The organism is Nitrospira sp. CMX1 (genome assembly GCF_054902215.1).
Window position 1 is genome coordinate 115,080 of sequence record NZ_JBUBKD010000040.1, and the last position, 57,671, is coordinate 172,750.

Annotated in this window: 53 protein-coding genes and 1 pseudogene (2 of these 54 cut by a window edge); 9 read left to right on the top strand and 45 right to left on the bottom strand. The window is 54.9% G+C overall.

The features are described from left to right. Positions 1–159, top strand: partial view of a Rossmann-fold NAD(P)-binding domain-containing protein gene (locus tag ACYX34_RS10245; protein ID WP_462076461.1) — the final stretch only. Its footprint begins 666 nt before the window's first position; only the last 159 of its 825 coding nucleotides appear in the window; its start codon lies off the left edge, out of view; it ends in the stop codon at positions 157–159. Here the strand turns inward: ACYX34_RS10245 and ACYX34_RS10250 are convergent. Continuing rightward, entirely contained in the window at positions 134–1,630 is a 1,497-nt protein-coding gene (locus ACYX34_RS10250) for a lysostaphin resistance A-like protein (protein ID WP_462076462.1), read from the bottom strand. The genes ACYX34_RS10245 and ACYX34_RS10250 overlap by 26 nt on opposite strands. Positions 1,631–1,771: 141 nt before the next feature. On the opposite strand from ACYX34_RS10250, the gene ACYX34_RS10255 reads away from it, so the two are divergent. Then, complete coding sequence (locus ACYX34_RS10255) at positions 1,772–2,950, top strand: pyridoxal-phosphate-dependent aminotransferase family protein (RefSeq protein WP_462076463.1); 1,179 nt, start codon at positions 1,772–1,774, stop codon at positions 2,948–2,950. A 3-nt stretch (positions 2,951–2,953) separates the two neighbouring features. Continuing rightward, the gene (locus ACYX34_RS10260; RefSeq protein WP_462076464.1) at positions 2,954–4,162 is read left to right on the top strand and encodes a metal-dependent hydrolase family protein; all 1,209 of its coding nucleotides are present in this window, start codon (positions 2,954–2,956) and stop codon (positions 4,160–4,162) included. 41 nt (positions 4,163–4,203) lie between these two features. Here the strand turns inward: ACYX34_RS10260 and ACYX34_RS10265 are convergent, their stop codons facing one another. Beyond that, entirely contained in the window at positions 4,204–4,842 is a 639-nt protein-coding gene (locus ACYX34_RS10265) for a DnaJ domain-containing protein (RefSeq protein WP_462076465.1), read from the bottom strand. 333 nt (positions 4,843–5,175) lie between these two features. Here ACYX34_RS10265 and ACYX34_RS10270 point away from each other — a divergent pair, with 333 nt between their 5' ends. Further along, complete coding sequence (locus ACYX34_RS10270) at positions 5,176–5,862, top strand: DUF6573 family protein (protein ID WP_462076466.1); 687 nt, start codon at positions 5,176–5,178, stop codon at positions 5,860–5,862. An 837-nt stretch (positions 5,863–6,699) separates the two neighbouring features. On the opposite strand, the gene ACYX34_RS10275 is transcribed toward ACYX34_RS10270, so the two are convergent. The 30 genes and pseudogenes from ACYX34_RS10275 to ACYX34_RS10420 all read right to left on the bottom strand — a co-directional run bounded on the left by ACYX34_RS10275 (position 6,700) and on the right by ACYX34_RS10420 (position 39,842). After that, positions 6,700–8,187: an NADH-quinone oxidoreductase subunit N gene (locus ACYX34_RS10275; RefSeq protein ID WP_462076467.1), complete on the bottom strand. Its 1,488-nt coding sequence runs from the start codon at positions 8,185–8,187 to the stop codon at positions 6,700–6,702. Continuing rightward, positions 8,184–9,737 carry a complex I subunit 4 family protein gene (locus ACYX34_RS10280; RefSeq protein ID WP_462076468.1) on the bottom strand — a complete coding sequence of 518 codons (1,554 nt, stop codon included), beginning with the start codon at positions 9,735–9,737 and terminating at the stop codon, positions 8,184–8,186. The genes ACYX34_RS10275 and ACYX34_RS10280 overlap by 4 nt, the downstream gene beginning before the upstream one ends. A gap of 5 nt (positions 9,738–9,742) precedes the next feature. After that, complete coding sequence (nuoL, locus tag ACYX34_RS10285) at positions 9,743–11,632, bottom strand: NADH-quinone oxidoreductase subunit L (protein ID WP_462076469.1); 1,890 nt, start codon at positions 11,630–11,632, stop codon at positions 9,743–9,745. A gap of 141 nt (positions 11,633–11,773) precedes the next feature. Beyond that, complete coding sequence (gene nuoK / locus ACYX34_RS10290) at positions 11,774–12,073, bottom strand: NADH-quinone oxidoreductase subunit NuoK (protein ID WP_462076470.1); 300 nt, start codon at positions 12,071–12,073, stop codon at positions 11,774–11,776. Next, the gene (nuoJ, locus tag ACYX34_RS10295) at positions 12,073–12,570 is read right to left on the bottom strand and encodes an NADH-quinone oxidoreductase subunit J (protein ID WP_462076471.1); all 498 of its coding nucleotides are present in this window, start codon (positions 12,568–12,570) and stop codon (positions 12,073–12,075) included. Before nuoJ ends, nuoK begins: the two co-directional genes overlap by 1 nt. Before the next feature lie 72 nt (positions 12,571–12,642). Continuing rightward, on the bottom strand, positions 12,643–13,185 hold the full coding sequence (nuoI, locus tag ACYX34_RS10300; protein ID WP_462076472.1) for an NADH-quinone oxidoreductase subunit NuoI: 543 nt from the start codon (positions 13,183–13,185) through the stop codon (positions 12,643–12,645). A 54-nt stretch (positions 13,186–13,239) separates the two neighbouring features. Next, the gene (nuoH, locus tag ACYX34_RS10305; RefSeq protein ID WP_462076473.1) at positions 13,240–14,220 is read right to left on the bottom strand and encodes an NADH-quinone oxidoreductase subunit NuoH; all 981 of its coding nucleotides are present in this window, start codon (positions 14,218–14,220) and stop codon (positions 13,240–13,242) included. Beyond that, positions 14,217–16,976: an NADH-quinone oxidoreductase subunit NuoG gene (gene nuoG, locus ACYX34_RS10310; protein ID WP_462076474.1), complete on the bottom strand. Its 2,760-nt coding sequence runs from the start codon at positions 16,974–16,976 to the stop codon at positions 14,217–14,219. The genes nuoH and nuoG overlap by 4 nt, the downstream gene beginning before the upstream one ends. Before the next feature lie 4 nt (positions 16,977–16,980). Further along, the gene (gene nuoF, locus ACYX34_RS10315) at positions 16,981–18,285 is read right to left on the bottom strand and encodes an NADH-quinone oxidoreductase subunit NuoF (RefSeq protein WP_462076475.1); all 1,305 of its coding nucleotides are present in this window, start codon (positions 18,283–18,285) and stop codon (positions 16,981–16,983) included. Between the two features lie 81 nt (positions 18,286–18,366). Next, positions 18,367–18,831: an NADH-quinone oxidoreductase subunit NuoE gene (gene nuoE / locus ACYX34_RS10320; protein ID WP_462076476.1), complete on the bottom strand. Its 465-nt coding sequence runs from the start codon at positions 18,829–18,831 to the stop codon at positions 18,367–18,369. A gap of 113 nt (positions 18,832–18,944) precedes the next feature. Beyond that, complete coding sequence (nuoC, locus tag ACYX34_RS10325; RefSeq protein ID WP_462076477.1) at positions 18,945–20,747, bottom strand: NADH-quinone oxidoreductase subunit C/D; 1,803 nt, start codon at positions 20,745–20,747, stop codon at positions 18,945–18,947. Positions 20,748–20,842: 95 nt separating this feature from the next. Beyond that, a pseudogene (locus ACYX34_RS10330) lies at positions 20,843–21,451 on the bottom strand (NADH-quinone oxidoreductase subunit B); the annotation flags it as partial. Continuing rightward, the gene (gene ndhC / locus ACYX34_RS10335; RefSeq protein WP_462076478.1) at positions 21,435–21,899 is read right to left on the bottom strand and encodes an NADH-quinone oxidoreductase subunit A; all 465 of its coding nucleotides are present in this window, start codon (positions 21,897–21,899) and stop codon (positions 21,435–21,437) included. The gene ndhC and the pseudogene ACYX34_RS10330, both read right to left, overlap by 17 nt. A 292-nt stretch (positions 21,900–22,191) precedes the next feature. Further along, on the bottom strand, positions 22,192–25,254 hold the full coding sequence (locus tag ACYX34_RS10340) for an efflux RND transporter permease subunit (protein ID WP_462076479.1): 3,063 nt from the start codon (positions 25,252–25,254) through the stop codon (positions 22,192–22,194). After that, positions 25,241–26,359 (bottom strand): efflux RND transporter periplasmic adaptor subunit, encoded by a 1,119-nt coding sequence (locus tag ACYX34_RS10345; RefSeq protein WP_462076480.1) that lies wholly within the window; start codon positions 26,357–26,359, stop codon positions 25,241–25,243. Before ACYX34_RS10345 ends, ACYX34_RS10340 begins: the two co-directional genes overlap by 14 nt. A gap of 380 nt (positions 26,360–26,739) precedes the next feature. Then, positions 26,740–29,472 carry a CBS domain-containing protein gene (locus ACYX34_RS10350; protein WP_462076481.1) on the bottom strand — a complete coding sequence of 911 codons (2,733 nt, stop codon included), beginning with the start codon at positions 29,470–29,472 and terminating at the stop codon, positions 26,740–26,742. 36 nt (positions 29,473–29,508) lie between these two features. Continuing rightward, on the bottom strand, positions 29,509–29,832 hold the full coding sequence (locus ACYX34_RS10355; protein WP_462076482.1) for a hypothetical protein: 324 nt from the start codon (positions 29,830–29,832) through the stop codon (positions 29,509–29,511). Between the two features lie 143 nt (positions 29,833–29,975). Next, the gene (locus ACYX34_RS10360) at positions 29,976–30,908 is read right to left on the bottom strand and encodes a hypothetical protein (protein ID WP_462076483.1); all 933 of its coding nucleotides are present in this window, start codon (positions 30,906–30,908) and stop codon (positions 29,976–29,978) included. A 4-nt stretch (positions 30,909–30,912) separates the two neighbouring features. Continuing rightward, the gene (locus ACYX34_RS10365) at positions 30,913–31,296 is read right to left on the bottom strand and encodes an isoamylase early set domain-containing protein (RefSeq protein ID WP_462076484.1); all 384 of its coding nucleotides are present in this window, start codon (positions 31,294–31,296) and stop codon (positions 30,913–30,915) included. 59 nt (positions 31,297–31,355) lie between these two features. Next, entirely contained in the window at positions 31,356–32,036 is a 681-nt protein-coding gene (locus tag ACYX34_RS10370) for a hypothetical protein (RefSeq protein WP_462076485.1), read from the bottom strand. Between the two features lie 27 nt (positions 32,037–32,063). After that, entirely contained in the window at positions 32,064–32,645 is a 582-nt protein-coding gene (locus ACYX34_RS10375) for an RNA polymerase sigma factor (RefSeq protein WP_462076486.1), read from the bottom strand. A gap of 119 nt (positions 32,646–32,764) precedes the next feature. Next, a complete protein-coding gene (locus tag ACYX34_RS10380) occupies positions 32,765–33,718 on the bottom strand; it encodes a transporter (RefSeq protein WP_462076487.1) in 954 nt (317 codons plus the stop codon). Between the two features lie 195 nt (positions 33,719–33,913). Then, positions 33,914–34,036, bottom strand: a complete 123-nt coding sequence (locus tag ACYX34_RS10385) for a hypothetical protein (protein ID WP_462076488.1) — start codon at positions 34,034–34,036, stop codon at positions 33,914–33,916. Further along, positions 34,033–34,341 (bottom strand): hypothetical protein, encoded by a 309-nt coding sequence (locus ACYX34_RS10390; protein WP_462076489.1) that lies wholly within the window; start codon positions 34,339–34,341, stop codon positions 34,033–34,035. The genes ACYX34_RS10385 and ACYX34_RS10390 overlap by 4 nt, the downstream gene beginning before the upstream one ends. Positions 34,342–34,605: 264 nt before the next feature. Further along, a complete protein-coding gene (locus tag ACYX34_RS10395) occupies positions 34,606–35,061 on the bottom strand; it encodes a DUF5666 domain-containing protein (protein WP_462076490.1) in 456 nt (151 codons plus the stop codon). Further along, a complete protein-coding gene (locus tag ACYX34_RS10400; RefSeq protein WP_462076491.1) occupies positions 35,048–35,602 on the bottom strand; it encodes a DUF5666 domain-containing protein in 555 nt (184 codons plus the stop codon). Before ACYX34_RS10400 ends, ACYX34_RS10395 begins: the two co-directional genes overlap by 14 nt. Continuing rightward, complete coding sequence (locus ACYX34_RS10405) at positions 35,556–35,993, bottom strand: hypothetical protein (RefSeq protein WP_462076492.1); 438 nt, start codon at positions 35,991–35,993, stop codon at positions 35,556–35,558. The genes ACYX34_RS10400 and ACYX34_RS10405 overlap by 47 nt, the downstream gene beginning before the upstream one ends. Positions 35,994–36,020: 27 nt before the next feature. Continuing rightward, positions 36,021–36,461 carry a hypothetical protein gene (locus ACYX34_RS10410; RefSeq protein WP_462076493.1) on the bottom strand — a complete coding sequence of 147 codons (441 nt, stop codon included), beginning with the start codon at positions 36,459–36,461 and terminating at the stop codon, positions 36,021–36,023. 122 nt (positions 36,462–36,583) lie between these two features. Continuing rightward, complete coding sequence (locus tag ACYX34_RS10415) at positions 36,584–38,134, bottom strand: FG-GAP repeat protein (protein WP_462076494.1); 1,551 nt, start codon at positions 38,132–38,134, stop codon at positions 36,584–36,586. Positions 38,135–38,414: 280 nt separating this feature from the next. Beyond that, positions 38,415–39,842, bottom strand: a complete 1,428-nt coding sequence (locus tag ACYX34_RS10420; RefSeq protein ID WP_462076495.1) for a glycosyltransferase family 2 protein — start codon at positions 39,840–39,842, stop codon at positions 38,415–38,417. Between the two features lie 122 nt (positions 39,843–39,964). Between ACYX34_RS10420 and ACYX34_RS10425 the strand changes: the two genes are divergently transcribed. Genes ACYX34_RS10425 through ACYX34_RS10435 form a run of 3 tightly spaced genes read left to right on the top strand, consistent with a single transcriptional unit; the run spans position 39,965 to position 44,434 of the window. Then, the gene (locus tag ACYX34_RS10425; protein WP_462076496.1) at positions 39,965–41,485 is read left to right on the top strand and encodes a hypothetical protein; all 1,521 of its coding nucleotides are present in this window, start codon (positions 39,965–39,967) and stop codon (positions 41,483–41,485) included. Position 41,486: 1 nt separating this feature from the next. Beyond that, complete coding sequence (locus ACYX34_RS10430) at positions 41,487–43,316, top strand: tetratricopeptide repeat protein (protein ID WP_462076497.1); 1,830 nt, start codon at positions 41,487–41,489, stop codon at positions 43,314–43,316. Positions 43,317–43,342: 26 nt separating this feature from the next. Continuing rightward, a complete protein-coding gene (locus ACYX34_RS10435) occupies positions 43,343–44,434 on the top strand; it encodes a HEAT repeat domain-containing protein (RefSeq protein ID WP_462076498.1) in 1,092 nt (363 codons plus the stop codon). A gap of 78 nt (positions 44,435–44,512) precedes the next feature. Here the strand turns inward: ACYX34_RS10435 and ACYX34_RS10440 are convergent, their stop codons facing one another. From ACYX34_RS10440 to ACYX34_RS10470, 7 genes are all read right to left on the bottom strand, one after another. After that, positions 44,513–45,172: a hypothetical protein gene (locus ACYX34_RS10440; protein ID WP_462076499.1), complete on the bottom strand. Its 660-nt coding sequence runs from the start codon at positions 45,170–45,172 to the stop codon at positions 44,513–44,515. Between the two features lie 10 nt (positions 45,173–45,182). Beyond that, complete coding sequence (locus tag ACYX34_RS10445) at positions 45,183–47,000, bottom strand: copper oxidase (RefSeq protein WP_462076500.1); 1,818 nt, start codon at positions 46,998–47,000, stop codon at positions 45,183–45,185. 316 nt (positions 47,001–47,316) lie between these two features. Then, positions 47,317–49,287 carry a multicopper oxidase family protein gene (locus tag ACYX34_RS10450; RefSeq protein ID WP_462076501.1) on the bottom strand — a complete coding sequence of 657 codons (1,971 nt, stop codon included), beginning with the start codon at positions 49,285–49,287 and terminating at the stop codon, positions 47,317–47,319. An 838-nt stretch (positions 49,288–50,125) separates the two neighbouring features. Continuing rightward, positions 50,126–50,518, bottom strand: a complete 393-nt coding sequence (locus tag ACYX34_RS10455; RefSeq protein WP_462076502.1) for a hypothetical protein — start codon at positions 50,516–50,518, stop codon at positions 50,126–50,128. Positions 50,519–50,715: 197 nt separating this feature from the next. Beyond that, positions 50,716–50,853: a hypothetical protein gene (locus tag ACYX34_RS10460; protein ID WP_462076503.1), complete on the bottom strand. Its 138-nt coding sequence runs from the start codon at positions 50,851–50,853 to the stop codon at positions 50,716–50,718. A gap of 394 nt (positions 50,854–51,247) precedes the next feature. Further along, a complete protein-coding gene (locus tag ACYX34_RS10465; protein WP_462076504.1) occupies positions 51,248–51,409 on the bottom strand; it encodes a hypothetical protein in 162 nt (53 codons plus the stop codon). A 183-nt stretch (positions 51,410–51,592) separates the two neighbouring features. Beyond that, positions 51,593–51,721 carry a hypothetical protein gene (locus ACYX34_RS10470; RefSeq protein ID WP_462076505.1) on the bottom strand — a complete coding sequence of 43 codons (129 nt, stop codon included), beginning with the start codon at positions 51,719–51,721 and terminating at the stop codon, positions 51,593–51,595. A gap of 58 nt (positions 51,722–51,779) precedes the next feature. Here ACYX34_RS10470 and ACYX34_RS10475 point away from each other — a divergent pair, with 58 nt between their 5' ends. Continuing rightward, positions 51,780–52,181 carry a hypothetical protein gene (locus ACYX34_RS10475; RefSeq protein WP_462076506.1) on the top strand — a complete coding sequence of 134 codons (402 nt, stop codon included), beginning with the start codon at positions 51,780–51,782 and terminating at the stop codon, positions 52,179–52,181. Between the two features lie 22 nt (positions 52,182–52,203). Here ACYX34_RS10475 and ACYX34_RS10480 read toward each other — a convergent pair whose 3' ends face one another. Genes ACYX34_RS10480 through ACYX34_RS10490 form a run of 3 tightly spaced genes read right to left on the bottom strand, consistent with a single transcriptional unit; the run spans position 52,204 to position 55,362 of the window. Further along, positions 52,204–52,974, bottom strand: a complete 771-nt coding sequence (locus tag ACYX34_RS10480) for a DUF3047 domain-containing protein (protein ID WP_462076507.1) — start codon at positions 52,972–52,974, stop codon at positions 52,204–52,206. Positions 52,975–52,992: 18 nt separating this feature from the next. Then, entirely contained in the window at positions 52,993–54,579 is a 1,587-nt protein-coding gene (locus ACYX34_RS10485; protein WP_462076508.1) for a mercuric reductase, read from the bottom strand. A gap of 42 nt (positions 54,580–54,621) precedes the next feature. Beyond that, positions 54,622–55,362, bottom strand: coding sequence for a TVP38/TMEM64 family protein (locus ACYX34_RS10490; RefSeq protein WP_462076509.1), 741 nt, complete (start codon positions 55,360–55,362; stop codon positions 54,622–54,624). A gap of 142 nt (positions 55,363–55,504) precedes the next feature. Between ACYX34_RS10490 and ACYX34_RS10495 the strand changes: the two genes are divergently transcribed. Continuing rightward, the gene (locus ACYX34_RS10495) at positions 55,505–56,149 is read left to right on the top strand and encodes a sulfite oxidase-like oxidoreductase (protein WP_462076510.1); all 645 of its coding nucleotides are present in this window, start codon (positions 55,505–55,507) and stop codon (positions 56,147–56,149) included. An 11-nt stretch (positions 56,150–56,160) separates the two neighbouring features. On the opposite strand, the gene ACYX34_RS10500 is transcribed toward ACYX34_RS10495, so the two are convergent. The 3 genes in view from ACYX34_RS10500 to ACYX34_RS10510 are tightly spaced (at most 15 nt apart) and all read right to left on the bottom strand, a layout consistent with a single transcriptional unit that may run on beyond the window. Further along, complete coding sequence (locus ACYX34_RS10500) at positions 56,161–56,496, bottom strand: YdbL family probable chaperone protein (protein WP_462076511.1); 336 nt, start codon at positions 56,494–56,496, stop codon at positions 56,161–56,163. Positions 56,497–56,511: 15 nt separating this feature from the next. Beyond that, on the bottom strand, positions 56,512–56,718 hold the full coding sequence (locus ACYX34_RS10505; protein ID WP_462076575.1) for a YnbE family lipoprotein: 207 nt from the start codon (positions 56,716–56,718) through the stop codon (positions 56,512–56,514). Between the two features lie 11 nt (positions 56,719–56,729). Further along, positions 56,730–57,671, bottom strand: the end of a protein-coding gene (locus ACYX34_RS10510; RefSeq protein ID WP_462076512.1) for an intermembrane phospholipid transport YdbH family protein. 1,863 nt of this gene lie beyond the right edge of the window; the window shows 942 of its 2,805 coding nt (coding positions 1,864–2,805); its start codon lies off the right edge, out of view — the gene reads right to left on this strand; it ends in the stop codon at positions 56,730–56,732.

Here is a 57,671-nt window from a genome sequence, read left to right on the forward strand (position 1 = left end):
GTTTCCCCTGAACCACAACCGATGGGAAAACGGATAGCGAATCAGCGAATGTGCAAGCTGCTGAACGCGGATGGTGCAAGTCTCCGCTACGAAGATCTCTACCATGCTCTTGAACGAATCCAGGCGGCGACGTTCAACGAAGCAGAGCCATCACGGTAAGACAGACCAGCAAGTTATTCATAGCATGAGCCACCATGCCGGGGATGAGACTCCCTGTTCGATCATAGACCCAGGCCCACAGGAATCCACTCCACAAAACACTGATAAATCCAAGCAGACTGTAGCCATGGGCCAGGGCAAAGATGGTCGCACTGAGTAATGCGGCGGGAAGAAAGGTGAAGCGGCGGCGTAACATCGCAAAAAGCAGTCCACGAAACGCAAGCTCTTCAAAAATCGGGGCAAGGACCACGTATTCCACTAAGCTGATGGCCAGCATCGACGGAGTCGCCCAGACCAACTCCTGGTCGAACCACTCTGTCCAATGGTTTTCAAGCTTCAGAAACTCAGCGGCCTGTCCCATGACCCATTCACCCCAGAGCGCGGCTGCGACCACGGCAAAGATGACGCACACCAGTCGTCCGAGGTCCTTACGATTGATACGGAGACCGAACCCCTGCCAGAAATCGAGGCCGGCCGGTTTGAGCAAGTGCACATAGGCGATAGCCAGCAACGGAAGATTCGCCAGAGGAATAGCCAGTACGCGCAACGATCCCTGGTTGAGTGCAGGTATAGACAAGAAGACGATGGTCATGAGTGCGCCCAAGGCGCCTCCGCGCAGAATCACCGCGGCAGCCGTCCCTCCAGACCACGGAGGAGGCACGCCCGGTGAATGAAGCTGAAGTATATTCAGTCGCTGGCCCTTCAACCTCATGATTCCCAACAACATCATCGACCCAAGAGCAAGACAGGCCAGCTCGCCGATCATCAACGGACGAATCCATCGCTGAACCTGCTCTTCCTTCATCTGACTCTGTGCCTCGACGGTGGTCAGGAGCGCATGATCACCAGTCCGTTGCGCTATCCTCGCAGCAAGATGATCGTAAAACCACCCGATCGGCAACGTCTCCGCCAGTATGGCTTGTAAGTCTCTCGATCGTGCCTGTGAGAGTGGAGCCATACCATATGCCGCTTCAATCAGTTGTCGAAAGGACTCGGCGGATGTTCCGCGATCGTGCCAACTCTGGGCTTCAGTAAGCGCCTCAGTGTTGTGTTCGGATTCACCGAGAAGAATCGCTAACCGCAGCTTTGCCAACGGATCATCGGTGGTTGCAATCAATTCACGGTACCACCGAATGGCCTGACGAGAAGCTTCTTCCTGACTGTCCATCGTCCATTCCGCTACCCATTGTTGCCATATCGGTGCACGGCGTAGTCCATCTTGCGCTTGCATCATCCGACTGACCATCAAATCCAGCGCACGGTCTGGCTCCTCAAATCGTTGAAGTTTCGGAACGGTCAGGGACAACCAGAGAATCCCCGCAAGAGAAGCAAGCAAGATACAGGCACAGATCACGCTCACGAAATGCGACCATCGACTGCTGTATGGGAGTGGAGATGCTTGTAAAACAGTGGAGTCAGCGGCTTCTGGGAGCCCCGGTAACTGTCCGATTGCTAACGTCTGTTCATTCATGGCGCCCGACTATAACACGGCGTCACCACTACCCAAATCCCCTCAAACTAGCTAGGAACTGTGCCTGCACGGATTTCTTGCATAGCTATGCCTTCTCAAGTTGGCTATACTAACCACGCGACATTTCAGGAGACTTTGGCTATGCACGACTTCCATGCCCCACGCAGGCTGTTATTGGGGCCTGGTCCCAGTGCCGTACACCCTCGGGTGCTACGTGCAATGTCGACTCCGCTGATCGGACATCTCGACACGCTCTTCTTAGCCGTCATGAATGACATTCAAACGCTCCTCCGTCGAGTGTTTGTGACCACCCACCCCTTCACCATCGCCGTCTCAGGAACTGGATCGGCCGGTATGGAGGCTGCGATCGTCAACATCGTGGAACCAGGAGATCGTGTCGCTGTGGGAGTCAATGGTGTCTTCGGCACTCGACTCGCCACCATCATCGAGCGCTGTGGAGGAAACACCATTCCTATAGAAGTACCTTGGGGGCAGGTGATCGAACCGGACTCAATTGCGGCGATGCTCCAACAGTCCGGCCCTGTGAAAGCAGTCGTGCTCGTCCATGCTGAAACCTCGACGGGGGCCTGGCAACCGGTCGAACCGATCGGCGCCTTGTGTCGTCAACACAATGCGTTGTTGATCGTCGATGCCGTCACATCTCTTGGAGGGATGCCGGTTGAGGTCGATCGATGGGGTATCGACGTGTGCTACAGCGCGACGCAGAAATGTCTCAGTTGTCCGCCAGGTCTGGCTCCGTTGACGCTCAGTGACCGTGCCCTTTCTGTCGTGAAGACTCGGCGTTCTCCCTGTCACAGCTGGTACCTTGACCTGTCCCTTATCGCCGATTACTGGGCGGAACAGAGTCGTGCCTACCATCATACGGCACCGATTTCGATGATCTATGCACTACGAGAAGCCTTACGCCTCGTGGAGGAGGAAGGCCTTCCGACCAGATTTGCCCGTCACCAGTTGAACAGCCGTGCACTGGCCGCAGGATTGATGGCACTCGACTTCAATCCATTGCCCCCTCCAGACCGACGGCTTCCGACATTGGTATGCGTGACCATTCCATCTCACATTGATGAGGCCGCAGTCAGGGCTGAGTTACTCCGGCGTTTCGGGATCGAGATCGGTGGCGGGCTGGGACCGTTAAAGGGAAAGGTGTGGAGAATCGGGCTCATGGGAGAATCCTCGACGGAGGCGAATGTGCTGACCCTCTTGAACGCCCTTGAAGAAATCGGCATTCGAAGTGGATGGGTGTCGACCCCCGGCGCCGGACTGCAAGCAGCCGCTCATACCTATAGCGTAGGACGGTAGATCGTGACCATTGCCATTCATCACGTACGCCTTATCGATGGAACAGGAGTAGTACGCGACCCCATGACACTCCTCGTGCGCGGCACGAAGATTGTCGCAGTCGGCCCGAGCAATGACATCCGCATTCCAAAAGGAGCGACCCGTCTCAACGGCCGTGGCCTGACGGTGATCCCAGGACTCATCGATTGCCATATCCATCTCTGTTTAGGAGGAGAAGCTGATGTGGTCAGCGCTCTGGAGTCTGAACAACCCTCCTATACCCTTCTCAAATCGGCCAGACATGCCCAGGCAACGATTGAAGCGGGATTTACGACCGTGCGCGACGTGGGATCTCGTGACCATTCAATCTTCGCCCTGAAACAAGCCATCGAATGCGGCCTACTCCCCGGACCACGGATTGTCGGAGCAGGGCTCGCCATCTGTATGATCGGTGGCCATGCGCGGTTCATCGGTCGAGAGGTTGAGGGAGCTGACCAGGTCAGAACGGTTGTCGCGGAACAAGTCGCCGCCGGTGCGGGGGTCATCAAAGTCATTGCCTCCGGAGGCGTGCTCACCCCAGGCACCTCCCCGGATGATGCGCAAATGACTGCAGAAGAACTCGCGGCCGCAGTGGATGCCGCGCGACAGGCTGGGAAACCAGTGGCCGCCCATGCCCATGGTGCGTCAGGGATGAAGCGTGCGATTCAGGCCGGGGCGAGCTCGATTGAGCATGCCACGCTATTGGATGAGGAATCAGGGACGCTGATGAAGCAACATGGCGTCTATATGGTCCCTACCCTTTCAGCCTTAGCCACAACAGCGGCTTGCCGGCCTGGCTGCGGCATTCCAGAAAGTGCCCTGGGAAAGGCCAAAGCGATGGCGAAACGTCATAAAGCTTCCTTCAAACAGGCCTATGAAGGCGGTATCTTCATTGCGATGGGCACTGATGCAGGGACGCCATTCAATTACCATGGAGAGAATGCTCAAGAGCTGGAGCGGATGGTCGCATTGGGCATGTCTCCCATGGACGCAATTATCTCCTCAACGGCAAAGGCAGCCAAGCTCATCGGCGTTCACCAGTCAGTTGGAACCCTCGCTAAGGGAATGGAAGCGGACCTGGTCATCCTGAATAAAAACCCGCTTCGGCGGATCGAGGTGCTACGAGACCGGGATACCATTGTGGGTGTGATGAAGGCCGGTAAGTTTGTGTCGGGACCACTCTCGAGAGAGTGAACCGTCACAGGTGAAACGACTGTACTCCTCACCGTCCACCCCTATCGTCTTTCATAAAATAGTTCCAGTGCTGATGCATACCCGTAGATCCGGCCTTTCCGAAAACTCTCCTCCAGACGAGAGCGAAGTGAGCGAATCCCTCCTTCATCGCTTCGCTTGGCAACTCCCTGAGATACCAGCATGTCAGTGGCCACCTCAATGAGCCGTTGCTTCCGCTGATTCATGTCTTCCGTCACACAATCATCCATGATTTCGGCTGCCCGCGCTTGCACCACCGGCTCCAGAAACGAATCATAGCCTTGCTCGATCACGGTTCGTTCTCGGACGATAGCAAGTTCCGCCTTCACTCGTGCCACGTCTTTTATCAAGATTGCAAACAATTCTTTCCGGCCTTCTTCAAACAGCTTCTGCTCGATGTCACCGAGAATGAGACCGAGGTCAACCTCCGTGGCACGGGGCTCATTCCCCCAGGATAATCGGTCGTAGGTTCGGCGCTTCTCCGGATCGCCGACAACCTCATAGGCGACGTTGATTTCTCTGATGCGTTCTTCAGCATCGGCCTTGTCGGGATTCCGGTCAGGATGATGGTCAAATACCAGCTTCCGGTAGGCTTTCTTGATATCCTCGTCCGAGGCTTCCCGGGAAACGCCCAAGATGCGATAATAATCGACTCGCGCCATGGCGCGACTATAACACGCGGGTTTTAAGCCCTTCACCTAAGACAGTACCGGAGAACGCCCTTAACCTTGTGCGACATGAAGCAGTCTGTCCGGTTACTGGGTCTATCTGGTCGCGGTCGCTCGGTAGTATGGCACCATTCATCATCTTCTCGATGTTTCTCATCGGGGTGGCCATCGATGGCACGTCCTTTAGGATTACGGCTGATCGATCCAGCAAGCCACCGGCCCCGTTGACCGACCTATCTGCTCGGAGTTATTGTGCTTTTTCTATGAAAGCCCCTTGCCCATCCGCGTAGCCCTTGACTTGTCGGTGGCAAGGCTTATCTCCCCACCATGGATACAACACGAACACCACGAACCCTCACCCACGATGAGCGAAAGGCTGCTGATGCGGCTTTTGCTGGTCGACCATTGAATCCCACCTGGTCTGAAGCGGCCAAGCGAGTATATGAAGGTCTTATTCATGCGCTTCCCACGCTTCCGAATGAACCCATTGTCGGACGAGATGAGAACAGTCCAAGCGATCAAGTTGAAACAGAATCTGCGGTGACTCTGCCGACGGCAGAAGAGCCAAAACTTGAACATCCGGCAACATCCGAGAAGACAGAGGACTCACTCACCGATGTGCTGGCCAAGCAGCTGATTGCCAATCGTCAGCAGGCAATTCAAGCTGGATTGTTGATTGATGTCTCGACGGACGCGCAAAAACTCGGGCTAACGTTTCCCGTCACCGTGACAAAGCCGCTCTGGGAGATTGGAATTGCACCCAGTGAGTCGATCTCGGAGGAAGAAAAGGCTCAGCGGCTGCGGGATGTATTGATGGCGTTTCGACTGCGCATCGCCAGCCAGACGACGCTCTCGCCCTTGATTGACTTCCCTGCGATGCTCGCGCTTCCCCCAAGCGAGGTGCCACAGCCAGTGCCATTATTTGCGCTCATTCAACAAGATGAACAGAATCGCGCCGTGGCGACTTTGTTACTACCGAACGAAGTCTCGGCAACGATTATTCCGATGAATTGATTGAATCCGTTTTGTGTTGGTAGTTGATTCTTTCGATGATAGACTTCATTTTCTTCACCACCCCATAGTTCATAAGATCCGCTGAATCTCACCGGCACCCAATTCTGGAGCGAGGCCATTGGACCCATTCAGCTTTCTGATGAATCCCTTAGAACGACCGTGCACCCTCGTTCAATATACAGTGCACTGAGCGCAATCGAGGCCAGTCTTACACTTTAACCTCAACCTTACGCTTCTGACTCGATGAGCTTTCTACAGAAATAATACTTCCCATAGGGCTGTGGCTAGCATGATCCAGCCCACCGCAATTACGTAGGTTTTCGTTATGTCTTTTCCAAAGAAAGCCCTGATAAGTGCAGTTGGATGTATTGTGATGAAATGGTCTGGTGGGTCTACAAGCCACTTTCATTCTCTTTTTCCACCAAAGAGAAACAGCAACCCTAATAAGAAAGTGAGTGGAACGAGGAAACCATATTTGAGATATACCGCCACCCAAGAATCATATCATTATCGCAACGAGTTGTGATGATATCACGGATAGGCAGGACCTCCTTGAGCAGTTCCTTCCCTGAAGACTTGTGTCTTGAGTTACAGAATACCATTTTAAACTACACAGCCCTACAAAGCCAGCAGATGCCCTAAGCTGCCTCTTTCACCTACTGCAAGACGTAACCACTTCCGCAGGGTCGTCACCTGAAGCTAGGTCTGGCCTGTACCGCTCCTGAGGAAACATGGCGGGCAAGAAACATCTTGTCAGAGCCCTGCTTGCTTAGTTCCGTGTGAACACTCCAACAGGATTAGCAACGTGACAAAATCGCACAAACATCCGGAGACCGCTCATGGTTTCTGCACAGCGACCATGAGCAGGTTGCTCACAGAATGTCGGATGAGTTCGATCAGTGGTTCTGGATAGACGCCCAAGAGGAGGATGATCGATGCGACGAAACCGAGTGAGCAGACGGTCGCCCAACCCATGAACACTGGCCTCTGCACCGTCTCCTGTTGAGGAAGCGTTGCCGATGTGGCTGCCTCACCGAACAGGGTCACGAACAGTCGCAGGTAATAGTAGAGGCTGACGACGCTGTTCGCGATCAGCGCCAGCACGAGCCACCAGAGACCGGCATCAACACCGGCCGCGATCGCATAGAACTTTCCGATGAATCCTGCCGTCACTGGAATCCCAGCCAACGACAGCAGGCTCAGTGCCAACATGGCGGCGAGCCAGGGTCTGGTCCAAAACAAACCTTGATAGTCCTCGAAACGATTCTTGTCCCCTCCCTCGCTCGAATACACCGTCACCACGCCAAAAGCACCCAACGACATCGCGCAGTAGACAATGACATAAAAGGTGACTGCTTCGGCAGCGGGAGGACCGCCGGCCAGCAACGCGACCAGCACATAGCCGAAGTGGGCGATTGAGGAATACGCCAGGAGCCGTTTTACATTCTGCTGCAAGAGCGCAAGGATATTCCCTGTGACCATTGACACAACAGCCAGGAGACTGAACAGATGGACAACGGGAGACAGTTCCAATATCTCAACCTCGGTGGCGAATCGGAGCAGCAGGGCCACCACCGCTGCCTTGGAGACGGTTGCGATATAGGTCGTGATGGGAGTAGGTGCTCCCTGGTAGACATCGGGAATCCACATATGAAACGGTGCGAGCCCGAGCTTCAAGGCGATCCCAACAAGAACCAGGATCAATCCTCCCAGCCACAGTGCAGGAACGGACTGCGCCTGTTTCACGATTGCTCCCACCGCGTGAAACGTCATGGCGCCGCTTTCGAAATACAGAAGCGCGAGACCGAACAGGAGGAGCGCTGACGCGGTAATGGACAACAGCAGGTATTTCACCGCGGCTTCGAGCGGATGGCGTCTCGTGCGCAAATAGCCGATCAGACTACAGAGGGACAGACCGAGGAGTTCGAACCCAAGAAAAAACGACACGAAGTGCGCAGCCGTAGTGAGGACCAATCCCCCGAAGGTGGCCAGCAGAAGGAGCAGATAGTACTCCTCCACACCTTCCTCCTCATGAAACTGGGCATTCAAATATCGGTACGACAATGCAATGATGACCATTGTGGCGGTCAAGACGAGTCCCATGTACAACAAGGCATGTCCGTCTACAACCAGCAAGGTCGTCACGGCTCGTGGGGCTGCCGTGGCCGCCCAGGGTACTGTCGCCAGCGTGAGCAGACAAGACACAAAGGCAAAGACCGCGATGCGTGCATGATGTCGTCCGAAGGCAATCGCAAGCATCGTTACAAGGGAAATAGCCCCAAGAGCAAGAATGGGTGACAGGGCGATAAAATCTTGGAGAATCATGGAGTGGTCCCCTGCGAGGCCGTGCGATTGGATGACAACAAGGATTCTGATGGCGGATGACTCATACTGGGTAACGCCACTGCAGCTCGTGCAAGCTGTTCCATGACCGGTTGCGCAGTGCTCAACACAACCCTGGGATAAAGCCCTAGCCAGATTTGCAGGGCTGCGATAAACAGGACGGTTCCAAATGCGACATTCGACAGGTCTGAAACTGAACGGCTGTCTTGCTGCCGCCCAAAGAAGGTGCGTTGCATCATGCCCAGGGAGTATATTGCTGCCATGACCATACCAAGCGATGCCAGGATGATCATCAGCGGTTGAGTCGCATAGGATCCGAACAGGACGAGAAATTCACCGATGAAATTGGCCAGGCCCGGCAACCCCAATGAGGCACAGGCAAAGAAGAGCGCCATCGTGGCAAGACGTGGCGTCACCGCCCACAGTCCTCCCATGTGGCCCATCTCTCTCGTCTGGTAACGCTCCTCAAGTGCACCAGCCAACAGGAAAAGACCGCCGGTACTCAGCCCATGCGCCACCATCTGCATCACGGCTCCTTGTAGCGCCAATTCCGTCCCGGCAAAGGTACCGAGCAGAATGAACCCCATGTGGCTGATGCTGCTGTAGGCCACCAGGCGCTTGATATCCGTTTGCGCACAGGCCAACATGGCTGCATAGAGAATCCCGACCACACCAAGCCCCATCGCGATGGGCGTGAATTCGCTCATCGCCTCGGGAAACAACGGAATGGTGAACCGTAACAGACCATAGGCTCCGGTTTTCGCCAAGATCCCGGCAAGAATGATCGTTGCCCCGGTAGGTGCCTCGGTGTAAGTGTCCGGCAGCCATGTATGAAAGGGAGGAGCCGGTAGCTTCACAAGAAAACCAATGAGAAATGCCAGCATCAGCCATCGAGCCATCTCGCTGCTCAGGGTCAATTCCATTAAATCGGCATAGTCGAAACTCGGTTGGCCTGTCGCCTGTTGATGCAAGAGCGCGAGGGCCACGATCGCAACCAGTAACACCAAGCTCCCAGCCTGCGTAAACAAGAAGAACTTAAATGAGGCGTGCCGGCGTTCTGCGTGGCCCCAGATCACGATCAGGAGATACATGGGAACAAGCATGAGTTCCCAAAAAAAGAAAAACAGAAACAGATCGATGGCCAAGAACACCCCGATCACGCCGCCCAGAGCCAGCAAGACGTTACAGTGAAACAATCCGACGCGACTCTGGATTTCTGCCCAGGAGGCAATAATGGCGAGGACGCCGATGCAGGCCGTGAGTACGATCAGGATGAGGCTGAGCCCATCGAGACCAAGATGCAGACTGATGCCCCAGCGAGGAATCCAACTGATGTGACTTTCCACGAGCCATGCCCCATGGCCTGAGGCCTGCACTGCGTGATCCCGGCTCCCGAGCAGAAGCGCAAGGAAACAATCAACAGACAAAGCCCCGAGGGCGATCCAACGAGGAGCCGAGCGAGACCATTGCTGTCCCAGCCATGCGAAGGGCGCTGCGAGAATGGGGATCAGTATGAGCAGCCAGAGACTCATAGCCTTCACAAAGCGAATAAACCGAGTAACATCAGCGTTCCAACTGCAATGGTGGCGGCATACCACCGAACATGCCCCGTCTGCGTGTGGCTCATCCAGCCATGGCAGGACTCGGCGCACAGAGCGAGCCACTCGTACCCACGATCAAGCATGTCACTAGGATATCGTGTTAGAGAGAACCAGGGCTGCACGAACAGGCGATCATAGAGTCGATCGAACCCCCACCCTCCTTGCAGCAGGGTCATAGAAGGACGATCTGCAGATTGATCTGCCCTTCGCAATGCGAGCATGGAGCCGGGCAGGAACAGGAGCGCAGCGAGGCCGATCCCGAGGAGGGCCGCAACGGTGACGGCCAGCTGTTCACGAGCCTCACTCGATTCATCCATTCCTGGCAACAATTCCGTCGTTGGCAGCACATGCGACAAGTAGTGACTGAACAACGTCACATTCCCGAGCGTGTGGGGCATCTCAAGAAAACCGACGGTAAGCGCCAAGAACGCCAGCACCACCAACGGCCCACGCATGGCCAGACCTGGTTCACCGGTCGGTTTTGTACGCACCGCTCCAAAAAAGACTCGAAAGATCAGCCGGAAACTGTAGAGGCCTGTCAGCATGGCCCCAAATAAGGCGCCGAACCAGATCCACCGGTGGCTGATGGGTGAGGACCAGACCGACCATAAGATCCAATCTTTGCTGTAAAACCCGGATGTGATGAGTGGGACACCGGACATGGCCGCGGCCCCGATCAAAAAGGTCCAGAAGGTCCAGGGCAGATGCTGCCTGAGACCACCCATCTTAAAAATGTTCTGTTCGTGGTGGAGACTGTGGATGACGGATCCCGCCGCCAGGAAGAGCAACGCTTTAAAACACGAATGGGTCAAAAAATGAAAGAGCGCGGCAGACCAGGCTCCCACGCCGAGCGCCAGAAACATATAGCCGATCTGGCTCATTGTTGAATACGCGAGCACCCGCTTAATGTCGTTCTGAACCAGCGCGCTGGAGGCAGCAAGGAGCAACGTCACCAGGCCAAGCACTGCGATCGCCTCTTGCACCATCGGCGCAAGTGCAAACAGATGATGCATCCTGGCAATGAGATAGACCCCCGCCGTGACCATCGTGGCCGCATGGATGAGGGCACTGACCGGCGTGGGACCAGCCATAGCGTCGGGAAGCCACACCTGAAGCGGCAATTGCGCCGACTTTCCAACCGCGCCGATCAAGAAGAGCACCGCGACGATCATGGCCAGGGGCGAGCCTACCGGCCAGGCCTCCACTGCAAGGCTTTGGACCTGTCGGATCGACAAACTCGTAAATTGTGTAAAAAGGATGAAGAGCCCAATGGCAAACGCCGTGTCTCCAATGCGAGTGACGATAAAGGCCTTCTGCGCAGCAGTGCCGTATTCCGGTTCGCGATACCAAAATCCGATCAACAGATAGCTGCAGAGCCCCACCCCTTCCCAGCCTAGGTAGAGCAAAAGAAGATTGTCCGCCAACACCAGTGTCAGCATCGCGGAGACGAACAGGTTCATGTAGGCAAAAAATCTGGCGTAGCCATCATCATGAGCCATGTATTCGGCGGAGTACAGATGGATCAAAAACCCGACGCCGGTGATCACCGCCACCATCAAGAGTGAGAGCGCATCCAGATACCAAGAGATCCCGACCGTCATCCCGGACGTGTCGATCCAATTCCATAACGTTTGCTGGTAGAATTCTCGATCAGGAAAGGTGCGGAAGAAATCTGCAGCGACAAACGCAGTGGTCACGGCTGCCGTCCCTACTGACCCGCACCCGACCCACGCAATCTGATACCGGCTCAATCGCCCGCCACACAGGGCCAACAACAGAAAACCAGCGAGCGGAAGGACTGGAATAAGCCAGAGTAAACTGATCATCTCAACTCTCGTTCTTCGTGAAACCAGCTAGAACACGTTTCACGTCGCGAGTGTCCTGTTTCGAGCCAAATGATGCAGGTCATGAAACACGAAACTCGAAACCAGACACCTAATTGTTCTTCGACTGATCGTTCATGAGGATTAGCCTCTCAACTCGCACAAGGCATCGGCGTCCAATGTTCGAAACCGATGTGACAGTTGCAGCACAATCCCCAGTGCCACAGAAACTTCAGCGGCAGCCAGGGTAAGAATAAACAAAAACATGATCTCCCCATCGACTTGTCCCCAACGGGCCCCTCCGGCAATGAATGCGAGCGCGGCGGCATTCAGCATGATTTCAAGCGACAGCAGCATGTAGAGAATGTTCCGCCGACTCAATAAGCCGATCAATCCGAGACCAAACAGCATGATGGCCAACACCAATGCAGGTGTGCTCAACATCAACGCCCCTCTCTCGACAGACGACGCCCCAAGTGATAGGCACCGATCAGACCAGGCAGCAACAGCATGGAAGCCAACTCCACCCCGATGATGTAGGGGCCATAGAGGGCAATCGAGATCCCTTTCTGCCTGGGTTCTGCAACAGCCATCGAGGCATGCTCTCCGGTGGCAATGAGGTATCCCACCTCCCCCAGGAGCACCAGAGCCAGGATACTGGGCCCTACCCATGCGTTGGGCGCAAACCAAGCCCGTTCCTGTTCAACAGCGAGCGGCCCTAAGAGCATCACGACAAAGATGAAGAGCACCATGATGGCACCGCCGTAAATAATGATTTCGAGCGCGGCGGCGAACTGCGCGCCGAGCAAATAGAAAATCAGCGCCAACGCGATCAGTGCGACAACCAAGTAGAGCAACGCGTGGACTGGATGCAGATGCGTGATGACGCGGAGCGTTGCCAGAAACGCGACGGCTGCTGCGATGTAAAAAAGAATTTCCATAGTTATACGTCCAGTGCTGAGTCACACGCAGCTTCTTGCTCAGAATTCAGCACTTCCCTATTCAGCACTCTTTTACGGCATCAAACTCCTCACATCGACTGGTGGGAGTTCATTCGTACCTTGTCCCTTATCTTTATTGAGAGTTCGCACACCTGCCACTCGATAAAAGTTATAGTCGTGATACTTGCCGGTCCCGCTGATCAAGAGATCTTCCTTCTCGTACACGAGGTTTCGGCGTGCGTATTCGCTCTGTTCAAAATCAGGAATGAGCTGGATCGCATTGGTTGGACAGGCCTCCTCACACATGCCGCAATAGATGCAGCGCGAAAAGTTGATCCGGAAGAATTCCGGATAGCGGCGTTCATGCGCATCTGGATTGTCCGCAGCCTGAAGCGCGATACAATCGACAGGACAAGCCGCAGAACAGAGGTAGCAGGCCACACAACGCTCTTCCCCGTCAGGATCTCTCGTGAGAACGATTCGTCCACGCCAGCGTGGTGGCAAATAGGGGCGCTCTTCCGGATACTGAACCGTGACCGGCTTCGTAAAGGTCCGTTTGAAGACGACCCATAACCCCACGACCAGATTGCGGGCATAGATCCACGTGTTCATCATACGTACGGCCGTTCGATCAGTTTGAGTCCTCTTCGCACAGAATCCGATCCAGACTCACTGCAACATGGTGAATTCCGAGGCTCCGGTTTTCCACAACACGATCCCGCCAGTCAGTAAGAGATTGATCAACGCCAGCGGCATCACAATCTTCCAGCCGAATGTCAGCAACTGATCAAAGCGGAATCGAGGCCAGGTTGCCCGAATGAGGATGATGAGAACGATGAACCCGAACATCTTCAGGGCAAACCACAAAGCCGGCGGCAACCAGGGTCCGTGCCACCCACCAAAGAAAAGAATGACGGTCATGGCCGAGAGAAGAAGGATGCTGAGATATTCGCCCACAAAAAACATCCCGAACTTCATCCCGCTGTACTCCGAGTGGTAGCCGGCGACGAGCTCGGCTTCCGCCTCAGGCATGTCGAACGGGGTGCGATGAGCTTCAGCCAGTCCCGCCATGAAAAAACAGAGAAACCCGAAAAATTGAGGAATTACAAACCATTGATGCCGTTGGGCCTCGACAATGTCGCTCAGGTTGAATGACCCCGCCAAGAGCACCGCACCCATCAACGACAGCCCCATAAAGACTTCGTAACTCAACAACTGTGCGATAGCCCGAAGACTGCCGAGAAACGCGAATTTGTTATTGGAGGCCCAGCCTCCAATGATGACGCTGTAGGCAGCAAGGCTCGACATGGCCAAGAAGAACAGGACCCCCACATTGAGATCAGCGACCACGAAATGAGGTGCAACCGGCACCACGGCAAACGACATGAGGGCGGTGATCACGACGATGGCCGGGGTGATCACAAACACCGCTTTATCGGCGAAGGGCGGGATCCAGTCTTCTTTGGTGAAGATCTTGATCATATCCGCCAACGATTGCAGGCATCCGCCTGGTCCGAGACGGTTAGGGCCGTATCGTTCCTGCCAGACCCCGAGCAGTCGCCGTTCGAGCCAGATCAGCATCCCAGCCAATGTCAGGCAGCTTCCAAGAATGACGGCGATGGTGACTGCGGTGTGGCTCCAATCGATCATGCAGCCCTTCGCTTTCGTTCGGTCTTGATCGCCTCAAACAGATCGATCCACGCAGGTACTCTGATGCCGGATACTTCAGGCACAAGAGAAAGACCTGCCGTACCCACCGGGGTAGAAGGGTCGAAGTGAACAGCAAGAGAATAGGTCGTCCCCTGCAACGCCAGATCAATCGTGCTGTGGTCCTCAAGACTCAACCCTGCTCCATCGGATGGATGCAAGGACAAGAGCGGCCGGGTAATCAGTTCGGCAATTGCCGGAGATCGATTGCTCAGTTCGTCGCTTCCAAATACGGCAAATAGGGGAAGCAGCAACCATTGCCGAGAGGCCGGCTGAAACGCACGTGGAATGGAGGTGAACCAGGCAGGCGCTTTCGTTGCAACCGTTTCGAGAAGCCGCACCCCCGGCATTTCATCACGTAACGGTCCGCCGACTTCATCCTGATAGGTATTCACCGCCTGGATCGAGTTCCAGCCAGAGGCCCAGAATTGGGAAATCAGTGGTGAGGGCAGTGGTCCTCGGTATCCTTCCATCGTGAATCCCAGAGGGGAGTCGTGGTCGACAGGGGGAGGCGGTTCGTGCATGGTCAGGTGAGAGAGCAGCGACGTACGCCCACTACATCGTTCAGACTGTCTGGGGATTTTTTGACCGACCAGACGAAAACTCGCCAACGGTGCGACCTCTCCGACGCGTGCCAGCTCCGGAGCAGCCGTCGCCGTTGCGGAGACCGCATCATCGAAGTTGCGCCAGGTCGCCACTCCTGATCCACTCTCAACCTCCTGTGAGGTTGTACGAGCCAAGTCACTCAGCCACCGCCAACTCTCTTTGACTTCACCATCCTGAACAAAGACTTGGTAAAACCGCTGCGCTCGGCCTTCTTGGTTCACGAATGTCCCATCGGATTCCGGACCTGTGGCTGCCGGAAGGAGGACGTCGGCATGGGCTGCCGTGCGATGTTCAAGTGAATCGATGACCATCACCGTGCGGGCCTTGTCAAGAAAAGCATCGACGGTCGCCTGGTCCGCCCGGCGATACAAGTCGTTCTCCAGCACGATCACCGTATCGGCCTTCCCTTGACGAATCGAGTCGAACGCGCCACGCAAGCTTCCGCCGCCAAGCAATGCAAGCCCCGCACTATTCGCCTCCGGAAGCACGAAGCTGAGCCGAGGTTGTTTCCCTTGTTGGTGCAACGCCCAGGCAACATTGGCGGCTGCTTCAATCGTCGCCTGAGATCCACTACCCGTTCCGGCAATGATCAACGGGCGTTGCGCATGGGTCAGGGCTTCGGCGATGCGCTGAGTGAGATCCTTGACCTCACGACTGAGATCAGGAACGGACGGTGCCCCCTGCCCGATGGTTCCCGCCACGGCAAATCCGAGCCGAGCGATATCATCCGGTGCGGCGAAATAGGAATCCGTTGCATAGGCATGAAACCAGGTACGTTGATGCCCCGCGAGGAAGAGGGGGCCTCGTCGGTTTTGCACGGCATTGCGCACGGCCGCCTCGTCCCAATGCGGAATCTTCAATTGGTCCACTCGTTCCATCGGTTGCTGACGGATGGACTGCAGGAGAGCCAGCGCGAGGCGTGGAGCCTCGTTCAAGAGATCAGGCCCAAGCACAAGAACCGCATCGGCCTGTTCTGCATCATGAATGGACGCGGGAGGCACTGGTCCAGTTCGAAATACGTTCAGGATCGTGGAGAGAAGCTGGCGTTCCCGTTCATCGATCCCCTGATAAAATTGTTGGGGTCCGACCAAAGATTGAAGGGCCACATTGGCTTCGAGCGACGCACGAGGTGACCCAATACCCACAATCCCACGGGCCTGTCGGAACCGGTCCGCTGCGAACTCCAGAGTCTTTGACACGCCTTCCGGCATTCCCGGCTGGGTACGGTCTGATCCCGCTCGCACAAGAGGGTGTTTGATGCGATGTTCGCCGTTGACATACTCGTAGCCGAACCGTCCCCGGTCGCACAAAAAGTAGCCATTCACCTGGCTGTTAAACCGATTCGTAATTCGACGCAGAGTACCGTACCGCTCACCAGCGGTGGTATTACAACCAAGACTGCAATGTGGACAAATCGACTGGGCCGACTGCAAATCCCACTTCCTCGTATAGTGATGAAAGAAGGTTTTGTCGGTGAACACACCGGTCGGACAGACCTCCACCAGATTGCCGCTGAATTCATTCTCTAAGGTCCCGTCTTGCTCCCGGCCGAAGTACAGGGCGTCGTGCGCCCCAAAGACATTAAGGTCTCGCCCACCTGCATAATCTCGATAAAAGCGTACGCAGCGGTAGCATTGAATGCACCGGTTCATCTCATGACGAATGAACGGCCCGAGCGCTTGGTTGCGATGCGTCCGTTTTGGGAAACGAGCGCGTCGGTAGACATGTCCGGTCATAACCGTCATGTCTTGCAAATGGCACTCCCCTCCTTCGTCACACACCGGACAGTCGTGCGGATGGTTCACCATCAACCATTCGATGACGGATGCGCGAAAGGCTTTGGCCTCAGGATCATCGATCGAGATACGCGTGCCATTGGCCGCCGGCGTCATGCAGGACATCACCAACCGACCGGACTGATCACGATCGTCTTTGAACTGTTTCACCGCACACTGCCTGCACGCCCCCACCGATCCCATCGCCGGGTGCCAGCAGAAGTAGGGCACGTTCAGCCCATGTCCGAGACAGGCGACCAGTAGATTCTGCTTCTCATCCACGGTGTACGACTTGTTGTCGACGATGATGGTCGCCATAGACCTAGACCAAGACCCTCTGCTGCGCCAACTTCTTGCTCCAAGGACATCCGCTGATGGTGATGTGTCGTTCGAAGTCTTCGCGAAAATATTTCAAGGCCGACTGCAACGGGGCCATCGCTCCAGGTGCAAGACCACAAAAGGTGTGTCCGGGCGCCAGCCATTTGACGTGCATCTCAAGCAGCGACAAGTCATCCCTAGTCGCACGTCCTTCTTCGAACGCCATCAAGAGTTTTGCCACCCACGGCAACCCCTCACGACAAGGAGTACACCAACCACAGGACTCACGGGCAAAAAACTTTTCAAGATTCAGTACAAATCCAACAGGACAGGTCTGGTCATCCAGGATGATCATGGTCCCTGTACCAAGACGTCCCACCTCTGGCGGAAATGAAGAAAAATCCAGAGGGAGATCCAGGTGTTCCTCGATCATAAAGGCGGTCGAGATTCCGCCGGGCAACAAGCCACGAAAGCGAACACCCTCGGCCATCCCCCCGGCATGTCGTTCCAAAAGTTCACGTGCGGTAGTGCCGAGCGGCAATTCCCACCACCCTGGATTGGTGACGCGACCGCTGATGCCGTAGATCTTGGTGCCACCATCCTGAGTGCGACTCAACCGGTGATACCAATCGGCACCGTGATTGATGATGTGGGGAATGTTGTAGAGAGTCTCGACGTTCTGGACGATGGTCGGCTGCCCCCATAAGCCAACCGTCTGCGGGAAGGGAGGTTTCGCTCGTGGAACCGCTCGTTTGCCTTCCAATGCGTTGATCAGTGCTGTTTCTTCACCACAAATATACCGGCCGGCACTCGCATGCACGTGCAGATCAAATTGAAATCCTGTGCCGGGAATCGGCTTTCCCAAATAGCCTTCCGCATACGCCTCCGCAATGGCCTGGTTCAGTCGTTGGGCCGACAGATGATATTCCCCGCGCAGGAAAATGTAGCCGACCTCGGCGTCGAGGGCATAGCCGGCGAGGATCATGCCTTCGACGAGACCATGAGGATCACCTTCCATCAGCACACGATCCTTAAACGTGCCCGGCTCCATTTCATCGCCATTGGCTACGATATACTTCGGTTTCGGTGCATCTGGTCCCATCGGGACGAAGCTCCACTTGGTACCGGTGGGGAACCCACCTCCACCTCTGCCGCGCAGCCCTGCCTCCCCGACCAGCCGCTGCACATCCTTAGGGGCCATCCCAGCGGCAAGCTTCTGGAGGCTACGATACCCCCCGGTCGAGACGTACTCTCGCAAAAACCTTGGACTCCGATTGGGATGGAGATGCTGTGTGAGCGGTCGTTCCATAACTATTCGTATTTAGTTTTCTATTATTAGTGTGAGCTATTCAATACTGAAATCTTAATGTTTCAGATGTCATAATTAACGTTATTTGTATTTATCCATAATGCTTTTCATTTTTTCCGGTACTACCTCGCCGTACACCTCCTGATCGATCATCATCGCCGGCGCCCGCTCACAATGTCCCAAACATGCGATCGGCAAGACGGTCAGACGTCCATCAGCGGTCGTCTGTCCGAGATCCACGTCATAAAGGCTCTTGATCCGCTCTTGCACCTGTTCGCACCCCTTAATCCAACAACTGATGCTGTCACACACGAAGGCAACATGCCGGCCGACGGGTTTCCGAAACACAAGGTTGTAGAACGTGGCGATGCTGTCCAAATCCTCAGCCGTGATCTCAAGAAACTGTGCGATGTCGAGAAGCGAATCATCCGAAATCCATCCACGGCGTCGCTGGACAGTCAGGAGGGCATCGATAGCCGCCCCCCGTTTATCAGGATAGTGCTTCACGGCATCTTCGAGCTCTCGGCGTTCGATCTCGCTCAGCATGACGTTCCTCGTATCTCGTCGCTCGGCCCCGAGTTACGAGTTTTGAGTTTCAGGTCACAGGGACGGATGTCAGTAACTCGAAACATGAAACTTGGAACTCGCAACAGGATCGCTCACCGATCCACATCCGAGAGCACATAATCCACACTGCCCAGCACGGCCAGGAGGTCCGAAAGCAACTCACCCCTCGCCATTAAGGGCACTATCTGAATGTGGGCGAACGAGGGAGTGCGGATTCTCGTTCGGTACGAGAACTGCGATCCATCGCTCGTCAGGTAATAACTGGTCTGACCTTTGGACGATTCTGTCGCAACTTCTGCTTCGCCTGGCGGCAAAACCGGCCCCCAACTCACCCCGACAAAGTGATTGATGAGCGTTTCAATGTCCTGCATCATGTGTTGCTTCAATGGCGGAGTGGCGAGAGGATCGAGCGACGTATAGGGACCGGCAGGCATAGCCTTGAGACACTGACGAATGATCGCCAGCGACTGGCGCAACTCCAACATGTGCACCACCGCCCGGTCATAACAATCACCATTCGAAGCGGTTGGAACCTCAAAGTCGAATTGCTCATACCCGGAATAGGGACGAACTTTGCGCAAATCCCACGGCAACCCGCAGGCCCGCAACATCGGACCGGTGGCGCCCCACGCAATCGCGTCCTCCAGCGATAAGACTCCGATCCCGACAGTCCGCTGTTTCAGGATTGGATTGTCCATGACCAGGCGCTCATAGTCGTCGAGTCGGCTGGGAAACCACTCGACGAACTGTTGAACCAGCTGGTCCCACCCAACCGGAAGGTCTCGCGCAACCCCACCGATCCGAAGCCAATTCGGATGCATTCGTCCGCCACAGACGGCTTCGACAATCGAGAGGATGCGCTCTCGATCATTGAACATGTAAAAAACGGGTGACAACGCGCCCACATCCCCGGCAAAGGTCCCGTACCAGACAAGATGACTGGCGATTCGATAGAACTCGGACATCATGACACGGATGACTTGGGCCCGCGGCGGAACCGTAATACCTGCCAATCGCTCGACCGCGAGACAGTACGGCATTTCATTCAGTACACCCTGGAGGTAATCCACACGATCGGTGTAGGGAATGAAGGAATGCCACGTTTGCCGTTCAGCGATCTTTTCCTGTGAGCGATGGTGGAACCCGATATCGGGAACGATGTTAATGATTTCTTCGCCCGCGAGCTGCGCCACCAACCGGAGTACCCCATGTGTGCCGGTATGGGCCGGGCCGAGGTTGATGAACATATAGTCGAAGTCAGCGTCACGGTCGTGGTAGGTGCGTGCCAAGCCCCAGTCCTCAGGCTTGAATTGCAGCGCATCCTGTGTCATGGCCAGCTTTTCCGGCGGCAATTGGAACAGCCCGACTTCCGTCGCACGCGAAGGATGGTCTTTGCGAAGCGGATATCCCTCCCACCATGAGGGCATCAGAAGGCGACGAAGAAATGGATGCCCCTCAAACCGAATCCCGAACATGTCGAAGATTTCTCGTTCATACCAATCGGCGTTGGGCCACAGGTCGATGCTTGAGGGCAGAGAGAGCGACTCACCATCAAGCGCCACCTTGATGCGGAGTGACTGGTTTCGATCAAAGGAGTAGAGGTGATAAAACACCGTAAAGGTTCCGATCGGTAATCCGTCATGATTTCGACGGAGCCGTTCGTCGGTCGCACTTAGGTCGAACAGCATGGGAAACGGACTCGGAAGTTCAGATTTGAGATAGCGGAGCGCATCCTGAATCTGATGCCTCTTGACCCAAATCGTCGGAATCCCATCCTTGGTAGACTGGACCGCAACCAGGGATCCCTTCGAGCCAAAGTGAGCCATAAGCTCTGAGACCAATCCGGTTTGTTCACCGGCTGAGGCATCTCTCAGGGTCGAGGCTCGCAGCGTCACGACTTGCCTTTCGAGTGCCCGTCTGGCTGCCCTGCAAAATGGGGAGAGAGAAGATCGGTCCGAGGGAGCACATCGATGCCGGGATATTCATGCTGCGCCATCCGCTCCGCCCGTTTCGAATCCCGCATCGAGGGCATGATGGGCCTCTGAACCTCTTGCGGACCAAAGTGCCAGCTTAGAGGCCGGCGCTCTGACCCCACCATATTCTGGAGGAGCAGCAGGCATTCCATAAAGGCATGTGGCGGAGGTGGGCATCCCGGCATATACACGTCCACGGGAATGAACTTGTCGACGCCTTGCACGACAGAATAGGCGTCAAACATGCCTCCGGAGTTCGAGCAAGACCCCATCGAAATCACCCAACGCGGCTCCAGCATCTGTTCATAGAGTTGCTTGATGACGGGGGCTACCTTCAGAAACACCGTTCCCGATACGACCAACACATCGGCCTGTCGCGGTGACCCGCGCGCGACTTCCGCCCCGAACCGAGCCACGTCGTAGACACTGGTGAAACTCGTCGCCATTTCGACGAAACAGCAGGACAAGCCGAAATTCAACGGCCAGAGGGAATTTTTCCGTCCCCAGGCCAAGAGATCTTGCAGCTTCGCAAAGAAAACCGACTGTCCGACGACAGAGGTTAACGGACCGTCGCCGCCCTCGGTCACCCGCACACCTTCCAGTCGTCCGTTACGCCACTCGGTCATTGTAGAGTTCCGTTGACTTGTTGATATGCGGTTTCTGCCGGTACCGAACTCGAGGACGCTGAGAGTGAGCATGCCAATCAAGCGCCCCGGTGAGCCATAGATACGCAAGAGATACCAACAGAACAGCCACAAAGATCGTCACTTCAATGAAGCCCAGCCAGCCGGTCTCCGGTACTGCAACAGCCCAGGCATAGAGATACGCCGCCTCCACATCAAAAATAACGAAGAACATGGCGATCAAATAGTATTGCACCGGTGGGCGTACTTGGGCATTGCCGGTTGGCCGAATCCCACATTCATAGGGAATACCCGTTGCGCTTTCGAAGCGACGCTCCGCTTTCCTCCAGTACCGCTCGCCGAGTAAGGGCGGGAGGCCCAGCATGACGGCAATCACCACCCCGACACAGAGCCCATATACGCAAATCTGCCAAATAGATTCATCTACCATGGCGACAATTATGTATGTAATTGTGACACACGTTCTTTCCCTCACCTTGGATATCATGTCAGGCGAGATTTGGCTCCAAAAAATGAAAATGTTGCAATTCTGGTCGGAGGGATCTGACTACAGACTGTGGGGTAGGAAAAGAAATGTGGCTCGCAGTTATTCAACCAGACAAGCTCAACTGTATCACGGCGCCCCCCCTTGCAACTCAACGAAGTGGCGGCCACCATCCTTCCTGAGAATGAGCGGATTTTTTGTGCCAGGTTTGGTCAAGGGACATCGCCACAATGGCCAGTCATGGCCCGGCTGCGGCGGGGTTCGCCGTATCTTCCCGTACCCGGAACCACACCACATACAAGGATGGCAGAAAGAGCAAGGTCAACAGGGTGGCAACCGCCAGACCACCCATGATCGCGGCAGCCATAGGCCCCCAGAAAACCGTCGGGGCAATGGGCAGCATGCCAAGAATCGCAGCCACCGCGGTCAACATGATCGGACGGAACCGCAAGAGAGCCGCCTCCACAACGGCATTCCAATCCGAATGTCCTGCTTCTTTCTCGACTTGAATCTGATGGACCAGGATGACCGAATTACGGATGATCATCCCGACGAGGGCAATCACGCCCAGCAACGCCACGAACCCCATGGCCTTCTGAACAGTCAGCAGAGCCAATACGATACCAATGACACCGAGCGGCGTAACGCTGAGCACCAGCGCAAGTCGGCCAAAATTCTGCATCTGCACCATAAGTATGGTCATCATTAAAACAATCGTGATCGGGAAAACGGCGGCCACCGACGCCTGAGATTTCCCACTCTCTTCCACACTGCCCCCCACGGCAATGTCATATCCAGAGGGAAGCTGCTCACGTAGTGCCGCCATCGGCTGTTGAAGATGGTCGACGGCGGTGTCGGGCATGATGCCGGTTTTCACATCTGCCTGCACGGTGAGCGTAGGCACTCGCCCCCTCCGCCAGATCAGGGGAACATCCTGCTCGTACTTGATACTCGCCAGTTCGGTCAGAGGCACGGTCTTTCCATTGGGCAGAGGAATTTCCAGTGCTCGCATTCGGTCTAAAGATATCCGCTCCGTTTCTTTAGCCCTGATCACGACGTCGATCAAGTAAATATGGTCACGGACCTGCGTGGCAGCCTCGCCGGACACCACAAGATTGATCGCCTGGGCGACATCCGATGAGCTCACCCCCAACAGTCTGGCTTTATCCTGATGCACCTGAATGGTCAACTTCTGGATCGGCTCCATCCAGTTAAAATTAATGTTCCGCAACTCCGGAGTCGCCGCCATCACACCCGCCACACGATCGGCGATTTCACGAACCTTGATGGGGTCTGATCCACTGACACGATACTGAACGGGCCACCCGACCGGAGGACCTAATTCGAGTGGATAAATGCGTCCGACAACTTCAGGAAACTGCCGTGCCAACACGCCTTCAAGACGCGTCCGTACACGTTCCCGAGCCTCAAGACTCTTCGTGACGATGACCGTCTCGGTAAAAAACTCGTTATCCAATTGGACATCGAGGGGCAGATAAAAACGGACGGCGCCTCGCCCGACATACGAACTCCAATGATCGATCTCGTCATCATCATGGAGGATCGCATCGAGTCGTTGCGAAACCTTGTCGGTCATGTACATCGACACGTCCTGCCTCAGACGCAAATCGACGACAAGCTCGGGACGGTCTGAGGACGGGAAAAATTGATTGGGAACCAAGGGCAACAGCGCCAGCGCCCCACAAAAAAGGCCGAGTGTCATGGCAATGGTCATCTTGGAATGACGCATGCACCACACCAATAACCGGTGAAACCATTGGAAAGCCCGCTCAGTCTCCTGCCGGGAGGAGCGCGGATGTGCCGACAGCACAAGCGTACCAATCAAGGGCGAGAACAACACCGCAACAACCCATGAGGCAAGCAACGCGCCCGCCACCACGAGGAAAAGCGAAAAGGTATATTCTCCCGCTCCGCTCTTGGCAAAACCGACCGGTACAAAACCGATCATGGTCACCAGTGTGCCGGTCAGCATCGGAAACGCCGTGGTCGTGTACGCATAGGTGGCCGAACGGAAGGCATCCCAGCCTTGCTCGAGCTTGGTGATCATACTCTCGACCGTGATCATGGCATCATCGACCAACAACCCGAGTGCAATAATCAGCGCGCCAAGTGAAATCCGCTGGAAATCAACCCCCCACATGTCCATCATCACAAAGACGCAGGCCAAAACCAGTGGGATCGAACAAGCCACGACGAGGCCAGCCCTGACGCCGAGGCTAAGAAAACTGATCCCGAGGACGATGGCGATCGCCTCCCACAAGGCCTCCATAAAATCATGAACGGCGTCGTGCACAACCTTGGGTTGATCCGCCACAAGGTGAAGGTTGATGCCGATGGGCAAGGTGGCTGTCAGTTGCCGCATCGCCTGCTGGAGATTGCGTTCGAGTGCGAGCATATCACCGGATGATCGCATCGAGACGGCGAGGCCGATTGCATTCTCCCCATTGACCCGGAAAAGTGGTTGGGGAGGATCGGTATACCCACGGGACACCGTCGCGATGTCACCCAACCGCAACATACGATTGCCGATGGCAAAATTGAGCTGTAGAAAGTCCTGTTCGGACAGGAATTTCCCGGAGACCTCCACGAGGACCCGCTCATCGTGAGTTTGGATGATGCCGGACGGGTTGACCGCATTCTGTTGCTGAAGAGCCTTGATCAAGGCGAATCGATCGAGTTCGAGCTCGGCGATGCGCTGCGCGGAAAACTCGACGTAGATCCGTTCGTCCTGTGCTCCGATGGTATCCACTTTGGCAATATCGGGAACTTCCAAGAAACGCGACCGTGCCAGCTCAACATAATCGCGCAATTCCCGATGAGAATATCCGTCAGCGGTGAACGCGTAAATAATGCCGAAGGTGTCGCTAAACTCATCGTTGAAGAACGGCCCTCTCGTGCCTTGTGGGAGCGTGTGCACGATGTCGCCGACTTTCTTGCGAACCTGATACCAGACGGAAGGCACCTCTTCTTTGGGCGAGCTATCCAGCAGCGACACGAAGATCGTAGATTTGCCGGCTGTCGTGTAACTTTTCAGATAATCCAGGTAGGCAATCTCTTCCAGTTTCTTCTCGATGCGGTCTGTGACTTGCTGCATCGTTTCATCTTGCGTCGCGCCCGGCCAGAGGGTTTGTACCACCATGACCCTGATCGTAAACGGCGGATCCTCGTTCCGTCCCAGACTCACGTACGCATAGGCACCCGCAATAAGCGTCACAACCATGAAATAGATCGTCAGGGCTTTGTGGCGGATGGCCCATTCGGACAGGTTAACGCCGGCCATTCATATCCTCCAGCAATGTGACCTGTTGCCCTTGATGGAGTGAATGCGCGCCTGCCGTAACGATTCGTTCTCCTGACTCCAACCCTGAAGCGATCACCACCGCGTTCTGATGATAGTGAGCGACTTCAACCTCACGTTTCTGAACGGTGCGAGTGTTCGGGTCGATCACCCATACAGCCGGATGTGCCTCCCGCATCATAAGCGCGGAGGATGGAATCTCCGTCTGCATGCCCGCACGTAGCTTCACCCTTCCCACAATGGTCGACCCGAGAAACATTCCTGAAGGGAGTGAATCCAGGCTGACCTTCACCGGATAGGTTCTGGTTGAGGGATTCGCCTGAGGGGAGATTTCACGGACATGACCGACGGTCTTAATAGACGGATTGTCAGCCAGCCATACGTCGATTTCCTGGTGTGGCAACATGCCGTCGCGAATGATCTGCGCCGGCATATCGAAGACCGCATCCCGGCCTTCCTGATGCGCCAAGACAAATACCATTTGCCCAGCTTGGACAACCTCACCGGGCTCCGCACCCTTCGCGGTGATGACACCGGTGGCATCCGCCTTAAGTTCCGTATAGCTGAGCTGTACCTCCGAAGAATTGAGCTTGGCCCTCGTCGCATTAACCTGGGCCTGCGCGGCTTTCAGTTGCCGCACCGCCTCTTCATGCTCGGCTTGAGACACGGCTTTTTCTTTGAGCAGGATGCCGAATCGACGTTCCGCCGCAGTGGTTTGGTCCAGCAGGGCCTGCGCCGCGGCATGATCGGCTTGTGCGGCATTCCTCGCATGCCGTTCCGTCGCCGCATCCATCTGAGCCACGATCTGGCCGGCCTTCACCGTATCGCCGACGCTGACTGAACTTTGAAGGAGTTTGCCGGAGAGACGGAAGGCCAATTTGGTTTCGTCGCGCGCATGCAGCTGCCCCGTCAATGCGATGAGATCGCCGGACAGATGGGTTTCGATCACCAGACTGCGAACCGGACGGACCACCTCAGGCTCAATCTTCTGCTCACACGCCACCACCGACAGACTGAGGGCCGCCACTACAGAGCCACACGAAATAGTGCCAGGCATCTGCCCCAGAGATTTTAAAAGAGCGATCATGTCGAACCCTTTTCTCCTCACTTTTTGACCGTTTGATGGATTGTGATGAATTCATGTGGACCCAAATGGATTAGATGCTGCAACATGTGGCACGCTTGCTCACAAAAGAGCCCTTACCTCTATCAGATTGTACGAAGAGAATAAATCAGAACTTCCTAAGGAATGACCTGTGTAACGTCATTCAATAGAAAACCCCGAAATCTAGTTATGGAGGGACAAGGCACCGCTCTCAGACATGGATGGGCATTACGAATGAACGGAAATGAAGTAGGGGCCCTACGATAGGAAGCAGACACAACAACAGCACGAAGCAGATTCGGCTCAATTATCCTTCACTCATAGCCCGTTCAGCCTGCCTCATCCCAGCCCTCATCCACCGGTCATCGAATAAAACGCTCGACCAATTGTCTCTCCTCTAGCTCCGTCTTGATTTCTCCATTCAGACGGGCATGGAGCAACTGTTCAAGAATCTGTTTAAACTTTGGACCGGGTTTGAGTCCCATCGCTTTCAAGTCGGTACCGGTCAGAACGGGTTTCACATGCTGATAGGTTGTGAGGAATACCGAAACAGAGCGCTTGACGGTATCCCCTTTGCTTTTGGCCATGAGGATCAGCAGCGTCTCATCTGACAATCCCAATAAGAGGTGATAGACCTCCGCTGGCTTGAGCGGTCGTTTTGATGCTAATCGGCGAATGACGTGATGGCAACCCGCACGAGCCAGTTTAAGTGTGGTGGCCTCCTGCTCGGAAAATGGGAAGCGCCTGAGTACATCCTTCACCGCACGTTCGGGCAGCATTTCAACCAGCCCCATCATGTAGACCAGCCACGTGTCCATCTTCCGATCGAGGTACAACAAGCGATACCAATCGACCGCTTCATTGACGGCGTTCAAGAGAGTCTCCAACCGATCCGACCAACTCAGCTTGGGATGGACGAACCGTAGCAACCCAAAATGGGCCAGTCGTTTGATGGCCCGCCGTGGCTCTCGTTCGGAAAACAACACCTTCAGTTCTTCGAGCAACCGATGGCCGGACAGTCGATGAAACAGATCCATTTTCACAGCGCCGGCGATTAACGCTGCTGTGTCCTTGCCCAAATGAAAGCCGAAGCGAGTTTCAAATCGAATCGCTCGGAATACGCGAGTCGGATCTTCGACAAAACTGAGTCCGTGCAACACGCGGATCACTTTATCGTTCAAATCTCGTTGCCCACCGTAGAAATCCAATACATCGCCGAAGCCCTTCCCGTTCAACCTGACCGCCAAGGCATTGATCGTAAAGTCACGACGATAGAGATCTTTTTTAATCGAACTGTGCTCTACCGTCGGTAAGGCAGTCGGATACTCGTAGTACTCTGTCCGCGCGGTGGCCACATCGAGTTTGAGACCATCGGGCAGCAGCACCATCGCTGTCCCAAATCGCTCATGCACCTTCATCCTCGCGTGCAGCATGTCCCCGAGCTTTCGCGCGAAGGCGATGCCATCGCCTTCGACGACAAGATCCAAATCCAGATTCTTAATGCCGAGCAGCAGATCTCGCACGCTACCGCCGACGACAAACAGCGAGATCTCGCAACGATCAGCCAATTGTCCTGCACTCTCCAATAGTGTCACCAGACGATGCGGCAAACGGCTCTGCAACAGCCCCTTGACGTTACGGCGTGGCCCTCCGCCCTCCGACTCAGTTGCACGAGGGTGCAGCGCCCTCAATCGTGCCTCTTTCAACACATCGTCGTGCAAGGTCCGCAACAAATCCGTCCGGGTGATGACACCGACGACTTTCGCCTCTTTGACGATCGGAACACATCGCTGGTTCCGTTCGATCATGGCCGTCTCGATCTCATGAAACGAGGATTCCGGTTGTGCGATATAGGCATCAGTCTGCATGATGTCCCGCACGGCCATCTTGCCGAGACGATGAAACAACGCCTTCTGAATCGATTCCCGACTGACGATCCCCGCGTAACGGTCCTTTTCATCCAAAACTGGGAAGACATTCAGACCGTAGGCCGTCATCCGCTGTCCACCGTCAGCAACGGTCGTGTCCATCGCGATCGCTTTCACCGGGCTGGTCATGACATCCTGGGCCAGCAGCGTTGGACGATACTGTGTGGTCAGCAACGAGATGATTTTTTCTTTGACTTCTGAGAGTGTCCGCCCTTTGACCGCGGCCGCTGCCGCAACGGCATGACCTCCCCCGTTGAACTCCCGTGCGACCCAGCCCACGTCGATCTCAGGTCGACGGCTCCGTCCGATCACTTCCACACGATCAGCCATCATCACGGCGACGATGACCGCATCGACACCTTGCAACTCTGCGAGTCGATGCACCACGCCAGCTGCCTCACCGCGGCAGCGGTCGACCGTGCTCGTCGACACCAGGACCTTGCGACCGTCGAGATACAACACATCACTGTGCTCGAGTAAATCGTTCAATAGCGCGACCGCGTCAGGATCAAGCGGTGTGTAGAGGGTATCCGAGACCGTATTCAGATCCGCGCCGGCTTCGATGAGAAACGCCCCGGCTTCGAAATCCCGACTGGTCGTGGAGGAAAAGGTAAACGACCCGGTCTCTTCATAGAGGCCGAGAGCCATCACCGTGGCCTCAAACGGTGTGACGGGGAGATGCCGTCGCCGGAGTTGTTCGATGACAAGCGTCGTCGTCGCGCCAACTGAATCCACCACCGACTGCTTTGAACGTCCAACACAGACCGAGTCTGCTTCAATGTGGTGATCAATCACCACAACCTCAACTGCGGGATTCTCGAGGCACGATGTGAGCGTTCCAATCCGGCTCGGTTCTTGGGTGTCAACCAGTATTAACCGGGTGATCAGGGCGGGATCAACGTCTTTCAGTTTCGTGATGTCGAGATCGTGAACAGCCAGGAAGTTACGGACGGCCTCCTGTGCTCCAGCCGGGAGAATCAACTTGGCATCCGGAAAGAGTTTCCGCACGGCAACCATGGAAGCAAGGCCATCGAAATCCGCGTTACCATGTGTTGCAATGACATCCATGCTGGCATTGTAGCAGGGACCAGGCAAGGCACAAAACGGCAGTCTCACCGATAGGCTGACGGGAGCCCGATAAGAGGCAAGACGCACCTCGATCGACATTGCCAGCCCCATCCGCTCAATCGGATCGCTTCACGATCAGCGATGGCGTGCATCTTGGCGATCATGTCGTTCTCGCGCAATGGGACGAGACGCGCGCTTCTTTGCAGCACCGATCCGTCCTGTTTCTTTCCTGGTTACCGCCCCGTCCCTCTTGGCACTTTTCTCTATGCGATCCCTATGCGTCTGTTCGTGATCAAGCCGAGTCGCCTCCTGACGATCGAGTTGTCCTCGGTCAAAGCTGCGCTCGATCCAATCCTCTTGATTCAGCTGCTGTTCAATGAGCTGTGTACCGGACTGACCATAGGCCAGACTACTCGCAAACACGATTGCCCCACTGATTGCGATGAGCATGCCTTTCATCAGTCCCTCCTCGATCGGCATATCGTGCAAGAACATTTGGACGTCTCTGCCTACGCGGCAGTCCTCCATGATTTGATGTATCAAGCACGTTGAGAAACGTCTACTCTTTCAGGGTTTAGTGCGAAGAGGAGAGCCCGGAGAACTCAGTGATCTCGCCCACTGCCTGAACGATCAGATCGTTCAATTCTATCCGGTCGGTCAATGCGATCGATGTTCTCATGGCGATCAGGCCTGTCGATCTTGTCGGGACGATCGACCCGGTCTGATCGATCACCACCGCCAGATCGATCGCGTGACGAGTCTTCTCGACGGTCCCGCCCTCCCCGATCTCCACGGCCCCCTCGATCGCCGCCACCAGACCCACTGCGATCATCGTCCTTGAAGAGCCGATCACTTCGTTCACCACGGCTCACTTGTTCGCGAAGCGCTTTGAGGCTCGCACGTCCTTCTTCAAAATCGGACCCACGCCGTTTGACTTCTCGGCTCAGATCGAGCAGCTCGGAAGCGCGATATCCTTGCTTCATTCCCTCGCCGATTAAGGCCGCGCCGTCTTTCGACGGGACTTTCCCCTCTTTCATCACCGCCAGGCTCTTCGCCCCGGCTGCAAGTTCTTCTTGTGTCGCCTTGTGCCGGCCATCTTGTGACAGTCGGCTCAGCTCCCGTACCTCCTCGACCGTTGCCCCACGTGAAAGCGCCTCCGCCATCGTTTCGATGGCACGTTGTCGATTCCCTTCCTCCAGTCCATGAGAACCCGCCTCCTTCAGCACCTCATGCGCAGACTCGAGTCGGGACGTCATCTGCCGCAGCACCGGGTCAATCCGCTGGGGCTCGACCCCTTTCGCCAGACCTTCCCGCACCTTGTTAAGTAACGACTCAGTGGGAAGTCCGCGCTCACCGGCCTTGCTGACGTGATCGAGCAAAGGAGCGATCTCATTCTCCGAACGACCCTGTGCCGAACCAAGCCGAGTGATCGCGTCCCGATCTTGCACCGAAAGAGGTTCGGCCCAGACCGAAGCCGTCGTCAATGCGACCAGGACGTTCAGCACCCCCATCGCTCTAGAGATTCGTGTCCTCATGAGCTCATCGTACAATCACGACTCCGTTCGTTTGTCCGAATCCGTCGGTCACAAACTCCTCGGCCTGCGGCGGCGTGACCCATCGCACGCCATCAATGACATACATGAACGTATGTTCTCCTTCATCCAACGGCACATCGACCGACCACAGCGAGCCCCCATCCACCATCTTCATCGGTATCGCGTCCTTGGCCCAGCCATTGAAGGACCCGGCGAGAAAGACTTGTGTGGCACCGGGTGCAAGCAGGGTGAATCGTACGGCACCCGCCAGTGGCTTGGGCAGACTGGGCGTTATTACCGGAGGTTTGGCGCAGGCCGAGAAGCCACCTAGCAGCACGATCGCAATCAGAACTGTGCGAGAAGCACGGCCAAGTCCCTTGAGTCTCATTCCCATCTGCGGGAGAGTACATACAGACTAGGCCCGTTGCAAGGGACGATCGATGAAAGTTAAATATCGACATCCAGCACCGCATTCTGGGCACCAAACCCATCGGTCTCGGCTTCCGTCGCCAGCGGATCGGCAATCCATTGTTTCCCATCGATGACGAACATATATTGGTATCGACCGGGTTTGAGGGGAATGGTGGCAGTCCACATACCGCCATCCGACCGTTCCAACGGTGTGTGCGTCGGGTTCCATCCATTGAAGTCTCCCGCGACCGACACCGATCGTGCTCCTGGCTGCAGTAGGACGAGCCGGACGAACACCGTCGGCTCCTGTTTCATACCGGCGGCGATCGTCTGGGTCGGAGCCATCGCAACCGGCACCTCGACGATTCGTTCTGTCCTCATCGACAACAGCCCCACCACTGTCGCGATCGCGACACAGGCTACAGCAACGGCGCCGGCAAGGTTCCACTCCAATGTTCGCGTGCTGGTCACAGCCGCCCACACACGTTCCCACCAGCTCATGGCCGATGGAGCAATTTTGGCCTGTAATTCACTCAAGAACCGGGGTGAGGGAGCGAACCTCGGCAACCGGATCGCTTCAGCAACGACCATCTCCAGATTGAGCCACCGCCGACGCAATGCAGGATCGGCATCGACCGCACGCAAAAAGGCAACCCGTTCTTCTGGTGTGAGATCGTGATCCAAAAAGCGTTGAATCAGGAGTTCTGGGTCAGTCATATCATCACCATCCACGCGATGCACGACCTATCGTGCTGAGTTCAGCGCCACAAGGTCTCGACTGAGTTGGACTCGCCCTTTATAGACTCGCATCTTGAGCGTGTCGCTGTTCACCCCAAGGATCTCTTCCATTTCCTCGTAACTGAGCCCTTCAAGATGTTTCAGGACGAACGCTTCACGATACAGCGGCGGCAATCGCTGGATGGCCTGATCTAATTCCTGTGCCACCTGTTGCTGCGACAGCAGCCGCTCAGGCGTCTGTTCGTCCGCCACGTGCACATCGAGCATCTCATCGATATCGACATCGTGTTGTCCCATCCCCGGTCGTTTGGCCCGCAGCCAATCTTTGCACTTGTTGACGGCGATCCGATACAGCCAGGTCGAAAACTTTGCGTCTGCACGAAACGTCGCCAACGCTTTAAAGGCCGTAAGAAAGGCTTCCTGCGCCAGGTCCTCAGCTTCAGCACGGTCGCCGACCATCCGGTAGGCCAAGTTGATGATCGTGGATGCATGCCGGTCGATCAGCTGTCCGAATGCCTCATGGTCCTGCTTGAGACTACGAACAACGAGTTGAGCATCATCTGGCCCTGGATACTGATCCGGTGGCATGTCCTAACCCCAGTTAGTCTGGTCCGATGCCACAGGACCATTTGCGTCTGCCTATCTGTTTCATTAGACGACTCAAGGCGCAACGCGTAAATTGACACGAAAGATGATGAGGAAACCAGCTAGAACCTGTAACTGCTACCGATTGAGACAACATAGTCCGGTGCACCATTTGAGAGCCCAACCGCTACGCCACCATTCAAACGCCACGCTGGAGAGAGCCGATAGTTCGACGAGAAAAATACATCTCTGGCATTCGGTAAGCCAACTCGAAGTGCACGGTACTCTTCAAAGTAGATGCTGGCCAGCCAATCTTGCGTCAGGTAATAGCCTGTGCCCACATCCCACCAATATTGGTTGCGAAGACCGAGTGTACCGGACCCATCGGCCAAGTCAGGGTCGCCGATGAAGTTATACCCGCCGTCAAAAAAGACCAGCCACTTCTGACCGATGAGTTTAGACATCTCGATCCCATACCCATGGTCGAACTTGCCTGTTCCTAAACCTTGACTCGCCGTTGCCGTTGGAAATTTAAAGCGTGCCGTCACGGCAATGAGCGGCACATAGTCCTGTTCTTCGACAATATAGTAGCGCCCCCTCAGAATGACATCGCCGATTCCTGTGGTCGTCACCCTTTGTCCGGTGACTCGTGTAGTCGTACCACAAACACGATCCTTGCCAGACACATTTGAACCTTTCCCACTGCAGCCTCCGTCGTCACTTGCCCCACCACTTCCACCGGATCCGCTGTTGCTTCCATGATTATCATCAACACGGAATGCGGTCCCGCCAACGACCGTTGTCCGTCCGTCCGTAATGGCCGTCACAGAAGGAATGACCAACGTGATATCCCCGTTGGCGAATAACCGTCTGATGGAAACAGGGGCATAGATAAACTCACTCGTCGTATTGGTGCCAAAATTCCCGTGGCTATAGCTTGGGGTGAAACTGATCTGCCAGTTGCGCTCGGACGCAGGCTGTTGTCGTTTATCGGACGGATCAGCTGCCAATGCCTGTCCTCCCCAGAATCCCATCACGGCCACGATCATCACCTTCACGATCCACATCTGCGTCATTCTCGCGTCCCTCCTTGGACGAACAGATCACGTCTTTCGCACACACGCGTCTGTATGGATATCTTACTTACGCGATTGACAAGGTGGAGTGCAACGGCTCAGCGGATACCTCGACTGCATAGCAGAACGGCGCCGGAAGACATCCGGCGCCGTCAGTAGAGCCTCTTGCTCAGACACCCCTAAACCGATTGCCCCTTAGTGTCGACCACCACGCTCTGGTCTCTCCGACCGCTCCGGTCTGACGGAACGCTCGGGTCGTTCCGGCCGTTGCATCTCTTCCATCTGCTCCGGTCTATTCGGGCGATCCATCTGCATCATGCGGGCATTCTCTCGCCCGTCACGGCCATGTTCTCCCGCGATTTGATCGACACGGTCGAGCCCACGCAGTTCCCCGCCTGTGTCAGACCGACGATCCTCTCGCCTGTCAAACTGGCGATCCTCCCTCCGATCTTCTCGTCGGTCAAGTTGACGATCTTCACGGCGATCTTGTCTTCGATCGAGCTGTCTATCTTCGCGCCGATCCTCTCTGCGATCAAACCGGCGGTCTTCTCTCCTATCTGCCCGGCGATCTTCCTGACGGACGTCACCCCCGGCTTGCGCAACCACGAGAGCGTCTCTGCCATCTCTGCCTCTGTGGTTCCATTCATCCCAACCACTCTGCATGGACCCGGATCCACTATTCAGCAAGCCTGACCCTCGGCTATTCATTCGGACTACCGGGTCATCAATGGCGCTGCTCGCTATTCCCATTGTCGGTGCGGTTAGAAATGATAACCCAGCAATCGTGCCCAACATAATGTCCTTCCAACTGGTAGAGTTCATCATGAATCTCCTTTTTCTGCTGATTTTATTGATTCATTGTAGCCAGATGCACCACCTGCTCCTAACTAATCCCCCGACTCTGCCTCTTCCCAACGGACCATTGAACCGCTCAATTTGCCCTTGATCTTTACCAGGGAATTCTCATGCGCCTCTGCCAGAAAGCCGGCGCGATTCCCCGATGAACCACTCACACTCTCAAACTGAGTGACGGTGCTGGTATCCACGGGTACACTCAAAATCACGAGGACGTTTCCGGCGATTGACTGCACTGGCCCCTGCAGAGTGATGTTATTGTCCGCCGATCGCAGCTCGACGCGCGTGGCAATGACTGAATTGGCACCGCCAACACGACCACGAACACGAACATGGTCGCCGGATGATAACCCATCAAGGCTGGCATCTTTGAATTCGGTCTGGCCGTTCACGGTGATCGTCAGGCCGGACAATCCCGTGAGCGTGAATGCATTCGCGCCAATTGTCGCAATATCCCCTTCTAGTTTCACACTCTCATGAAACTTCACGTGCTTGGCGAGAAGTACACCGTTCTCCCATTGCACCCACGGCGATCTCGTCGACCGTACCGCCACGAAATTCCGTATTCACAGCCGCCTGTACCCGCGTACTGCCGATCAAAAAATCGCCGGCCCCGCGCACCTGTGTCACATAGCCCTCGACTTCAAATTCGTCGACCTGATTCCCGACACCTGGGTTCTCCGGTTCGACTTTGGTCGCAGTCAACGTCGTCGCATTAAAAACAATCCCCTTAGCTTCCACCAACTGGCCATTCCAATGACTGCCGTTTGGAACAGGCATATCGCTGATCAGAGCCGTTGCATAGCTCACCGTGAGGGTTCCGATCTGGAATGTCTTGGTGCCATCGTTATGATTCGTGACGAAGCCACGCACCTCCGGTGTCACATTGAGCAACTTCTTTTCGATGAACGTCGCCTGAATGACTCCGCCCGGTCTGATATGGCCATTGACCTCAACATTGTCGCCGGCCACCGGGTGCACATTATTGTCGAAAATGGTCGTGTCGTCGACGAAGACCGTCTGTCCCATGACCACCATGCGTAATCCGTCCGTCGCGACCGATTGAACCCAGCCCCTCCACTGCATCCTTTTGTCGCACAGAAGCTGCCGTGTGTTGAGTGCCAGTAAATGAGCCGTGCACAGTGACGACCATGCCCTTCTTAAGGCCACAGGTATTACTCGCGCTGATGCTGCATCGGATCGATTGATCTTCATGAAACGCTTCAACTTCGCTCGTATCAAATTTCTTCCCATTGACATAGACACTGCCGAAGTTTGTGATCGTGCCTGATGCCGATGCTGAGCCGCTTCCCGATCCACTGGCCGAGACGGAGGGTGCACCGTTGCTGCCGCATGCAACCAGCAGTCCTACGAGTCCGATCATGCCTATTAGACCGAAGATCCATCGTGAGATATGCATGGTGTGTTCCTTGGTGAATAATAGTGGTTATGATTTCTGGTTGTGTGAGTCATGGAGGGAAACATCTGAAAGCCGCGGCATGTCCGTCAGGACATCCGCCGACCAGGTGACTCGTGCCGGGCACCATTGCCACACGCCGAGCGTGAGGTTGCTCGTCAAGCCTCCAGGAAGACAAGCTGTTCGGTTGACCGAGACCTCTCGATTAATGACACGGGTCGAGGCTCCACCGCGGTTCAAACACGGCTCACTCGATATGGGATGCAGATCAACATGAGGTGTCACGAACGCCATGACCGGAACCGGTAAGATCGCGATCGAGGAATCATCGACCCACTCACTGCCGCTGCAATGACCGACCAGTCCAGTCGTACGCTTCACATCGTCGTGAACCAGGGTAGCGGTACAGCCCGACAACAGCAGTGATGCTGATACGAGATAGATGCTCACTCTTGAACGGAATGCTTGCATAGCCCTCCCCTTCTCACCTTGTCTGATGAGTTAGACGGAGGGGAGAGGGAAAGGTAAACGAGCGGCCTGGCCTCTCTCAAAAGAGGCCTAGGCCAAGGAGAGAGGCGACTGCCGGCTGTTTATTACGGTTGGAAGACATAGACGGCACCACTATCGATGAGACCGTTTCCGGTGGCGGCTTGGTTGGGCGAACCTGCGGTCACACCAGTCAGAGCACTGTCCTCGGTACTGCTTCCCACGGCCAAGGTCGCACCGCTCAGTGCAACGCTTTGACCAAACTGATCACCGGCTTCGGTATTGGAGGCCTTTACATAGGCTTGCTGGCTCCAGACCCCAGCCGTTCGTGTGAACAGATAGGCCGCCCCAGCATCGGATGCACTGTTGTCCGACTGAGTCCCCGCAAGGCCTGTGGCATTGCTGTCCTCCCGATAAGCACCGACGGCCAGCTTGTCACCATCAAGGGCCACGGTGGACCCAAAGTTGTCAAGTGATTCGGTATTTGAGGCCTTCACATACGCTTGTTGGCTCCAGCCACCGCCGGTCCGTGTAAAGATATAGACAGCCCCGCTGGCTGGAGATCCAATGCCGGTAGTCACCGCATTCGGGGAGCCGGTGATCACCCCGGTCAGCACACTATTTTCGCCAGGGGCTCCTACGGCCAGCGTGTCGCCACTGAGTGTGAGACTCGTGCCGAACGCATCGTTGTTCCTCGTATTGGAAGCTTTCACATAGGCCTGCTGACTCCAGCTCCCACTCGTCCTGGTAAACACATAGACCGCGCCGCTGTTCGCTGCTCCATTACCCGTCGCGACTTCATTCGGGGAGCCGCCAGTCACCCCGGTCAGCGCACTACCTTCCTGTAACGCTCCTACGGCCAAGGTATCACTGTTCAGTGCGACGGTCTTGCCGAACACGTCATTGGCTTCCGTATTCGAGGCCTTCACATAGGCCTGTTGGCTCCAGACACCGCTGGTGCGAGTAAACACGTAGACGGCGCCTGCATGCGATGCGCTGTTGTCCCCTTGATTCCCATTGATGCCAGTGGCGTTGCTTTCCTCGCCGATAGCCCCCACCGCCAAGGTGTCCCCGCTGAGCGCGACGCTCGAACCGAAGCTGTCAAACATTCCAGTATTTGACGCCTTGAGATACGCCTGCTGACTCCAGACGCCGTTCGTGCGCGTGAACACATAGACCGCGCCGCTGTCTGATACGCTATTGTTACCTTGAGCACCGTTCACACCGGTCGCGTTGCTGTCCTCGCCTGGAGCCCCCACAACCAGCGTATCGCCACTGAGCGCGACACTGGATCCGAAATTATCGAAAGCGCCCGTATTCGACCCCTTGAGATACGCCTGTTGGCTCCAGACTCCATTGGCCCGCGCAAACACATAGACGGCTCCAGTAGCTGACGCACTATTGTCCACTGGATTTCCATTGACGCCGGTGGCGTTGCTGTCTTCAAAAATGGAACCAACGACGAGGGTGTCCCCATCCATGGCCATCGTGAGTCCGAATGCATCACCGGTATCCGTATTCGACGCCTTCATATACGCCTGCTGCGTCAAGGTTTCCGACGAGCCACCTCCGCTCACCGTGCAGCCGGTGAACACTAGGTAGCTGAGAAAGAGTGAAGAAACAGCACAAGACCTGTGAAGCCTCGACGGGAACGTCATAGATACCTCCTTGTCCACGTCCATGCATCCATAGCGTAGATGGGTCGGATCCTAGCAGAGAATCCTCGACAGTCCAGCAAATAGCAGAACCACGTAATGGAAGCTCTACCGGTGAGCGTGGCGGCCAGATCCTAACACGGACGCCCATGACACAGCGTCAGACTCGCTTTCATATATACCCCGGTATCAAGAGAGAGACGGCTTCAGGTCTGTCTCAGATAAACTGGTCAGAAAGAATCACTCCCTCCACCGCGACGGCACGTGCCTAGGAGCGGAAAAGCTAACGGTTTCCAGGACGGGCCTGTTGTGACTGCCACGAAGCTGATCGGACCATATTGCCCCATTCTGCCTTCGTGCCTCGAATCCACCTGACCAGTCCGATCAATTTCCAGTACGAATTGAGCTGTCGATACCCAAAGTTTTCGATGACCGCAACCGTGACGAGTGTGAAAAGGTCAGACGGCCGTTGGTACAGATGAAACGTCATTTCTTCCATCAGCAAGGCACACAAGGACAGGGTAATCCCGAGTCCCAGCGCCACGCCCACACAGAGCAACCAGACATGGAACGACACTAACCCCAAACCCAATCCGATCAACAATAGCCCATAGCCGAGGATTTCAAAGGCCGGCCCAAACCATTCAAAGACCGTCATAAACGGAAAGGCTAACCACCCAACCGTACCTCCCTTTGGATGACAGCATAGTTCAAAATGCCCTGCGAGGCTGTCGCAAAGTCCGCGCTGCCAGCGAATGCGTTGATTCCTAAGCGTACGGTAATCCTCCGGAACCTCGGTCCAGCAGACTGGATCCGGCACATAGGTAATGCGGTACGGGATGCCGTTCAGACGATGATGGTGATGAAGGCGCACTACCAGCTCCATATCTTCACCGATCGTGGCCGTTCGGTACCCTCCGACTTTCAGCACAGCCTCCTTTCGGAATAGTCCAAACGCACCTGAGATGATCAACATCGCATTGAGGGGAGACCAGCCCTGCCGCCCAGACAAAAATGCGCGGAGGTATTCCACCGTTTGGAGCAATGCCAACAGGCTCGTCGGCAGACCGACGCGCTTCAACTCTCCCGCCTCAACGGAGCAGCCGTTGGCGACACGGATCGTGCCACCACAGGCCACCGTCCGGTGATCCAACAAGAAGGGCTGCACCACGCGATAGAGACTGTCCTTCGCCAAGACCGAGTCCGCATCGATGCAGCAAAACAAGGGATAAACCGATAGGTTAATCCCGGCGTTCAATGAATCGGCTTTGCCGCCGTTTTCTTTGTCGATCACACGGACATTGGAATAGATCGCCGAGTGATAGGTCGCTCGGATCGGTTGTGTCGGCAGATCGCGGCTATACGCTTCGGGAAATGGTTTCAGTTCGAATGCTCGGCGCAACACATCGATCGTGTCGTCTTTCGAGCCATCATTGACTACGATGATTTCATACTCGGGATATCGGAGCTGTAGCAAAGATTGAATAGAACTCGCGATTGTGGCGGCTTCGTTATATGCTGGCACAATGATGCTAATTTGTGGCTCATACCCGGTGAACGCTTGCGGGAAGTGCTCCCCCATTCGCTCTTCGAAGTACTGCCGAAGCGAGAAGATGGAAATGGCATTGAGGAGCAAGTACCCACCCGTCAGAGCAACCAGATACAGTAGAAATAATGCCTGTGATACACCGTAGATCGCTTCGAAGGTCATGCGTGATTCGAGGCAAAATCGCAATGCATTGCGGCTCGCTCCCTGAGTTCCTACCATCGAGACGGCTGCGCCGAGGGGTAGTCGCCTGTGTGATCGTCATCTCAGGGTGGCTCTGGCCCTCCATGGCTCTCACCCACGACTGGACGATTCCCGGGCAACGTTCACTGACCGATATCGAGGAAATCGAATTGGTGTATGCCGGTTCTCAGCCTATCCCCAAAATTATAGTGCGCGGGCGACAGACGACCAATTCATTTGTTCTTTCCTCCCATCGACCATCAGATGACCGACTAGATCTGTTGGCTCAGACCGGAATGTGGCAACCCGTTGCTACTTGTCAGGCAACCACGGTGAGTCTGCCTCCTCCGCTCCATGTGCAGGTTGCTTATCAGGGCACTGCTCCCTGCGGAGTGATGTGGGCACTGTACAAAGCCGACACAAATCTGGATGCGTTATCATTTCGAGCACTCCGTATCCGCGGGACGACATCAAGCCCTGTGAAGATCGAATTGGTCGACGCGTTGACCAGACCACAGCAGGCTCACGCGGTAGCCGAACGTCTTACCGGCCAATTTTCACTTGAGATCCCGCTTGCCCCGCTCGCACGACAGGTCGATCTTCGACAGATTGCTCAGATACGGCTCATGACCGAAGCTGATGCTGACATGGTCATCGACGAATTCGCGTTCATAGGACCATCGTCCGAGACTCGTCCGCCTCCATCCATAGGATTTTGGTATTGGGACTATCGCTCGGCGATAGGAGATCCGGATGGCATGGTGGCGGCCTGTCGGAAGCAACACTGCCGACGGATCTTGCTGCAACTTCCCGACATGCGGGACTCGGACCAAATCTGGGCAGCCTATGCTCACCTATTCGCTGTGACGAAGTTGACAGACATCGAGTTGTTCGCGCTCGACGGGGCTCCGGACATGATCAACCACACCACACCGTTGATCGCGAAATTGGAACGGTTACTAGGACTGATGGGAAATCAGAGGCTTCCTGGTATGCAGTTGGATATCGAACCGTACCTATTGGATGGCTTTCCCGAAGACGAAACGATCTTTGATCGCTATTTAGACACCATTGATCGGGTGGCGACCGCCTTACGAGGGCGAACAACTCTCTCCGTTGTCATTCCTTTTTGGTTCTCCTCCACTGTTCACAGGCAGCGACCTCTCGCGTTTTCAGTGATGGATCGGGTGGACGAAGTCGCCGTCATGAGCTATCGAACCGATGTGGACGAATTGATCGCGATCAGCGACGACATTCTTCGGTACGGTGCATCGAAGCGAATGTCCGTCTGGCTCGCCTTAGAAACCACAAGCCTGCTCCCCGAACGGCATGTCATCTTGAAACGAGAACACCGGTCGGCTTTGGCGGACGGCGTGCTTGATCCGGTCCGACGAACACTGACCATGGAGCCTCCTGCCCACAGAGAATTATCGGAGCAGGACCAGACCATGTGGTTTCGCATTCATCATCGAACCACGATACGCCCTGAGCGTATTTCGTTTGCAGGACGTACAGAGCAAGACGTACATCGCACGATCACAGGCGTGTTCGCTCGGACTCACCACTCCAGCTTTTCAGGACTCGTGATTCATGATCTGCCCGGCTACCTGACGCTCACGCGATAAGATGACGACCAACCGAGCCTCAGCACGATTCATTTTAAATGGTTCTGGGTTGCTGCTTATCTGGAGCCTCGCCTTGGTAATCGGCATGGGTGGATACCAACCGGTTCATGCTGCAGATGAACTATCATCACGCTTGTTGCTTGAGCAAGCCAAACAGTTTGAACAGGCTCAGCGGTATGCTGATGCCATTGACATCTACCGCACCTTGCTCAGGCAAGACCCGGAGAACGACGAAATCCGAGCCGCGCTCGCACGGCTGTTGTCGTGGCAAGGCGCCCATGCCGAAGCCGCCGAGTTATATCGAGAGATTATCCAGCGACATCCAACGGACCTCGACGTGCGCACCGTCTTGGCACGGGTGCTCTCATGGCAAACAGATCGGAAAGAAGCCCAGCACCTCTACGAGCAGATCTTGCTGGAGAATCCTCGCCATGCCGAAGCGCTCCAAGGGTTGGGAGATCTCTTGCTGTGGGAGGAACGCGCCACGGATGCCCTCCCCTATTATGAACGGGCCTATGCCATTGATCACGACACCGCGATCGCTGAGCGCATTGCCTCGATCAAACGTGCGACTCCGCCGTCAGAAAATCTTCCACCTACCGTGGCTCCTGGATTCACACAACCCGTGAGAGCGGAACGACTCGCGCAGGCACAGGCATGGGAGCGAAATGGAGCATACGGGCAAGCGATCACCGCCTACCAACAAATCCTGAGTGATACCCCGGCTGATGATGAGACCCGCGGGAACCTCGCGCGTATTCTGGCACAAGACGGACAATTCGATCAGGCCGCCTCTCTCTACAGCGACATCCTCATACGTCATCCCTCTGACCTTGATGTTCAGATCGGCTTGGCACGGGTGCTGTCGTGGCACAAACAGTATGACTCGGCGATCCAGCACTATCAGGACGTACTGCGACAGGACCAGACGAATCGAGAGGCCTTGCGTGGGTTAGCAGATACCTTGTTCTGGAGTGGGGCTATCCAGGAGGCCAACCAGCAGTATGCGCGTCTCTATCAGTTGGCCGGCGATGAGGCGGTTGCGACGCGCATGCGGGACATCACCGCGCTACTCGAAGCCTCCCCGCGAGCCCCGCTTGGCCTACGCGATGCAACCATTCGCTTGCCGTTTCGCGACTACCTGAAGGTCGGGTACGGACAGTTTTCCTACTCACGCGGGATCCAGGATGAACGGGATGTGCTGTTTGAGGTCTCCAAATCTATTGGCGCGCAAACTCTGATCGCACGCGTTGAACCGATTAGTCGCTTCGGCTTTCATGACACGGTGTTATCGGCTGAGGGTTATAGCCCCTTGTGGCGTCGAGCCTGGGGCTATCTCGCCGCACAAGGAACGATCAACCCCGACTTTTCTCCTACGCATTCGTTTGCAGGTGAGATCTCCCAGGGGCTCGGACTTCTACATCCGCTGCTGACACGGTTCGAGACTTCCTTCGGCTATCGCTACCTCTCCTACAAGACAGACACTATTCATTTGCTCAGTCCTGGATTGACCGTCTTTCTGCCATTCAATCTGTGGCTCACAGAAAAACTGTATTACGTCCCTGAGACCGGTGCTATCACGCTTTCGTCACGGTTGACCTGGCGTCCCACTAATCGGTTTCAGGTGTTCGTCTCCGGCTCCTTCGGAACATCCGGCGAACGGATCGTCGCGACGCAGGATGTGACACGCGTGAGCAGTCGAACCATCCAAGGAGGGATTGTCTTGCCCGTGGCCGATCGGATTTCTTTGGAAGTGACCGGATATGATGAAGATCGAGGAGCGCTTTATACCAGGCGCGGGGCCAGCTTCAGCATCATCTATCACTGGTAACGGCAAGCGATGTGAGAGAGGAGCGCGTGCGTCCCTTCGTCCAAACTGACCTTCCCCTCGACCTCTGGTCCATCAGTGCGGTTGCGCTGAGCGGCATTATTGTCCTCCTCCTCGCGTCTATTCTTCTCTTCCGGCGAAGTCGTCTTGCAGGCCAACATCGACAACAACGTATCACTCAGGAGTGGGGCCCGCTGCTGACACAATCCGCGGGTGGGACACTTCCACCCCTTCCGGCATTGACCCGTCGTGATCATGTCATCTTTCTATATCTCTGGAATAAGTCCTACGAGTTCCTTCCAGAGCCCCTCACCGCTCCCCTCATTCGCGTAGCCCAAACCGTCGGCAGTCCTCACCTGGCGACAGAGCTCCTACAGTCTCGCCTGCTGAGTCAGAGAATACTTGCCGTGGTCACATTAGGGCGATTGCAGGAGCGGTCGGCATGGGCACCGATCAGCACGTTGCTCACCCACCACAATTCATTTCTGGCCTTTCATGCAGCACAAGCCTTACTGAAGATTGATACGCATACGGCGCTCTCGCTCCTCGTGCCCATTCTCGGTCAACGAACAGATTGGTCTCCAATAAAAATTGTCTCCATGCTGCAGACCGTGGGACAGGATCTGGCGTCTGAAGTCCTTGCCAAGACAGCGATTCAGGGAGATCCGGAGATCAGTCCACGACTGATTCGTTACCTGCCGGTGATAAACAGTCGGCGAGGCCTCCCGATCCTTCGACAATTCCTCCATGATACTCCCCCCTCCGCAAGCATGCTGGCCGCCTGCCTCTTTGTGTTCGGAGAGTTTCGTGATCCCGCTGATCTCCCAATGGTTCGCCAACACCTGACCAACGAGGCCTGGTATGTCCGAGTTCAAGCCGCAACCGCGATCGGAAAATTGGGAACCATCGAAGACGAGGACCGGTTGATCGGCTTGTTCAACGATGAGCAGTGGTGGGTTCGCTATCGGGCGGGAGAAGCCTTGGTCAGTTTAGAGTCGATGACGGAAGAGAAACTGATGAGCCTGCAAGAGTCGCTCACCTCGCCGGAGGCTCATGAAATCTTGGCTCCTATCTTGGCCAAATTCCGGGCACGCCGCTCTCCGATTGCCATCAGACCCTAATTTGAAGCATTTGACAATATGCACGACAGCACCAGCCACTGAGTCAGGACGGGTGATCGTTATCTACGAACACTCCCTTTATGGGGTTCGCACTCTTACTCCCTCTCCTCCCCCACCCACTTCCGCCAACTTCTCAATAATCGCGGCGGCTTTGTCACGAACCGCGGGGTCTTCATCGGCCAACGCATCAAAGACCGGATCCATCGGCGCCTTGCTGTCTTTTTTCTCCCAGTAGTCCAACGCACGATATCGGTCGCGGGCATCCAAAGAGCCAAAATCCTTGGCAACAGCGTCGGGGATATTGAGCCGATCGTCGGCATCCCGCAGTGCCGCCGTCGTTGGTATCTCCGTCAGTGGCGGTGTCGCGCCGGCTGAACCGGCAACCTTCGTCGATGTTGGATCTACCTGTCTGAATTTCTCGGCGCGCGACTGCTCTCTTCCAGTGCGGTCATTCGGCTTGCCATTCCCCGCGCGCAGTTCTGCGTTTGCCGGTTTATCGGAAACAGGCGAGTCGCACGCAGCCGTTCCGGCCAGCAACAGACAACCTGCCACCAGCAACCGCCAGCCTTCTTTCGCTGCCGACCATCTACCCATAGCTTTATTCCCTTTTCCTATGCTGCCCATGACCAATCCCATACCGTAATGCCAGATCATAACCAGTTCATCATACAGCCGGTGGCCCCGCACATATTCCCACAGTCGCGTCCTATGTCCTGCCTGGGTGCCCAGGCAGGACATAGGGCACATCCTACTTCACCAGAGCTGGAGCTTTCTGCTTATCTGTCAACCCGCCCGTGCCTTTCCATGTGAGACAATCTGCGGTTGTGCAATTCTGAACCCATTGCTGCACCCACCCGTTGTAAACCACCGGAACCGGCAGGATGCCTTGTCCGCCCATGCCCGGGTTGCCGATTACCGTATCGTCCTGCACAGTCAACGCCTTCCTAGCTAGCAACACACGCCCGACTATGGCAGCATCGCTCGAATTGCCGTCTCCGTTGGGATCCGGATCCACGACGATCATCGCATTGCTGAATTTGCTGGCAACATACGCGTAATAGCCGCCGCCTTGCTTGGCGCCATATTGCACACCGTGACAGCCTGGATCACAGGGCAACATCGCCACAACCTTGTCTTCATTCGGATTTACCGTACCGTTCGGCAGTAGATGCCGAGTATCAACAATCGTAATGGTGGCAGTCAGGGTATTGGCCGTGACCATATTGGTTCCAGCCGGACTCACCGGCGTCTGAATGGGTAACGCACCAACAAACGTGTTGCCTGAGACCGGATCCGGCACCACTCCCCCTCCGACTGGGTCGTAGTTTGCGATCAAGTTAATTGGGGGCAAGATCTCTGTATTGGTGTTCATATCAAAGCGCGATATGGTGTTATCAAGAAAATTGGCCACGTAATACTTACTTGAATCCGGCATCATTCCCGTGGCAATTGGCACATGCCCCGTAGAAAATGTTTTCTGGATTACACCGCCAGGAAAATTGTACACCGTCGACGTATTGAGATTTTCATTGGGCGTCACCATTTTGCTTCCATCAGCGCTCATCCAGTGGCCATGAGGATGGGTGGCGGTAAACACATCCTCTCCCCCCGATCCCATCGGGATGTCCCGAATAAAAGCATTCGGACTGAGCCCACCTGAGCCAGCCAGATCATTAAACTCCCGCACGTAATTGTTACCGTTCTGTGCCACATGCACGAGGTCGTTATTGGCTCTCGTCATCACATGTGAGGGAGCGCGACCCGCATTCAATTCACGTATGAACGTGCCGGTCTTTCTATCAAACACCGTCAATCTCTCGTCGAACCATTGGGTCTGATAGATCACTTCTTGATTCTTATCCGTCCACATGTTGTGAGGATGGTTCATATTGGTCATTGGGAGTGCAATCTTCTTCGTCAGCCCCCAGTTCGCTCCGTCGATGGCCGTCGCCGTCCCCGGCTTCGACTTCCCGGCCGTCAATTCAAACTGGGTGTCGACCCAGATTTCACCCACCGCTGCTGTTGCCGGATTAAATATTCCATTTGGCAATCCAGTGTGTGCATCCACACCTGTTAGAGGGACTGTCCCAATCCCAAGTACCCCAGAGAGATCCGCAACATCCACCCTAGTCCCATCTTGTTTGTACACAATCACCGGGACAGCCGGAAAAGCCGGCTTCCACTCCGTCTTGGTGTAATCTTTCCAATTCCCCGGGTCTGTGAGGATAAAGAAGGTGCGCAAGAGGCGGATCGCCAAATCGCTATAGGTCGGGACCGTTATGCCGTTGACGAGTGAAATCTTTCTGCCGAGATCCAACCCTAACCCTCCGTTCACTTTCGTTTTGGGATCATCCACGATGACGGCCGAGAACATGTAGGGATGGATGTCACAGATAAAGACATAGAGTCCTGGATCCGTCAAAGTCACTTTGGCGACCCCTCGCCGTGCCGGATCGCGCACATCGATGGCTGCCTTGAATGGCATGTTCTTGGCTCCGGCGGGGTAAATCAAGCTCAGCGCCGTATGGACCGTACTGGCTTCTCCACTATACGTGGGAAATCCCACCGTTTCTCCAGGGCCAATAACGGCGAGGGATCTTTGCTTAGCTCCTCCGATGGAGGCAGGCACACACCCGATAGAATTCGAGTTGCCTGTGTTCGAACAAGTAAAAAAGTTTCCGGGCCGGTCTCCGGCCTCGAATGAGACGGTCGGAGAGGAAATAGAGCGAGAGTGAGCAGGATGAGCGGCCTGGACCACGCCGGCCATGCCCCATCCTATTAGCAAACTGAGCAAAGCTAATAAGCAATATCGCGTTTTCATAGAACCTTCCTTTTAGGGTTTCAACCGTTTCATCGATGTGTTGACACATGGCGTTCCAGGGTCAGTGGACGTGAAGCTCCGACATCATCCCGAACGTGGCATGAGGAAGGATGTGACAATGGAACAGCCACCGACCTATGCCTCCCCCGTCCGTCGAACCATCTATCTTCTTGCGATCGTCCAAGGAGACCCTGAACGTAAAGGTGAAATTCGCAGGCACATCGACGATATCTCGAAACTCCTTACGTTGGAACATATAAGACCGTCCGGTTATCCCTGTTCGTGGGGTCAGCTTGATCGGCTGCACCGAAAACCCGTGCAAATGAAACGGATGGTGTGCCCCCGTCATGTTGGTCACCGTCAGCTCCATCGTATTGGAGAGGGCTGCATGACGGGCTGATTCCAGATAAAAAGGATTGCCGCTGTTCAGACCATTGAAGTCGCGCGGCATCGGGACCCCGTCAATCGACGGCTGAAAAGCGCCGGTGTTGTTAGAGAAGGTCAGCTTGATGTCCTTGTCCAGCGATCCAGCCGGTGCCCCACCTACGCCGTTTTCGCCGACGGGAACGACAAGACCACCCGTTGCCGTACCGAGAACCTTGACCATCGCGTGGCCCCCCAACCTCGCAAGCAGCGGCTTACCGTTCGCAATGTCGTACGCAGTGGCCGCATGACCATTCACCTTCAGATGCATTACCGGCACCGTGGGAATCCATGAGTAGGTAGCCTCCACTCGCTGATAATCCTCCGTCCAGAGGGTGAGTACGGAGTTCTGCGCGACGGCCTTCGGAATCTCCACCACCACATCCGCACGACCTGCAGGCGTGAGCAGAATTTCGCCGCGCCCATATTTCGTATCAAAACCACCAGCCGTAATGCCCCCCTCAACAAGCGCGTAGTCGAGCAGCCCCCCTTCTCCACCGATGCGAACCAGTGGGATTTTATCCCCACTCTTGGTCGTCAACCGAAGGCGAACGTAGCGGACCGGCGAGGGATTCACGATCTGCAACCGCAGTCCCTGACCTGCCTGGACGTCAAGTGTCGACGCCCCAGCTGCAAGCGCGCCTGGCGCCGAAGGAGTTCCCGCCCTCGCCCCAACATTAACGCCGTTGGTCAGGACCGTAAACCCTTCACTCATGGGACCGATCAATCCGGGAGATTGAATGTTCGGAACATCTCCGGCACCGTATAAATTCGGTGTATACACCCCATTTGCATCCAGTGGATACTCCTCGCAGAGGATGAGCGGGGACTGAGTCAAAATATGATTTTGGTAGTTGATCTCCCACGATTGAATACCGCTGACGTGCGGCAACTCGCCGGCAAATGTGGCCGGATTGGTCCCCGTCCCCGGAGCGTTGCAGACCGTGATGTCGCTAACCACCAGCGTCTTGGTTTGGGCTGCCGAAGGAATCACATTCTGCGCGATAAGAGTTGCCTCATACCCGTGATTATCTTCAACAATGATCGACCCGTAGAGCCCTTTGGCCACTTGGTTGGTCGATGAGTGGTGGTGTGGGTGGTACCAGAAGATCCCCGGCCTTGTCACAGTGAAATCGTAGAGGAACGGCGGACTCCCTGGAGCCACTGCAGCCTGTGTGACTTCCGTGCCATCGCTTTGATTGTTCAATTCGATGCCATGCCAATGAATACCGGACACATTCGCCTCTGGAGTCCCAGGAGTCGAACTTGTAGGATTGAGGCTATTCACAAAATGCACGATGACCCGATCTCCAACTTTCAGCCGAAACTGTGGGCCGGGTATTGCGGCCTGAGTACAATCGGTTAAATCAGCGTCGGAACAGCTTTTATAGGCCATCCCGTTCGCCATCACCCCATTGCCGATATTGACGGTGGCCTCATCTGCCACAATCCATGTCTCGACGATGTTGGGATCACTATTCCCGTCTTTAACCTTGGGAACCTCATACGGCCCAACTCCCGTTGTGGCCTGCACCGATTCGGTGCCGGACAGGCACAGCATGATCGCCAACACAGCGCTAAGGCACGTTGTCCACCTGTTGTCGCTCATGACTCTCGTAGAATTGCTTATTAAACCTTTCACCATGATAGCTCTCCCTAGTGTGATAACTAATGATCTACCTGCATAATGCGAAACGACATCCTTCCTCTCGCCTCTGAATCCAGATCTGGGCGCCGTCTCGTTGATGACAGATGACACATGGCGCACGCGATCCATTTTTTAAGACCTTAAACAAAGCGATCCTTCACCCAGCCGATCAGTCATGTTGCAATATTTTCAGGACGCCGGACGGATTTTGACAAAGGGCAGAGGGTTGGAAATACACGTAGGTAATGTCTGGCGGATTGCAAGGCTCATCCTACTTTGAACATACCGGGAATCAAACAAATGAGCGTTCATTACGGTTCTCTGCCTCCTATATTTTGTGAAATGCCTCGCGCGACGGGCCTCGACAAATGCTTCTCACATAATAGACTGATCGTCTGTTCCATGATTCAGCCTGTAGTAATCACCTGCGACACACCCAATGCATTTATTTCAGCACACTAAAACATTCAGCAAATATTGTTCCCAAATTGACGTAATGGTACCCTGCGTGGCTAATACGTATTCTTTCAATATATAAATCCAGCTATTGCGCTATTCTCAAAAGTGACGAGAGCAGGACATACTGCTCTGTGGAAGGCAGGACGACCGCGACTGTATCTGAAACGATTCAGTATCTAATCAGATTCACAAGAAGTCCTCACTCCTTCAGGAAAGAGAGCCGTCTCGATGAAATCGTTTTGGCACGCTTAGAGCTGATGAAGGAAAAGTCACTGATGAGGCTGCGCCGATAGAAGGCTGTCCAGCCTGAGCATGGCTCAGGCTGGACTCATGGCACTCGTTATGGAATCGAATTCAGGTGAGAAGGTGCCAACTGATCTTTCCAAGTCTGTGGAAGATTCTGCACCCAGCCGTTGTACACAACAGGAATGGTCAGAATCCCCTGACCGCCCATGCCGCGATTGCCGGTAACAGCATCGTCCGCCGCTGTGGTACCCACAGAGGTAAGCAGAATGCGCCCAACAATGTCCGCACTCGCGGCATCCCCGTTAGCATTAAAGCCTACGACAATCAGTGCGTTGGAGAATTTGCTGGAGACATAGGCGTAGTAGCCCCCATTTTTCCTGGCACCGTACTGGACACCATGGCAGCCGAGGTCGCATGGCAACATTTTCACGACGTTATTAGTGGAAGGATCCACGATTGTGATCGTGCCGCTTAAGGTATTGGCCATCACCATGCTCTTTCCGTCTGGAGCCACTGGAGTCTGGATGGGCAAAGCACCTGCAAATGAACAATCACGCCCAGGAAGCCCTTGGTAGAATGATGAGGAAGAGCAACCTTTCGCCTGGCTTGCCAGGTCGTCTCGTCAATAGCAGTGACGGTTCCAGGCTTGCTCTTACCACCGGTTTTTTCGAATTGGGAATCAACTCAGACCTCACCAACGGCATCTGCTGGATTGCCAAGAGATTCCATTGGAGTATCGTTGGCTAAGCCAAAAGCCGCCATCGCCTGATCAATGGTCAATGTGACTCCACAACGCACAAATACCATGACCCGCTTGCTCATTAGGCTCCCTCCTTAAATTGAGTAAGACCGCTGATATGAGACGACGGCAATGTACCGAGTTCAGACCGTGGGTACAACGCCATATCGTATAAGAATTCACTAAGATTTCGCGTCATCACTCACCCCAAAAATCCTGACGATATGCTCACTCAACGCTTATGTTGCCTGACACCAATTACACACAATCTCATGACATTCCAGAATGAACAGAGCCGTGTGATTAACTTGTCCTACTTGCAACTACTATGAATCTATTTAGATGCAGTATCTAAATAGATTCATTCTCCCATGACCGACGCATGTGAGCCCTATCCCCGCCTCTCAAGCGTTCAACCACGCTAGAACCTGATTGCATTTTCCCAAAACCATCCAAAGAGAGAAGGGATATATCCCGTTAGCGCACGTCTTGAAAAAGGGTCTGGGGTAGGACCGGCAAGCGGAATTCGACGTGAAGAATAATCAAGAGCACAGGGACAAAGCTGCGCCAGGCACCCATCTTGATGAACTTCAGAGTATCGGTAACGATCGGCGGAGAAAGTAACAATGGTTCGGTCACCTTGATGACCCACCTGCAGAAAGCCATGTCTCCCAAGATCAGTTGATTTGGAAACCCACCAAGTTCCTCAAACAACGCCCGCCGAACAAACAGAGCCTGGTCTCTATAAATGATCCGGCTGCGGATACACCGAAAATTGTCCAAGAAGGAAATGAACTGCAACCGCCAATCATCACTGGAGAACTAATGCAGAAAACCACCGGATTGAATCGACTGACCTGTCTCCATCTCGTTCAACCGTCGAATCGCCCCGTCCGGCAAAATAGCAATGGGGCAGGATGGTCCTGCCGTGTTTTCACTTTTTCTGGACATCGGCCTATCTTGTTGCACAATCACTCTATTCAATAGCCTGTTGATGAGGAGACACGCGATGCGAGCATCTCATAGACTGATTTTTCGACTTCTCCTGGGAGGTCTGATCATATTTTCGATGAGTGCCCCATCCATCAGCAATGCAGGCTCACAAGATAGGAAGAACCCCGTTGTTCCACCTTCAGGATCAGCTTCCTCAGAACCAGATGACTCAGTCACGAACGCCCCTCCCCTCTCACGTCCCAGTCAATCAGCCCCTCGACCCGGTCCGGCGTGGAAAACCATCGGTGGCACGGTCACACACATCAAGGGTGAGGTCTATACGGTTGAAGACTACGACGGGAACCAGGTGCAACTGTACGTGAGTCGAGAAACCAAACGGCTTCGAGGCCAGAAAAAAGTCGGCGACCGGGTGCGTATTGAAATCACACGAGACGGTTTTGCAAACTCGATTCAATAGCTGAGATACTCGGTTGGCTTGATTATCTGGCTAAAATATTCACCCGAGCATCTGAAGGTTTGACGAAGATGATATCCCCGTAATAGGCCACCGCTTGCTCTTTGGTGTTGTCGGTATCGCTCATAATGGCCACGCCATTGATCAAGGGCGGCTCTTCGCCGAAAGCCTTTTTATAGTCCTCATAGATGTTTCGTGACTCATCGACCCAGGCACCGAGTTTGTGCGGCCCACTCTCAACCACCACCATTTTGACGAAATCCGTATAGGCATTGTCGATGATCGCCCCCACCGGAGCCTTCGTTTCCCAGATGTAGTTGATGGCTCCGATCGGAATATCCCCAAACAGTACCTGACCCGCCTTGAACTTGAGTTTCTTGCCGAAGCTGACCTTGCCCGGGTCGTACTCAAAGGTAATGTAGAGTCGGGCCGGATAATCGTCGCCGTCTTTTCTGGTAACATCGCTCTTCTGAAGCAGATTCTCGACCTTCCACCGCCATCGAACGATTGGAAATTCCTTCGGATCGATCCTGATCTCTTTGATCAAGCCCGATGCCGATGAATCACTCATGGCCTTGACGACGACGTGGGAGTCGTCTTTCATCAATTCGTACGTCGTCAGTTTTGGGGTCTTTTTGAAGGTCAGGGGTTTCCATCCTTCCGGCAGACTCGCGCCTGGTTCGCTTGCAGAAAATCGCGCGACTTCCACTATGGCTCCATTTTGTGCCTGAACGAATATCGCCGATAGGGCCGTGCACGTCATGAGGACAATACAGGTGATAAGACTCCGCATCATCGTTCAGAGCCCTTCATTCTATCGTCTCATCCAGACAAACAACTTAATCAGCATGTTTTTTGTCGCCTCCGTGAAGTGCGCCTTCCGCCAGAGATTCACGACCTTCTTATTCACTTCTGCTTGTGTGGGATAGGGATGAATCGTGCCGGCAATGGTTTTTGCGCCGGCTCCCGTCTTCATCACTATGGAAAATTCGTTGATCAAATCGCCGGCATGGGATGCAACGATCGTCGCCCCGAGAATCCTGTCCGTCCCCTTTTGAATATGTATACGGGCAAACCCATCCTCCTCCCCGTCTAAAATCGCCCGATCAACCTCATCGAGCTTATAGGTGTACGTCTCAACGTCCAGCCCCCTTTCCTTGGCATCCTTCTCATACATCCCGACATGCGCCACTTCCGGCTCAGTAAAAGTACACCAAGGTATATTCAACGATTCGACGCTGGCATAGCCCAACCCCAAGGGATGCGGAAACAAGGCGTTCTGAATCACGATCTGCGCCATAGCATCGGCAGCATGGGTAAACTTATAACGTGAGCATACATCACCGGCCGCGAAGATCTTTGGATTCGTCGTTTGCAACCGACTATTCACCGTGATGCCATGCTTGTCGTATTCAACTCCGGCTGCTTCCAATCCAATCCGCTCCAGATTGGGCGTCCGACCAACACCCACCAAAATCTCATCGACAGTGACATCATACGGCTGACCATGCGAATCAACCGTGAGACGCTTCCCTTCGGCCGTTTTCTGTATCTGTAGGTCCTGACCGCAACAGAGCAGCTTGACCCCATCACGAACTATCTGTTGTTCAACAAGGTCCGCTGCGTCGCGGTCTTCATTCGGCATGATGCCGTGCGTCGCCTCGATCAAATACACTTGGCTCCCAAAACGAGCAAACGCTTGCGCCAGCTCACACCCGATCGGGCCGGCTCCAATAACACCCAGGCGCTGCGGCAATTCCGTGAGAGAAAAAACCGTTTCATTTGTACGGTATCCGGCTTCGTGCAACCCAGGTATCGGCGGTACCGTTGCACGCGCCCCGGTACAGACCGCGGCTTTGGCAAACATAAGAATGCGATTACCTGCCGCCCCTTCCACTTGAACCGTGTCGGCTCCAAGAAACCGGCCGTTACCGATATAGACATCCACACCGAGCTTCGTATACCGCTGAACGGAATCATTTTGGCTGATGCGGGCACGCAGTTTCCGCATGCGAGCCATGACAGCCCCGAAGTCATACTTCACTCCGGGAGGAATATGGAGACCGAACTCGGTCGCCTTTCTCAGGTCCGCCCATACTCTAGCGGCCCGGATCACACCTTTCGACGGTACACACCCAACATTGAGACAATCTCCCCCCATCAGATGTTTTTCGATCAGGGCCACCTTAGCGCCGAGGCTTGCCGCCACGACGGCCGTGATCAACCCGGCCGTTCCCGCCCCGACTACTACGAGATTGTATCGACCTGTCGGCTCAGGATTGGTCCAATCGCCAGGATGAACATTCCTGACGAGTTGTTGATTATATTCGTCGTTGGGAAGGATCATCGACTGGTTCTCTTCACTCATTCCCGAGATTCCGGGTAGAGGTTGTGTCGACATGGCATGGCATCCTCCGTTGTGTCTGGGCAAACAAGCAGCTTTTCATGACACCGACTTTGCAGAAAACCGCTTATACACAACCGGTACCAGCGCCAACAGTCCTAATAGAACAAAGGCACCGATGACATTGGGAGACGCGATTTCTCTCAGGGAATTGATTGTCCCCAGTTGGCGTCCCGCGTAGGCATACACAAACGACCCAGGAATGATGCCAATCGCCGTGGCGACGACGTAGGTCCCGAGGTTCACACGTGTGAGTCCCGATACAAGGTTGACCACAAAGAAAGGAAAGAGTGGGATCAGTCGCAGCGTCAAGAGATAGCTGAAGGCATTCTTGGCAAACCCTTCCTGAAACGGGCCGAGCCACTTGCTGAATTTCTGCTCCACTGTATCTCGCAGCAGATAGCGTGCGGTGAGAAATGCGAGAGTCGCTCCGGTTGTCGCCCCAATATTAATGAAGAGAGTCGCCAAGAGCCCGCCGAACAAGAACCCACCAGCCAGCGTAAGAATCACGGCACCCGGCAGTGATAGGCCAGCCACTGCCACATAGGTCAGGATAAAGATTCCAACCGCTACCGTAAAGTTGGCATCAGTGAAGGCCAGTAAGCTATCCCGATTCTCTTTCAGCGCCGTCAGGGATAAGAATTGCCCAAGGTCAAAATAGAAGAAGGTACCGATGGCAAGAGCAATAACAACAACGATGAGAGCCTTACCTGTACTTGTACTCCCAGTTCCTGCCTGATTCGAAACCTGTGTGCTCATAATGGCATCCTGGCGTATCATGGGACCTCCTCTAGTAACTGTCAATGAAATAGGACGCATGGGGTGTTGGTCTTGTCGTACCCGGAAACCTTACATAGTCAACTTCTAGAAGTCGGTTGCCAGACCGGATAGGATTCCCGTAGTCTACGGTGAGGAGGCCAACATGGATGACTCAAACCGTCTGACAAAGACTAAAGAACAATGGGCTCGGGCAAGACGAGGTGGGGAGGAACGTGAAGTCTTTTATGACGGAGATGAGCGCCTGCCACCAGGCCAACACCTCGTCGAGAACTTCCCTGTGCTGGACCTCGGCTTCAAGCCAGAGATTCCATTCAGCGAATGGAATCTGACTATTGGCGGATGTGTCACGACCCCCATCACCTGGACATGGGAACAATTCTTGGCTCAACCTCAACTCACCGATCGGTCGGACTTTCACTGTGTCACATCATGGAGCCGATATGACAATGATTGGGAAGGTGTGAGTTTTCGACACATCATTGCCGTCGTGAACCCCCTGTCACTGGCTCGATTCGTCCTGTTCAAATCCTACGATGATTACACGACCAATCTCACACTCGAAGCCTGTGACGATGACGATGTGCTGCTCGCCCACAGCTGGAACGGGAAACCGCTGTCCCGAGACCATGGTGGACCGGTGCGGGTTATCGTCCCGAAACGGTATGCCTGGAAAGGGGCAAAGTGGGTAAAGGAAATTACGTTTTCCGATAACGACGAGAAGGGATTCTGGGAAGTCCGCGGCTATTCGAACACCGCACTTCCATGGAACAACGATCGCTACGGATAAAGGGGGAAGGACTATTTCTTAATCCACCCACCAGGACCTTCGATAAGGTTTCCCGGGACGGTATTCTGAATAGCCTTTTCTCCCGCGAGGGTTTCGACAGCTCGAATATCGGTACGGTTTCGTTTTGCAATCTCTTCGTACGCCTGTCTCCGCTTTCGATTCACATCTTCTATCAAGCCTTGAGCTTCAGCATTGGAAGGAGTCACCGTGCCCAGATAACCATTGGGCCTTTCTCCGACCAGTCCCTTTGCTTTCGCTTCATCTAACGACAGGGCGAATGCTGAAAAAGCGACCGCAGTTCCTACGAGCGTCGCACACAGCACAATGGTCAGCCGTACCATAGTCATTGGCGCCTCCGAAATTTAGAACAGTCCGTTGTCCTTCGACAACACGTGATCCAGGTCCTTGTCGACTTTTAATCGTATTTCATGATCGATCTTCACGTTGAGATTGATCGTAATCGGCTTCTCAGACGCAGCCACTTCTACACGTGGAGTACAAGCACATATCGTCACCATGAGCCCCCCCCAGATCAGCACGGTTGCTCGTCTCTGTATCGCTGTCTTCATCATGATCAGCCTCATGAGGATGAGAGTCGTTTATATTTGCGCTCGATCGTGCCTGGGATTTCTTCAATAAGTCGGAGACTCTTTAAAAGGGTCGGAATGTGTTCTTGAACCGTGAGATTAAAGTGAATAGGTGGGGTCTGTGCAAGATCTGGATTCCGCCCCTCCAATCGCGCACTCAAATCCAACATGCCAGTTTCTCCATACCTAACTCCCACGCGCAAGAACTTGTAGTGAAAATTATTGAGGGCTTGCGCTACAAGTTGGAGAGGCGTATCCGATTCTGAAAGCACGGGGGGCGACTCTACAGTTGAGAGATGTCGTATGACTCCACCTGGAGGCTGCGCCTCGATCACTCCATCATCCACCACCACTCCCCTCGGAGTGATGGTGACCGGGAGTGTCCCATTGAGTGTGCCGGTTCCCTGCAGTCCCCGCTGTTGTTCCACACTGAGAATCTTCGCGAGATCCAGATTCCGTAACGAAAAGACCGTTGTGGATGAGGACGACGGCAAGTCTACCACAAGACCAGGACTGGTGATCGTCCCTCCAAAGGCTTCACACTGAAAATCTTTCACCTCAACCCTTGGAAGTGGGTCCGTCAATTTCCACCGTGCCTGATAAAAAGCCCTGATATTGGTGACTTCCACACCACTCTGGAAAGCCCCCACCACGAGAGAGGCCGGCTGAGTCGTCAGAATGGATTCCGTTCCGTCTGCACGAAGAACCATTGACGTGCTCACCCCTCGGATTCCATAGTCGTGATAATATCCAGAAACATTCTCCGCGATCACCCGTGCGGTCGCGGAGGTGATGGTTGTACCGTTGCTGGATTGACTACCACCTGTATTATCCCAGACCACATCGACCATGGCGCTGACGGTTCCATCAAGAAGATCGTTCGATGGGCCAACCGCCCGAATAAATCTGCTGAGCCGCCGCTCGGCCCCATCAAA

Bases quoted from the DNA above. Each gene is read 5' to 3' on its own strand.
- ACYX34_RS10250 (WP_462076462.1), bottom strand. From the start codon at position 1,630: ATGAATGAACAGACGTTAGCAATCGGACAGTTACCGGGGCTCCCAGAA.
- ACYX34_RS10255 (WP_462076463.1), top strand. From the start codon at position 1,772: ATGCACGACTTCCATGCCCCACGCAGGCTGTTATTGGGGCCTGGTCCC.
- ACYX34_RS10265 (WP_462076465.1), bottom strand. From the start codon at position 4,842: ATGGCGCGAGTCGATTATTATCGCATCTTGGGCGTTTCCCGGGAAGCC.
- ACYX34_RS10270 (WP_462076466.1), top strand. From the start codon at position 5,176: ATGGATACAACACGAACACCACGAACCCTCACCCACGATGAGCGAAAG.
- ACYX34_RS10275 (WP_462076467.1), bottom strand. From the start codon at position 8,187: ATGATTCTCCAAGATTTTATCGCCCTGTCACCCATTCTTGCTCTTGGG.
- ACYX34_RS10280 (WP_462076468.1), bottom strand. From the start codon at position 9,737: ATGAGTCTCTGGCTGCTCATACTGATCCCCATTCTCGCAGCGCCCTTC.
- nuoL (WP_462076469.1), bottom strand. From the start codon at position 11,632: ATGATCAGTTTACTCTGGCTTATTCCAGTCCTTCCGCTCGCTGGTTTT.
- nuoK (WP_462076470.1), bottom strand. From the start codon at position 12,073: ATGTTGAGCACACCTGCATTGGTGTTGGCCATCATGCTGTTTGGTCTC.
- nuoJ (WP_462076471.1), bottom strand. From the start codon at position 12,570: ATGGAAATTCTTTTTTACATCGCAGCAGCCGTCGCGTTTCTGGCAACG.
- nuoI (WP_462076472.1), bottom strand. From the start codon at position 13,185: ATGATGAACACGTGGATCTATGCCCGCAATCTGGTCGTGGGGTTATGG.
- nuoH (WP_462076473.1), bottom strand. From the start codon at position 14,220: ATGATCGATTGGAGCCACACCGCAGTCACCATCGCCGTCATTCTTGGA.
- nuoG (WP_462076474.1), bottom strand. From the start codon at position 16,976: ATGGCGACCATCATCGTCGACAACAAGTCGTACACCGTGGATGAGAAG.
- nuoF (WP_462076475.1), bottom strand. From the start codon at position 18,285: ATGGAACGACCGCTCACACAGCATCTCCATCCCAATCGGAGTCCAAGG.
- nuoE (WP_462076476.1), bottom strand. From the start codon at position 18,831: ATGCTGAGCGAGATCGAACGCCGAGAGCTCGAAGATGCCGTGAAGCAC.
- ndhC (WP_462076478.1), bottom strand. From the start codon at position 21,899: ATGGTAGATGAATCTATTTGGCAGATTTGCGTATATGGGCTCTGTGTC.
- ACYX34_RS10340 (WP_462076479.1), bottom strand. From the start codon at position 25,254: ATGGCCGGCGTTAACCTGTCCGAATGGGCCATCCGCCACAAAGCCCTG.
- ACYX34_RS10345 (WP_462076480.1), bottom strand. From the start codon at position 26,359: ATGATCGCTCTTTTAAAATCTCTGGGGCAGATGCCTGGCACTATTTCG.
- ACYX34_RS10350 (WP_462076481.1), bottom strand. From the start codon at position 29,472: ATGTCGATCGAGGTGCGTCTTGCCTCTTATCGGGCTCCCGTCAGCCTA.
- ACYX34_RS10355 (WP_462076482.1), bottom strand. From the start codon at position 29,832: ATGAAAGGCATGCTCATCGCAATCAGTGGGGCAATCGTGTTTGCGAGT.
- ACYX34_RS10360 (WP_462076483.1), bottom strand. From the start codon at position 30,908: ATGAGGACACGAATCTCTAGAGCGATGGGGGTGCTGAACGTCCTGGTC.
- ACYX34_RS10365 (WP_462076484.1), bottom strand. From the start codon at position 31,296: ATGAGACTCAAGGGACTTGGCCGTGCTTCTCGCACAGTTCTGATTGCG.
- ACYX34_RS10370 (WP_462076485.1), bottom strand. From the start codon at position 32,036: ATGACTGACCCAGAACTCCTGATTCAACGCTTTTTGGATCACGATCTC.
- ACYX34_RS10375 (WP_462076486.1), bottom strand. From the start codon at position 32,645: ATGCCACCGGATCAGTATCCAGGGCCAGATGATGCTCAACTCGTTGTT.
- ACYX34_RS10380 (WP_462076487.1), bottom strand. From the start codon at position 33,718: ATGACGCAGATGTGGATCGTGAAGGTGATGATCGTGGCCGTGATGGGA.
- ACYX34_RS10385 (WP_462076488.1), bottom strand. From the start codon at position 34,036: ATGATGCAGATGGATCGCCCGAATAGACCGGAGCAGATGGAAGAGATG.
- ACYX34_RS10390 (WP_462076489.1), bottom strand. From the start codon at position 34,341: ATGGCAGAGACGCTCTCGTGGTTGCGCAAGCCGGGGGTGACGTCCGTC.
- ACYX34_RS10400 (WP_462076491.1), bottom strand. From the start codon at position 35,602: ATGGGACAGACGGTCTTCGTCGACGACACGACCATTTTCGACAATAAT.
- ACYX34_RS10405 (WP_462076492.1), bottom strand. From the start codon at position 35,993: ATGCATATCTCACGATGGATCTTCGGTCTAATAGGCATGATCGGACTC.
- ACYX34_RS10410 (WP_462076493.1), bottom strand. From the start codon at position 36,461: ATGCAAGCATTCCGTTCAAGAGTGAGCATCTATCTCGTATCAGCATCA.
- ACYX34_RS10415 (WP_462076494.1), bottom strand. From the start codon at position 38,134: ATGACGTTCCCGTCGAGGCTTCACAGGTCTTGTGCTGTTTCTTCACTC.
- ACYX34_RS10420 (WP_462076495.1), bottom strand. From the start codon at position 39,842: ATGACCTTCGAAGCGATCTACGGTGTATCACAGGCATTATTTCTACTG.
- ACYX34_RS10425 (WP_462076496.1), top strand. From the start codon at position 39,965: ATGGCTCTCACCCACGACTGGACGATTCCCGGGCAACGTTCACTGACC.
- ACYX34_RS10430 (WP_462076497.1), top strand. From the start codon at position 41,487: ATGACGACCAACCGAGCCTCAGCACGATTCATTTTAAATGGTTCTGGG.
- ACYX34_RS10440 (WP_462076499.1), bottom strand. From the start codon at position 45,172: ATGTCCTGCCTGGGCACCCAGGCAGGACATAGGACGCGACTGTGGGAA.
- ACYX34_RS10450 (WP_462076501.1), bottom strand. From the start codon at position 49,287: ATGAGCGACAACAGGTGGACAACGTGCCTTAGCGCTGTGTTGGCGATC.
- ACYX34_RS10455 (WP_462076502.1), bottom strand. From the start codon at position 50,518: ATGGCCAATACCTTAAGCGGCACGATCACAATCGTGGATCCTTCCACT.
- ACYX34_RS10460 (WP_462076503.1), bottom strand. From the start codon at position 50,853: ATGAGCAAGCGGGTCATGGTATTTGTGCGTTGTGGAGTCACATTGACC.
- ACYX34_RS10470 (WP_462076505.1), bottom strand. From the start codon at position 51,721: ATGTCCAGAAAAAGTGAAAACACGGCAGGACCATCCTGCCCCATTGCT.
- ACYX34_RS10475 (WP_462076506.1), top strand. From the start codon at position 51,780: ATGCGAGCATCTCATAGACTGATTTTTCGACTTCTCCTGGGAGGTCTG.
- ACYX34_RS10480 (WP_462076507.1), bottom strand. From the start codon at position 52,974: ATGATGCGGAGTCTTATCACCTGTATTGTCCTCATGACGTGCACGGCC.
- ACYX34_RS10485 (WP_462076508.1), bottom strand. From the start codon at position 54,579: ATGTCGACACAACCTCTACCCGGAATCTCGGGAATGAGTGAAGAGAAC.
- ACYX34_RS10490 (WP_462076509.1), bottom strand. From the start codon at position 55,362: ATGATACGCCAGGATGCCATTATGAGCACACAGGTTTCGAATCAGGCA.
- ACYX34_RS10495 (WP_462076510.1), top strand. From the start codon at position 55,505: ATGGATGACTCAAACCGTCTGACAAAGACTAAAGAACAATGGGCTCGG.
- ACYX34_RS10500 (WP_462076511.1), bottom strand. From the start codon at position 56,496: ATGACTATGGTACGGCTGACCATTGTGCTGTGTGCGACGCTCGTAGGA.
- ACYX34_RS10505 (WP_462076575.1), bottom strand. From the start codon at position 56,718: ATGAAGACAGCGATACAGAGACGAGCAACCGTGCTGATCTGGGGGGGG.